This is a genomic window from Candidatus Ichthyocystis hellenicum (genome assembly GCF_001460935.1).
GTDB classification, from domain to species: Bacteria; Pseudomonadota; Gammaproteobacteria; order Burkholderiales; family 2013Ark19i; genus Ichthyocystis; species Ichthyocystis hellenicum.
Window position 1 is genome coordinate 2,065,287 of record NZ_LN906597.1, and the last position, 57,671, is coordinate 2,122,957.

Annotated in this window: 41 protein-coding genes and 1 other RNA gene (1 of these 42 only partly in view); 25 read left to right on the plus strand and 17 right to left on the minus strand. The window is 31.5% G+C overall.

Annotated features, from left to right (window positions below; translation table 11 throughout):
• The 10 genes from Arg41_RS07485 to Arg41_RS07535 all read left to right on the plus strand — a co-directional run.
• Nucleotides 1-244 (plus strand): hypothetical protein (locus Arg41_RS07485; protein ID WP_242641425.1); only part of this gene is annotated, 244 nt, incomplete at its 5' end.
• Nucleotides 245-952: 708 nt separating this feature from the next.
• Complete coding sequence (locus Arg41_RS07490; protein WP_092490719.1) at nucleotides 953-1,981, plus strand: hypothetical protein; 1,029 nt, start codon at nucleotides 953-955, stop codon at nucleotides 1,979-1,981.
• A 294-nt stretch (nucleotides 1,982-2,275) separates the two neighbouring features.
• Nucleotides 2,276-2,506: a hypothetical protein gene (locus Arg41_RS07495; protein ID WP_092490720.1), complete on the plus strand. Its 231-nt coding sequence runs from the start codon at nucleotides 2,276-2,278 to the stop codon at nucleotides 2,504-2,506.
• A 1,232-nt stretch (nucleotides 2,507-3,738) separates the two neighbouring features.
• The gene (locus Arg41_RS07500; RefSeq protein WP_092490721.1) at nucleotides 3,739-3,942 is read left to right on the plus strand and encodes a hypothetical protein; all 204 of its coding nucleotides are present in this window, start codon (nucleotides 3,739-3,741) and stop codon (nucleotides 3,940-3,942) included.
• Nucleotides 3,943-4,606: 664 nt separating this feature from the next.
• On the plus strand, nucleotides 4,607-5,698 hold the full coding sequence (locus Arg41_RS07505) for a hypothetical protein (RefSeq protein ID WP_092490722.1): 1,092 nt from the start codon (nucleotides 4,607-4,609) through the stop codon (nucleotides 5,696-5,698).
• Between the two features lie 1,157 nt (nucleotides 5,699-6,855).
• Nucleotides 6,856-7,230: a hypothetical protein gene (locus Arg41_RS07510; protein ID WP_092490723.1), complete on the plus strand. Its 375-nt coding sequence runs from the start codon at nucleotides 6,856-6,858 to the stop codon at nucleotides 7,228-7,230.
• A gap of 1,880 nt (nucleotides 7,231-9,110) precedes the next feature.
• Nucleotides 9,111-10,361: a hypothetical protein gene (locus Arg41_RS07520; protein ID WP_092490724.1), complete on the plus strand. Its 1,251-nt coding sequence runs from the start codon at nucleotides 9,111-9,113 to the stop codon at nucleotides 10,359-10,361.
• A 921-nt stretch (nucleotides 10,362-11,282) separates the two neighbouring features.
• Nucleotides 11,283-11,819 carry a hypothetical protein gene (locus tag Arg41_RS07525; RefSeq protein WP_092490725.1) on the plus strand — a complete coding sequence of 179 codons (537 nt, stop codon included), beginning with the start codon at nucleotides 11,283-11,285 and terminating at the stop codon, nucleotides 11,817-11,819.
• A 39-nt stretch (nucleotides 11,820-11,858) separates the two neighbouring features.
• Nucleotides 11,859-13,544, plus strand: coding sequence for a hypothetical protein (locus Arg41_RS07530; RefSeq protein WP_092490726.1), 1,686 nt, complete (start codon nucleotides 11,859-11,861; stop codon nucleotides 13,542-13,544).
• 337 nt (nucleotides 13,545-13,881) lie between these two features.
• Nucleotides 13,882-14,679, plus strand: coding sequence for a hypothetical protein (locus tag Arg41_RS07535; RefSeq protein ID WP_092490727.1), 798 nt, complete (start codon nucleotides 13,882-13,884; stop codon nucleotides 14,677-14,679).
• On the opposite strand, the gene Arg41_RS07540 is transcribed toward Arg41_RS07535, so the two are convergent.
• Entirely contained in the window at nucleotides 14,638-16,575 is a 1,938-nt protein-coding gene (locus Arg41_RS07540; RefSeq protein ID WP_157722335.1) for a hypothetical protein, read from the minus strand. The genes Arg41_RS07535 and Arg41_RS07540 overlap by 42 nt on opposite strands.
• Before the next feature lie 587 nt (nucleotides 16,576-17,162).
• Here Arg41_RS07540 and Arg41_RS07545 point away from each other — a divergent pair.
• The 6 genes from Arg41_RS07545 to Arg41_RS08060 all read left to right on the plus strand — a co-directional run bounded on the left by Arg41_RS07545 (nucleotide 17,163) and on the right by Arg41_RS08060 (nucleotide 20,355).
• A complete protein-coding gene (locus tag Arg41_RS07545) occupies nucleotides 17,163-17,360 on the plus strand; it encodes a hypothetical protein (RefSeq protein WP_092490729.1) in 198 nt (65 codons plus the stop codon).
• Between the two features lie 457 nt (nucleotides 17,361-17,817).
• A complete protein-coding gene (locus Arg41_RS07550) occupies nucleotides 17,818-18,216 on the plus strand; it encodes a hypothetical protein (protein ID WP_092343837.1) in 399 nt (132 codons plus the stop codon).
• A gap of 92 nt (nucleotides 18,217-18,308) precedes the next feature.
• Nucleotides 18,309-18,773 carry a hypothetical protein gene (locus tag Arg41_RS07555; RefSeq protein WP_092490730.1) on the plus strand — a complete coding sequence of 155 codons (465 nt, stop codon included), beginning with the start codon at nucleotides 18,309-18,311 and terminating at the stop codon, nucleotides 18,771-18,773.
• Nucleotides 18,774-19,346: 573 nt separating this feature from the next.
• Nucleotides 19,347-19,628, plus strand: coding sequence for a hypothetical protein (locus Arg41_RS07560; protein WP_092490731.1), 282 nt, complete (start codon nucleotides 19,347-19,349; stop codon nucleotides 19,626-19,628).
• Nucleotides 19,629-19,636: 8 nt separating this feature from the next.
• Nucleotides 19,637-19,972, plus strand: coding sequence for a hypothetical protein (locus tag Arg41_RS08055; protein WP_157722336.1), 336 nt, complete (start codon nucleotides 19,637-19,639; stop codon nucleotides 19,970-19,972).
• 206 nt (nucleotides 19,973-20,178) lie between these two features.
• Nucleotides 20,179-20,355 (plus strand): hypothetical protein, encoded by a 177-nt coding sequence (locus Arg41_RS08060; RefSeq protein WP_157722337.1) that lies wholly within the window; start codon nucleotides 20,179-20,181, stop codon nucleotides 20,353-20,355.
• 396 nt (nucleotides 20,356-20,751) lie between these two features.
• Here Arg41_RS08060 and Arg41_RS08240 read toward each other — a convergent pair whose 3' ends face one another.
• From Arg41_RS08240 to Arg41_RS07585, 7 genes are all read right to left on the minus strand, one after another.
• Nucleotides 20,752-20,904 (minus strand): hypothetical protein, encoded by a 153-nt coding sequence (locus Arg41_RS08240; protein WP_172792690.1) that lies wholly within the window; start codon nucleotides 20,902-20,904, stop codon nucleotides 20,752-20,754.
• Nucleotides 20,905-21,079: 175 nt separating this feature from the next.
• The gene (locus Arg41_RS07565) at nucleotides 21,080-21,661 is read right to left on the minus strand and encodes a hypothetical protein (protein WP_092490732.1); all 582 of its coding nucleotides are present in this window, start codon (nucleotides 21,659-21,661) and stop codon (nucleotides 21,080-21,082) included.
• Between the two features lie 298 nt (nucleotides 21,662-21,959).
• A complete protein-coding gene (locus Arg41_RS08065) occupies nucleotides 21,960-22,112 on the minus strand; it encodes a hypothetical protein (RefSeq protein WP_157722338.1) in 153 nt (50 codons plus the stop codon).
• 234 nt (nucleotides 22,113-22,346) lie between these two features.
• Nucleotides 22,347-22,901 (minus strand): hypothetical protein, encoded by a 555-nt coding sequence (locus Arg41_RS07570; RefSeq protein ID WP_092490733.1) that lies wholly within the window; start codon nucleotides 22,899-22,901, stop codon nucleotides 22,347-22,349.
• A gap of 89 nt (nucleotides 22,902-22,990) precedes the next feature.
• A complete protein-coding gene (locus tag Arg41_RS07575) occupies nucleotides 22,991-24,820 on the minus strand; it encodes a hypothetical protein (protein WP_092490734.1) in 1,830 nt (609 codons plus the stop codon).
• A gap of 932 nt (nucleotides 24,821-25,752) precedes the next feature.
• Nucleotides 25,753-26,967, minus strand: a complete 1,215-nt coding sequence (locus tag Arg41_RS07580) for a hypothetical protein (protein ID WP_092490735.1) — start codon at nucleotides 26,965-26,967, stop codon at nucleotides 25,753-25,755.
• Nucleotides 26,968-27,211: 244 nt separating this feature from the next.
• Nucleotides 27,212-28,162, minus strand: a complete 951-nt coding sequence (locus Arg41_RS07585) for a hypothetical protein (RefSeq protein WP_092490736.1) — start codon at nucleotides 28,160-28,162, stop codon at nucleotides 27,212-27,214.
• A 770-nt stretch (nucleotides 28,163-28,932) separates the two neighbouring features.
• Here Arg41_RS07585 and Arg41_RS07590 point away from each other — a divergent pair.
• Together Arg41_RS07590 and Arg41_RS07595 are read left to right on the plus strand one after the other, a co-directional pair.
• A complete protein-coding gene (locus Arg41_RS07590; protein WP_092490737.1) occupies nucleotides 28,933-29,367 on the plus strand; it encodes a hypothetical protein in 435 nt (144 codons plus the stop codon).
• Between the two features lie 172 nt (nucleotides 29,368-29,539).
• Entirely contained in the window at nucleotides 29,540-30,667 is a 1,128-nt protein-coding gene (locus Arg41_RS07595; RefSeq protein WP_092490738.1) for a hypothetical protein, read from the plus strand.
• A gap of 1,159 nt (nucleotides 30,668-31,826) precedes the next feature.
• On the opposite strand, the gene Arg41_RS07600 is transcribed toward Arg41_RS07595, so the two are convergent.
• The 3 genes from Arg41_RS07600 to Arg41_RS07610 all read right to left on the minus strand — a co-directional run bounded on the left by Arg41_RS07600 (nucleotide 31,827) and on the right by Arg41_RS07610 (nucleotide 39,684).
• On the minus strand, nucleotides 31,827-32,717 hold the full coding sequence (locus Arg41_RS07600; protein WP_092490739.1) for a hypothetical protein: 891 nt from the start codon (nucleotides 32,715-32,717) through the stop codon (nucleotides 31,827-31,829).
• 837 nt (nucleotides 32,718-33,554) lie between these two features.
• Nucleotides 33,555-37,748, minus strand: a complete 4,194-nt coding sequence (locus Arg41_RS07605; RefSeq protein WP_092490740.1) for a hypothetical protein — start codon at nucleotides 37,746-37,748, stop codon at nucleotides 33,555-33,557.
• A 1,255-nt stretch (nucleotides 37,749-39,003) separates the two neighbouring features.
• Nucleotides 39,004-39,684: a hypothetical protein gene (locus Arg41_RS07610; protein ID WP_092490741.1), complete on the minus strand. Its 681-nt coding sequence runs from the start codon at nucleotides 39,682-39,684 to the stop codon at nucleotides 39,004-39,006.
• Nucleotides 39,685-41,157: 1,473 nt separating this feature from the next.
• On the opposite strand from Arg41_RS07610, the gene Arg41_RS07615 reads away from it, so the two are divergent.
• Nucleotides 41,158-41,673, plus strand: coding sequence for a hypothetical protein (locus Arg41_RS07615; RefSeq protein ID WP_092342758.1), 516 nt, complete (start codon nucleotides 41,158-41,160; stop codon nucleotides 41,671-41,673).
• Nucleotides 41,674-43,060: 1,387 nt separating this feature from the next.
• Nucleotides 43,061-43,582: a hypothetical protein gene (locus Arg41_RS07620; protein WP_092490742.1), complete on the plus strand. Its 522-nt coding sequence runs from the start codon at nucleotides 43,061-43,063 to the stop codon at nucleotides 43,580-43,582.
• 130 nt (nucleotides 43,583-43,712) lie between these two features.
• On the opposite strand, the gene Arg41_RS07625 is transcribed toward Arg41_RS07620, so the two are convergent.
• Together Arg41_RS07625 and ffs are read right to left on the minus strand one after the other, a co-directional pair.
• Nucleotides 43,713-45,326 (minus strand): hypothetical protein, encoded by a 1,614-nt coding sequence (locus Arg41_RS07625; RefSeq protein ID WP_157722340.1) that lies wholly within the window; start codon nucleotides 45,324-45,326, stop codon nucleotides 43,713-43,715.
• 144 nt (nucleotides 45,327-45,470) lie between these two features.
• Nucleotides 45,471-45,567, minus strand: an RNA gene (gene ffs / locus Arg41_RS07630) — signal recognition particle sRNA small type.
• Nucleotides 45,568-46,313: 746 nt separating this feature from the next.
• Between ffs and Arg41_RS07635 the strand changes: the two genes are divergently transcribed.
• Both Arg41_RS07635 and Arg41_RS07640 read left to right on the plus strand, forming a co-directional pair.
• Nucleotides 46,314-46,976, plus strand: coding sequence for a hypothetical protein (locus Arg41_RS07635; protein ID WP_092490744.1), 663 nt, complete (start codon nucleotides 46,314-46,316; stop codon nucleotides 46,974-46,976).
• Nucleotides 46,977-48,016: 1,040 nt separating this feature from the next.
• On the plus strand, nucleotides 48,017-48,661 hold the full coding sequence (locus tag Arg41_RS07640; RefSeq protein ID WP_092343775.1) for a hypothetical protein: 645 nt from the start codon (nucleotides 48,017-48,019) through the stop codon (nucleotides 48,659-48,661).
• A gap of 1,176 nt (nucleotides 48,662-49,837) precedes the next feature.
• On the opposite strand, the gene Arg41_RS07645 is transcribed toward Arg41_RS07640, so the two are convergent.
• The 3 genes from Arg41_RS07645 to Arg41_RS07655 all read right to left on the minus strand — a co-directional run bounded on the left by Arg41_RS07645 (nucleotide 49,838) and on the right by Arg41_RS07655 (nucleotide 52,393).
• Complete coding sequence (locus Arg41_RS07645) at nucleotides 49,838-50,425, minus strand: hypothetical protein (RefSeq protein WP_092343751.1); 588 nt, start codon at nucleotides 50,423-50,425, stop codon at nucleotides 49,838-49,840.
• 389 nt (nucleotides 50,426-50,814) lie between these two features.
• On the minus strand, nucleotides 50,815-51,105 hold the full coding sequence (locus tag Arg41_RS08070) for a hypothetical protein (protein ID WP_157722341.1): 291 nt from the start codon (nucleotides 51,103-51,105) through the stop codon (nucleotides 50,815-50,817).
• 841 nt (nucleotides 51,106-51,946) lie between these two features.
• Nucleotides 51,947-52,393 (minus strand): hypothetical protein, encoded by a 447-nt coding sequence (locus tag Arg41_RS07655; protein WP_092490746.1) that lies wholly within the window; start codon nucleotides 52,391-52,393, stop codon nucleotides 51,947-51,949.
• A 554-nt stretch (nucleotides 52,394-52,947) separates the two neighbouring features.
• On the opposite strand from Arg41_RS07655, the gene Arg41_RS07660 reads away from it, so the two are divergent.
• Nucleotides 52,948-53,592 carry a hypothetical protein gene (locus Arg41_RS07660; protein WP_092490747.1) on the plus strand — a complete coding sequence of 215 codons (645 nt, stop codon included), beginning with the start codon at nucleotides 52,948-52,950 and terminating at the stop codon, nucleotides 53,590-53,592.
• Nucleotides 53,593-54,296: 704 nt separating this feature from the next.
• Here Arg41_RS07660 and Arg41_RS07665 read toward each other — a convergent pair.
• Nucleotides 54,297-55,586: a hypothetical protein gene (locus Arg41_RS07665; RefSeq protein WP_092490748.1), complete on the minus strand. Its 1,290-nt coding sequence runs from the start codon at nucleotides 55,584-55,586 to the stop codon at nucleotides 54,297-54,299.
• Between the two features lie 189 nt (nucleotides 55,587-55,775).
• On the opposite strand from Arg41_RS07665, the gene Arg41_RS07670 reads away from it, so the two are divergent.
• Together Arg41_RS07670 and Arg41_RS07675 are read left to right on the plus strand one after the other, a co-directional pair.
• Nucleotides 55,776-57,269, plus strand: coding sequence for a hypothetical protein (locus Arg41_RS07670; protein ID WP_092490749.1), 1,494 nt, complete (start codon nucleotides 55,776-55,778; stop codon nucleotides 57,267-57,269).
• Between the two features lie 282 nt (nucleotides 57,270-57,551).
• Nucleotides 57,552-57,671, plus strand: partial view of a hypothetical protein gene (locus tag Arg41_RS07675; RefSeq protein WP_092490750.1) — the beginning only. 1,038 nt of this gene lie beyond the right edge of the window; only the first 120 of its 1,158 coding nucleotides appear in the window; the start codon lies at nucleotides 57,552-57,554; its stop codon lies off the right edge, out of view.

Below are 57,671 nucleotides of genomic sequence, written 5' to 3' on the forward strand. Positions count from 1 at the left end.
ATACCGCAATATCACGAACGTATACAAGAACTGTGGGATAGGATCAGAATACCTTAATATGTCTTCTGTATATTGCAAAAGTATTAATAAATATATTATCGGAATGGCCCCAGATAACGATATAATAGTTGATGGGTGGCCAGTGGAGGTAATATTACTGTTCTGCTCGTTAATTTTATTTTTAGGGATTGTTGTTGATTTTGTTTTAGGAAAGTGTAGGAGTAGTAGGCGGATGCAATCATAAATGATAATAAGGCAACCAAATTTCAATTGGTCACTGTGCTCGTATTTCATTGAGTAAACGTTTTGTGATGCCAGCAAAAATTGATTGCTGGCATCACTTTATATTGACATCAGTACTATGGGAGTTTCGATGTTGTTATGTTTTTGCCTTATTTGTGAATGCATGCCTAAATTTAAGTCTATATTATCATTTCTATTCCATGTGGTGTTAGATTTATTATCGTGATAATTTAATGTACTATGTTGAATAGGCTGGAATTTTAAAACGTTTATGAGAGTTTATGAAAAATTATAATTTGAAAATATTAAATATTAAATATTAAATATTAAATCTTATTTATTTATATGTGTGTGTATGTATTGTGCCCGTATTTAGTACCCAACTGTTACTCAATGTTGTTACTTAAGTAATTTAAAGTAACTATTTTTTGCAGTTGCTGCGAAAACAATATTTACTTTGTTTATGCTAAAATGAAATGATATGTAACTTTTAACTGTTTTTTATTGTTTTTTTCATCAGATTTTCCCCTTCTAACTTTCATGATGGACAGATTGATAGGTTTGCACCCTAGTAGAATTTAATCTTATAAAATTATCTTATAAAGTTAAATATAAAAAATCTCAAATATGTTAATTAATATTTCATTTATTGCGAGGTATATGCGGTATACAATTTCTGGCTGTACAATCAATTTTATAGAAACTGGTCATGATTACTATTGGTAAATTTCAAGCGGATGTTTGTGGCCATTATTATGTTTGCACCAAAGAAATTATAGAGGTAGATGAAAGTTCATCCTCTGTGTGTGTAGTAGAAAAAAATAAATTTTCAGCTTCAGACCCATTATTATCATTGACTAATGTTGGAATGTTTAAAAAAATCATGTTGTTCTTAACTTTGGTTAACATGGCAGATTTTTCTCAAGGGTTTGAAACAAGGGTGTGTGAGATGAAAAGAGGACTTTGCTCTTTAATTTATCTCAAGGGTTGCATTGAAGATGCAAAATCAAGAAGAGATTATTCTTTCTATGATTTTAATCTTACTGAAATATTTCTTGATGTGGTTCACAAGTCAAATTTGAGTTCATTTTTGCCTCTGCCATTATTTATTGATAATTACACTGACCAGCATGACAGTAGATTTTCTTTTGCACAATTTGCATTGAAAGATATTTTGCCTGTCTTGTGTTTGGATCCTATTGATGGTTCCCAGCGTTGTGTCTATAGTGAATTATCTAGTAGACTTGGACATAGTTATACCAAGTCAGTAATAGATAAATATACAATTTCTCGTATTAAAAATATTCGTTGTAGCGATGAATCTGAATACCGTTCTGTGATTGACCAATATTGTAAAAATATTAGCGAATATATTGTTGATGTAGCTCCAAATGTTGTTACGCCAGTTATTGAATTGGTTTTCATGTCGACAACTACTAGTGACGGTATTTCAAATGTTACTAATGGTCAGTATAAAACTACTAGAAACTTTACTGTAGGTTTTGATTCGCATAACAGTGGTGGGTTATTATCACTGGTTTTTTCTTGTGCAGTGATTTTATTTTTAGTTGCTGTTGTTTGTGTTGCGTTTAATTCAGTAAAGCGTGTGGCATCCCGTTGTAGTATGAATCGTAGGTCGTATCTAGGGTCAGTACGTTATATCATAGGAGGAAGAAGAGTTAATGCCGAAGGAGAAAGTGATGATGGGGGGTATGTGTATTTGGAAAATTTGATTTGATTATCGTGGTTAGTTAGTCATTAATTATTTTGTTGATGTAAATGTTGATGTCACAATTAAGATATAAACGCTTCCAGTTTAAGGCAACATGTTTTGTGTCGTGGCTTCTAAAGTTATTTTCAACATTTCAGTTTAATTGTGACTATATGTATCATCCAATATAAATATTAAGTTACTGTTTGTATATAAAATGGTGCTATTAATACTGTTGCTTAAAAATTAATAATCTCCATATTTTAAATTGCATAAAATGCTCACTAGCTTGTAGTATAAATGTGAAGGGTAAAGGTAAAAATGTTTATTAATAGCAAATGTTTAACAGATGGTTGCAATTTTGTGGAGATATGTGACAATGAAGTTGAAGTTTCTGATGAATGTTTGTCAGTTGTGTATGTAGGAGAAAAAAATAAAGTTTCCTCATCAGTTCTATCCTTAGCTAAGTTTAGAATATTTAATAATCTCACATTTCTTTTAACTGTTCTTAGTATGGCAGGTTTTTCTCAAGGGTTGGAACGCACGTTTTGATACATGTGTGTCAATGAAATATCAAGATATTATTAATTAATTAGAATTAATGCATATCTTAATAATCATAAATATACAAATAAATCATGTTTCCTTTCTTTAGGTTTAGTTAGCACGATATACTTCTATATGATTTATGAATGTATTTTTTTACCATATAAACCATATAAAATTTCATGATTGAATTCAACCTATGAGATTGGGATTCTTTCTATAGTGTAATCCTTCTTTTTAAGAAGGTAGTTTTTTACTAATAGGTGATGATTGTTGCCCAAATAAAGTTTTTTATCTGCAGCCGTTATTATTTGTATTACACTTATCACTTGGTTGATTGTTGCAATAGATATTTATATTTTTTAATGCGTTGGTAAATGAAGATTATAATATGAAGGTAGTGGGGGTATTGGTATAACTGCAATTTAATCTGTGACAACAATTTTATTGTTCATGTTTACTGCTGTTGTCATCATACACTTGGGGTTGTAACATAATTCATATTACTTAGTGCAATGAATTGAGGAATACTTATAGGTCTGTTATTTAATTATCATTATTGATTCAGACACGTCGGACACTTTTAAACTCTTCTTATGAACTAACTGTTGCATCTAGTTGATCGATGCTTACATGTATAATTTCGGATTAGTTTCAGGTATAAAATTTGATTATTACCCTCTCTACGTGAAGTTACATTATTGCATGCTTTAATCAGATTTATCATCAATCAGTACGTGTTTGTATACTTTGCGGATTAATTTAATAATTTGTGTACTTACAATAAAAAAGTATGATGTTTTTATATTTTTATGTGGATTTGTTTTTATGGGATGACTTTGCGGTAGATTTATCTGTTTGAGCTAGGTTTTATATTGTTGAACATCATTATGGGGAAATACTTACAGCTCTAGATGTCACTTATTTATAAGGATTAATTATATCTAGATATATTAAGATTATTTTTATCATATGGATATGGTTGTTGTAACTTGATATAGATACAAAGATTATGCTTTTGTTATTAATACAAATGAAATAAAGTATTTAATAAACAAGTTTTATTCCTATTGAAGTTATAGTAGTGCATTTATAGTTTAATTAACGTATACTCGTATATTGTTTCTACATCTGATTCATAGTTTTATTTTATGTTATGATTTTATTTCCACTTGAATTATGGACCTCAATTAAATAGACAAATAATATATTTATTTTTGTTGCTACATCATAAAAAGATGAAGTTAGTTTATATTGCCAGTATTAGGGAGCTATTATTTTTTGATGTAGTTGATGTAGTTGATGTAGTTGATGTAGTTGATGTAGTTGATGTAGTTGATGTAGTTGATGTAGTTGATGTAGTTGATGTAGTAGTATTAGAATGTTGTTTGACGAATAATCATATACAACACAAAATTTTTAGCTTCACATATAGTAAGTAAATTTACTGTCTTAAGTAAATACTAACATGTTAGATTATGACGGATAAAGGTAAGCATAAATTTTTTAAGCTTGCAGCATAGTGTTATCCTCGATTCCGATTCCTACATTTCTACTTAAGCAATAATTACGATTGATTTTGTTGTTAACAATTTTAATAATTAAATTGATCATTATATATGATCCTAAATTACAAAAGAAACGGCTTATTTTCGACTTATTTCTATGAATTTCTAAGGTGTTTGTCAAAGATACTAATGTGGGGGTAGGAGGGGATTATTGTGATTGCTCTTTGCAATTTGTAGATACGAGGTAAATTTACGTCTATTTCCATAAATATTATCGTTATACGCTGTTAATAGTGTTTAACAAAATTGAATTACAAGTAGTTTAACAATGAATTTTAGGTACGCACAGGTATTATGTCATGTCTGCCCAGGGCATATGTGCTTCCCAGATTACAACATCCGAAGCTGATTTTAATCTATAATGGGAAATTATAGCAGTTTGTAATACATAACAGTTTGTAATACATAAAAAAACCCTAAATTTTAAATAATTATATGGATTTAATTAAATAATTAACATCATAGCAGTCCGGTTAGAAATTATTATTTCTTTGTATAACATATGCAATGGCTTGTAATCTAATTACAAAGGCGTAACATGATTGCTAATATAAAGTGTTTAACAGACGGTTGCAATCCGTATGATAAATATGAAAATGAGGATATGGATGCTGAGGCTGTGGAATGTTCTTCAGTTATATGCGTAAGAGAAAAAAACAAATCATCAAATTCTAGACTTCTATTACCTAAAATTGGAAAATTTAAAAATATCATATTGCCGTTAACTATTTTTAACATGATAGATTTTTCCAATGGGTTAGGAACAAGATGGTGTGATCTAAAATTAAGTCTGTGTGCTTTGGTATATGCTAAGGAGTGTTTTGATAGTTTAAAATCGAGATTCAATATTTCTCTTCCTAATGTTAATGTTACTGAAATATTTATTGATGCGTTGAGTAAGTCAAATTTTAGTTTGTCTTCATCTTTGCCATTGTCTATTTACAACCACACTGATATCAATGATCCTAGATTGCCGTATGTATTACATTATGTAAGATCTGCTTTTTATGATCTCAATCCATATAAAAAAATCAAACATGTTTATAGTGATGTTTATAGTAGTCATGGACTTAGATATTTTTACACTGATTCATTAGTTAAGTACCAAACAGTTTCCAAGATCACAGACACAGATAACAATTGCGGCATGGGGTCAAACTATCATGATATGGCATCTAAATATTGTAAAAATATTGATGAATATATTTATGGCATGGGGCCAGAAAATTTGCCTCCATTAACCAATGATCTTGAAACATTTACCGTCCAGACAGTTATCAACTCTAGTGTTACAACTATTGATCCTACAAAGTCCACAACTTTTATGTCATTGTTGGCCAATGATTCTAGTTTCAATGGTGGTATGAGCGCAGAATTCGTGGTAATAATTGTGCTGTCTTTCTCATTAGTTTTTCTTTTGGGTGTTTTTGTTGTTAGATTTGTTTTAGGAAAGCGTAGAAAATATAAGGCTCGTATAAGGAATCCAGTAAATCAGATGGAAATGGGTGCTATGCTAGCAGATAGAGTTCGTGTTGCTGAAGTTAACAATGCTGAAGTTAACAATGCTGAAGTTAACAATGCTGTAGGGAATTTAGGAGATAGAAACATCTATTGGACAAATTGGATTTGAGTTATCCCAAACGATTATTTAATTTTTATTACCCACCATAATCGGCTAATCGTAGTTACAAGAATTAATTTTTACTTTGTTGTTAGTGCTGAGTATGTTCTATTCTTATTTTTGAGAAGTGCTGTACTTTAAATTATAGCGCCATGTAGTTCATGTGATATCAGATACTTTGTTTAATTTGGATTATATTTATTTAATTATAAGGTATAAAGCGATACATTCGAGTATTTTTATATTGATTACTTGACAACTAAAATAAACTTACTTTGTTTCTTAGTATTATGTAATTATGAGTAATGATAGGGGGCAGTAGGTATTTTTTATATTTTTTTTGTGTATCCCTATCTAGTTATTAGGAACAGTACGGTTAAGATTAAAACTTTGTTCATTAATAATGTGTCAATTAATTATTTGATAATTAGAGGTCTATAACTATCCTTATGATGTTTACTGTCATTCGCGTTATCGGCGTTATCGCAATTATCCATATACAAAAACAAAAAATTAATCAAGGATCTAACTGATCCAACACATCATTAAACATTACTCTAACATAAATTTATCAGAGCAAGAGGAAAATTTATTATGTTAATTGATCGTGCTTTTGTAATTACCAATCATCACAGTATAACCACAGTAGTCATAGATACTAATATGTCATCAGATTTATTACCATGTATTGTGTGGTAAATTCCCAAGCAATTCCTAAAGACCAAAAAATACATATAAGAACTGCTATATAAGATAAGATATATAAATTGTGAATTTTGTAAATTTATTAGTAATTGTATTAATTACTGAAATTAAATACTATCCCAGTAATACTTCCATAAATACATAAATTTTATCTTGAGGTTTTATTATAAATATATGTGATCAACATTATTTTTATCTTAACTATATCTATGATTATTTTTAATTTTTCATGATGATATTTACAGATTATAAGATGAGAAGAAAAAACTTTTGACAAATATTATAGACATCAAAAAAGGTAAGATCATGAAGTAACAAGTATAGTAATATTTGTTTTGTCATTAATAATTAATGAGTAGGCCTTAATACATTCATGTTAATACAATTACCCTGATCTTGCGATTATTTATGGTTATGATCGCAAAATAGATTTTATAGGTAAAGTTTTGTGGGGGAGTGTAATGTTTGCCAATAATGTTGTAGATTATGTAAAGAATTGCGATTCTTATGGTAATCTTGTTTGTGACAATATGGTTGTAGGATCTGGTGAGGGTTCTTCAGTTGTTTGTGTAGAAGAAGTAGATGAGTTGTCTGCTTCCTATAGTTCAAAAAATTATAATTATCGTTCATTAACTCAACTTAGAAACCTTATGTTGCCATTAGTAATGCTTAACATGGTAGGTTTTTCAAATGGTTTGGGAACTTCTTTTTGTCGTCTGAAGTTAGAGATTTGCTCTTTAATGTACACTAAATCTTGCTTTGATAATGAAAAAACTTTAAGCCCAATTAGTAACTATTATTTGCCGAATATTAATGTTACAGAAGATCTTGTATAGAAATTGTTTGAAAATAAATTGAGTATGACATTGATAATGTTGGTTTTATTTTTTGTGGTTAATTACACTAATATCTTGATTTAAAAAAGTAATTTTATACGAGTAATTATTCGTAAAATAAGTAATCGTAAAATAAGTAATAATTCATTAAATGATAAATCTACCTATGATACAGTTTCTCAAGTTAATTTTTACAGTAAGAGTAATGTTTAATAACAACAGTAAGTATTTGTCTTATTCAGAATGCGTCAATTCTGAATTTCAATTGGATAATGAATTTATAGAAGATATTGAATGTACAACCGTTGAGACTGTCACGTAGATGATTTAAAATAATTGTCTATCATAGATCTTCACTTGGAAAATTTTTTAGTTCTATATTAGTATACCCATTAGGTATACTTAGTAGCTTGAAAGACGCTAACGGATCCCAAACAAGATGGGGGTATTGTACGCCATCTTCACTTAATATGTGGCTTGATTTATATTAAAAAGTCAGATAATGCAATCAGAAGTTTGATTGATAAATCCATTGTTACATCTGAGATATAATTTGGGAAGTTCATTATTGAAAAAAGTATCACTTTAATTATTGTTTCTGACGATGTTGCGGGTCAATCATATTCAATCCCCAGGTTAGTTCAATCTCACTGTCTTAAATTATTATCTAACTAAAGCTATTTAAGATCCGTAAAATACGATGAAGGTTATGTTTATTGCTCCAGTAACGTTATTGGTAAATTTTGTGAACAAGAAAATTATAAATACTGAAGTTCCTGAAAGGTGTTATCCTAATTTGCATTTTTATGTAGATAATATTATATCTTCGTCAACGATGTTATCAGATGTTATTAATGCAACAATTCCTTTAACAACAATTGTAACAAAAAAAGCAGTTTCTGATTATCCAGGTAAAAACGTATTATTATTATGTTGTCGGTATTTTTATTTTTTATTTTTTTTCTGTAATGTCTTTTGCTTTATACAGGCATTGCACTTATAAAAAATGTCAACAACCACAAATCGTAGTTCAATCTAGTGATAATAATGAAGAAGTAGGTTAACTTGTATAGACAATTAATATAACCTGAACTAGGTTCGGTTATCACTACAAAGTCCAGAGCTTATATTTTTAATTTGGTATGTCTTTAATAACATTAATTGTCACATATTACTCTAAAATATTATGCGTTTTATTGTATCGTGGTAATGTAAAACGTTAAATTTGGTTAAATTAGTTTTGTTATTGTTATTGTTAATGTTAACGTTAATTAATACTAATTAAAGCACTGGTTAGTCTGATAAAGAATAACAATTTAGTTACTTAACTCAGCAGTAGTAACAACTAATGGAATTGTTAGTGATATTTATATTGCATATTTTTTATTATCTTGATATTGAGATAATTTTCTTCTCAGTATAAAGATCTTGTAAATAGCACTTGAAAACACCACTACCATCAATTTACATTACAATCCTATATGTTATCAGTTAAGCTTAAGAAGAAAAAATAGTGTACAGAAATTTTTTGAAGATATTTTATGTATTATTTTACTTTCAAAAATTTACTCAATTATGTTCCTGTAATTTTATAGTATAGGCAGAAACAGAAAACCTGATTATCTTAAATGTTAAGCATCTTAGTTTTGATCAAAAATTTTATTTGATAATCCGGCAATAAACGATTCAGATGATAACCCTTTTTCATTAATAATAAAACTTATATTATAATTATCACTAATATAATATATACATACAATATAATGACCATTTCATTATATTCATCACAAAAGTGTACTACATGGAACTAATAATAATTCATTAGGTAATATAAATTCCAGTGCTATAGTCTGCTGAGTTTATTTTTTACAGGAAAAATAATGCGTTATGATACAAATTGCAAACATTCATATTGTTTGCAAATTAGTAACTTAGAGTTACGAACTAACAACGAAGTTCAAGAAAATATTGAATGTACGAATGTTATGCTTAGCGAGCAAAATTACCAATCAAAAAATAATTCACTTGGTAGATTTTTGGGAAGTAAACTTGTGGCTGTTCCATTGGTTATGCTTAGCTTTTTAAAAGGTGTCGACGGATTTGATGTAAATGCAGAAAATTTTCGTAGGTGCTTGATTTCATCGCCTATGTATATGTGTCAATGGCTTACTGAAATTAATATAGAAGATGTTCGTAAGTGTTCTTTATCATCAACTATGTGTCGATTTATTAACCTTATGAAACACCTTGTTGCCGATGAGTCTGGTACTGTGAAAGTTACTCTTGACAAAGAAGGTAAGAAAGTTTCATTAATGATAAATACTCACTCAATTAAACCTAACAAATGGACTGTTTATTTTGACATTGGTAGATATTATAAGATGGATGTTAGTTATTTTCCTCCCTTGTCTGGTATAATTAATACAATCAACCAACAACTACACAGTGTTTATATATATATAAACCGTCGTCCAGAAGAATTCCAAGTTGATAAAAGTTCGGAAGAGTATTACAAGTGCCGCTATGAGTTTGATAGTGTTTGTGATATTAATTACAGAGAAAATTCTACAATTACTGATTTATGTTGTCCTGATATCAGATCTTACATAGAGGAGGTTGCTTATCCATCTAAGCCTTTAACAACAATAGCAACCGAAATCATAAGTTCAACAGCTGATAATTTAGCAACTACATTATCAGATATTACGGGATCAAAAACTATATCTACAACTGAAGCATCAGAAGCTACCATCTCGATAGCTACGTCTTCATTATCAGAAATAATAAGGTCAACAGCCGAGAGTTTAGCGACTACATTATCGGAGATTACAGTATCAAAAATTATATCTACAACTGAATCATCAGAGACTACAAGCTCGACAGCTACGTCTTCATTGTCAGAAATAATAAACTCAACGGCTATTGAATCAATAAATCTTATTCCTACCGAAATAGGAACATCAAATAAAGGAGATACAACCCTTACGGTTATATTGGTTGCATTATTATCTATTGCTCTTGCTATATTGGTATTTCTAGGATACATATCTTATAAATCTAGAAAAACACATAGACATCAAGTTGTACCATCAACTTCCAATAATGATGTAGAAATAGAAGATCTTGTGTAGATGTATATTCCTTTACTAGGTTCTGATTTCAGTGATATCAGAACCTAGTTTCTAATATAGTAAAACGCTTCCATAAAAAACAATCATTGTTATACGAATAAAGTTTATGCCTAACATAATAAATTAGTTTATAGGTAAATCTTTTGTGTCTAGTCCTCATCATCAAAGATTTATACAAACCATACAAAATATTCCAGGTACAACGTGAAATTGATTGACAGTAGTGTTAGTATCGATATTATCATCATAAATAATCAAAGGAGTATATCGTTGCAACTTGATATCTATCCGATTCAGTTAAAATGTCAAGAATAACTAACTGGGATGTTACAGACCTTCTTATTGAAGATCCATCAAGTGAGAATTAATGTGAAGTATAATTTTTCGATTTTTCTTTCAGTGCAATAATACTGGCTTTGGATAAAAGTGAATTATGTAAAATTTTTTATTTTTATAATTGATCAAATTATATAACATATAGATTTCAATGATATTTTTTGCTAGGTTTCTTTTGCGGGAAAAACAATACGTTTTTATATGTGTGTTTATTATCATTGCTAATAAAATAGTCACTTTTAATTTAAATCAAGAAATGAAATTGCAAAACAATATGGATAATCTTAGGAAAATTATATGACTGAGTTTAATTTATCAGGTTTATTTTTCTAAAGTTGAAATTAATTAATAGTATATTTTTTCTTATGATTCATGGTGTTTTTCATGCATTAGAACATATAATTGACATTTATATTAAATTAAAATGCTAAGTAAGTGAATTGTGTTAGGAAATTGTAATAATTTGGGAATATAAACATCGCCCTTTGAATAAAAATTATCGATCAATTATCAACAATATAAGATATAACTAAATTTATTGGTTCTAAAGATGATGAGAGCAGTGTTATTCGTCAATTAATTGATATGAGTTTGTCTCTAACCGTTGAGTACTACAATCTATGTGCGAAACAAGAAAATTCAGGTATTGGGTCATGTCAATCAAATAGTACCGTTTGTGACGCAAGAGGAAGTATGAGATTTTGTGACGAATCTTCCGATATCAACTATATGTTTCATAAAGAGTGTTGTAGCAGTATATTCTCTTACCTACTTAATCCTGGGGATCCATTAACAACAACTGTAGCACCGAAAATTAGTAAATCAACAATAGCACCAATAAGTAATAACAGCACCGTATTTACCACGGCGTTAGATGCAGTGTCAGAAATTATGAATTTTACTTCTGTTGAATCAACAGATTATACTACAACAAAAATAGATCAAATAAGTCATGTCAGTACTACACTTCCTGTTGTTTTAGTTGTATTTTTATTTCTTTCTATTGCCGTACTTGCATTTCTGGGGTACAGGACATATAAATCCAGTAAGTTAAATCCATTTCAACCTGTACCTATATATGATTATGAAGAAAATTCAAATGAAGAAGAGGATATTGTGTAGTAAAGTGTTTCAGGTAGTTTATTTTTTACAGGAAAAATAATGTTTTACACTAACAGCAAGTGTTTGAATTGTTGTGACAACAGTGACTTTGAATGTCATAGCGAAAACATAGTTGCAGAAGAAATGGAATGCACAACAATAATTGAGGAGCATGAGAAAAATTTTCAACCAACTCAACAATACATCAATGAAAATATAAATAAAACTTTATTTAGTAGATTAACATCAACCTCTTTAATTGCACTTAGTATGTTGGAAGGCGCAGGTGCAACTGATGATCTAAGTCAAAATTGCAAATCAACTGTCTTACCTAATCTTTGTTATATGGCAGGCGATATTTGTAGAATAATCAAAATTAAAGATGAATTAAAAAATAAGATTAATTCCAGTATCAGTGAAATTATTAAAGAAGCTTTTGATTACTCATTAATAGAAATTCGTAAGGACCCATTAAGAAGAACAAACGAACATGGTTTTAATATTAGTATTCCTTTAACTATCACTTCTAACACTAACATCAATTGTGATACGATCGGTCGTATTAGTTTTTTTGCCAATAAATTCCTTTACAATTATGTTAATGATATTGATTTAAGTGATGAACATAGGGACTCTCTTTGCCTTTCAGATAGTACTGCGTTTTGTACTCGACTGATTGAACCACGAGTTTCTATTTTTAGTGGATGTTGCCCCAGCATAGAATCACATATAACCTACCCTGGTCTATCAATAGAAAAAAAAATACCAACAGTATCTGATACGGTAGTCAACGCAATAACAGAATCAACAACTGCAATAGCATCAGAGATTATAAGTCAAGCAGCGACAGAATCAACGACTTTAGCGTCAATATTTACACCATCATCAATTGAACCTCAAATAATTAGCAGATCCGTATCCTCTTATTTATGTGGTATGGGAAAATCACTATGTAGGCTAATTAACATTTTAGGATCGGGAGATAATAGTGATGAAACTATCCAAAAAACACTTAAAGGTGCTTTTGATTACTCAGAGAATTCATTGGGAAGAAATCCTCTTTTCAATTTTAGTATTCCATTGATTCTTCCTCATACCACAGGTGATAGTGGGGCAGAAGAACCTCTTATTTCTAGATTATGGTACATGGGGCAGTACCTTCGCAGAGCATCTAATAATGCTTTATTACGTAGACATAGCAACACTGAATACTATAGTTTTTGCGGCGATGGTGATAATAATGTTGACTTCTGCGATAAAAACTATAACGTTAATACTTCATTTTCTGATATTTGTTGTAGCAGTATTGGATCATACATAACTTATCCTTATGTATTAACTGAAACTGTGTCACCACAGATTGTAGTTTCCACCACTACTGAATCTGAAATTTTGACTTCAACTACTGTGGCATCTAAAATTATAAACTCAACAGATATTGGATCAGAAGTTCTAAATTTAACAACCATGGCATCAGAAGTTATAGGATCTACAGTCATTGGATCAGAATTTACTAATCTAACAACAGCCGAATCTGAATTAACAACTTTGATCCCTACTAAAATAACACTAGATACCGCAAGTATTAATGCTTTAAATATTGTGTTAATTATATGTTCATCTATTGCTCTTGCTATACTAGCCTTTCTAGGATACAGAGCTCTCAAATCTAGCAAATCATATCAATCTCAACCTGTATCACAATCTGATAACATTGATACTGCTGAGAGAGAAGATCTTGTGTAATGGTTATATTATGGAGTCTGCTACTAATAGTAGCAGACTTTATTATACTATCTACACATACTTGGAATAAGGACATAGAGTGTATTTGACTAATATTAGCAGCCACTTTCCTAGGTATTGGATCACTACTAAACTTAATAACAAATACTTTTCTTACATAATTAAATTTATTTAATATAATAATAAAGTTGTATATATTTTAGTACAGCATATTAATTATTAGTGAATGTTAATTTTTTTCAGGGCTAAAACTACCTTATATAAATAATAATAATTGATTAGATAATTAAACTCCAAATGCTATATTTCAGGTAGTTTATTTTTTACAGGAAAAATAATGTTTTACACTAACAGCAAGTATTTGAATTGTTGTGACAACAGTGGCTTTGAATGTCATAACGAAAACATAATTGCAGAAGAAATGGAATGTACAACAATAATTGAGGAACATGAGAAAAATTTTCAGCCAACTCAACACCACGTCAATAAAAATATAAATAAAGCTTTGGTCAGTAGCTTCTTATCATCAACCTCTTTAATTGCACTTAGTATGTTGGAAGTTACAGATGCAACTGATGATATAACTACACCTTGCGAATCAAATCTCTTACATATTTTTTGTTATGTAGCAGGCTATACTTGTAGAATGATTAACATTAAAGACAAAGTAAGAAACAATATCAATATCAGTGAAATTCTTAAAGAAGCTTTTGATAACTCATCAATAGCAATTAGTAAACTCCCTAGTCGCATAAAAAAAATTCGTAATATCCCGTTAGAAAAAAAATATGATTTTTATTTTAGCATTCCTTTAATCCCTTCTAACATTACCAGCAATTGTGATACAAGCACTAGCATTGCTTCATTTGCCGGTATTTACATTTATGATTATACTAATAATATTGATTTAGGTCGTCAATATAGTGACTATTGCGTTTCAGATAGTACTTATTTTTGTTCTTCTTCTAAACCCATAGTTTCTATTTTTAGCGAATGTTGCCCCGGAATAGAATCATATATAACCTACCCCGGTCTATCAACAGAAAAAAAAATACCAACAGTATCTTATCCAGTATTCAACGTAATCACAGAATCAACAACTGCAATGGAAAAAATATGTAGTAATGGCGTTTGAATTATTAACTTCTTTTTCATTCTGGGCTAATTTTTTGTCTAAGTTTACATTCCAATCAACAAATCTCTGTACTTCTTTTTTAGCTTGATCCCAATCTGGGTTTTTAACTATGATCTCAACTTTATTTGACAAGTTAGGTGGGAGCATTGATTGTAGGGCATCTAGGTTTTTATGGAAGTGTGATCTGTAGGCCTGAAGTTTTGTTCTTTCTGCTTGTGCTCTTGATACGGTACCAAGTACATTTGTTATTGCACTCATTGAGCGAAGGTAATGCAATACTGTTCTTCCTATAAAGCTCTGGCCAAAGCTTTCACTCCAAGAGGGTGAGGTGTTTTTTTCTTGAGCTCTTTTTGTATGGCGCAGCTTGCTTTCCAGAGTTGTTATACATTTACTCAGGGTGGTTTCACAGACTTCAGAAGTGGTGTTATGCTGAAGCTTTAGTACTTGATTGACAATAATTGCTAGCTTTTCTAGTGGGCAATTTGTTGCGGTGTTGTCTTCGCAGGCATCTATTGCATCCTCTCGCAATCCTTCTCTCAAGCGGGCTTCTAGTGGCAATGTGTCAAGCAGCATATCCAGTAAGATTTTACCCCAATTCCACCAGGCTGTTTCTCTTAACTCATAATATAAATTAGCGTTCATTGCTTCCTGTTTGCATTTATGTAGTTCTTCTAGGTCACATCCTAGTTCAGGGTTAATCTCTTGATCATCGAAGTTGGTGGTGAGTTTGAGTCCTTGGTTTGTACATTGGTCTTCTAGTGCGGTTACAATTGAAATTACAGCTCTACATGTACGGGCGAATCCTTTGCTTGAGTTTAACTTTTTTTGCTGAGAGATTATGTTTTGCAAAGATTTGAGTTTGGGCAGTAAGAGCGTGGATAATGTATGCACAATAACTTGATTTTTGGCTAATTTTTGACGTCCTAGCTTTACTATAAGGGAGTTCAACTTTTTTGCTAAAACGTAGTTGTTTTTTGATGTTAGTGAAGTGTTAATTTTAAAGAAGGTTTGAGCCAGCATTTTGGGGTTATTGTGAAAGCGGTCGATTATCAGGAGTAAGCTTTGTCTAATATCTAGTGCGTTTTTTGCTGCCGCTTTTCTACTATCTCGAAGATTTGATATACCAATCATACAGTGGGTTTTAATTGTTTGTGCTAGGTCTTCATTACAAGCTCTGGATGAGATTGTTGTTCTTTTGGCTTGTTCCTCCACTTCTTCATCAATTTTGTTCCAATCCGGTGCAAATAATTCGAGGTCTTTACGGGACTCAAAAATTTTTTTGCACAGCTGCTGCTGCTGTTTTATCTGCAGCAATGTTGTATTTCCTTGGTTCCAATCTGTGCTTAGTATGTGATCGAAAAACTCAGAAATATATTCCAAATCAGCTAAATGAGGAAATAGAAAATCTCTCTGTTGTGCTAGATGCATGTCAATCTGATATGTTTTTTTGTAAGCCTTGAGTAATATTAGTTCCTTTCTCTTTTGGGGGCTTGTTGACATCATTTTTAGCTGGTTAATTTTGGTTTGGAGTTCTTCTGATATCAGCATGGAAGAAGGGAAGGTGCTAGAGTTAAGATTATTATCATATCTGTTTTTGGTGAAGAGCCGTTTCCCCGCTCGTAATTCTTTGGGGGATAAGTTTATTTTTCGTCGGTTGAGATAAGTTTGTTTTGTGCGTGGCATTATTACGGAAAATGGCAAATTGTTTGGATTACAATTAGTGTAATGTAAGCTTCTAGTGAAGGTTTGTTTCTCAATTCGGCAAGGTCTTTTCTTGTTTTCTGGTACTGTTTCTTCAGGGTATATATTTTCTAACACGGACTTAGATTTTTCTTTGGGCAATTGATGACCAAATTCGGTGGTGTTGGAGCTGATCAGATAAATATTGGTAATCACGGGTGTATTAGTGAATCAAAAGGAGTTATTTGATTGTATATGTTAAACATGAAGTCATAAATAACATTATAAGTTATAATAAATGTAATATTTCCTGTCTTGGCCCATCTTCCGTTGTCTGAGGGCGATGATATAGTATTTAAATAGATGACATAATCCTTATTTGTGGTATTTAGTGGGGGTGTCCGGTGCCAGTGAAATTATAATATTACATTTAAAATGATATTTTGTAGGTTATTATATGTTTGGCGATGCTTAATCAATAAATAGTAAGTTTTGTTGACGATAAAGACTCCTTCGTTTCTTTGGTGGCAACAGATATACTGTTGATATATAGATGTATACATCATATTTTGCGGCGGGGGCATCAAACCAGAGAATGCACAATAAATTTTGATGCCCCCGCCGCAGAGAATGCACAATAAAAAGTGACATGTATACGTAATTTAATTCCTATTAAATGTAGAAGTAAGTAGCAGAAAGCAGATCATGGCTGCTGTGCTATATGTTTTTGTTTTGTCTCTGTGAACTTACAGTGTCTGCTTTGGTGTTGGTATTTTTCTTATGTTTTTTAAGGCGTTATCTGAGTGATCCTAGATGGAGTAGGACGAGATTTACATCTTGAAAATTATGATGTATCTGAAAGTGAGGAGGAAAGTAGTTTGTCTTTCCCAAGCCCACGGCCCTTACCCTGCCGTTCTCTTTCTTTCAGTGCGGGAGATAATTCGAGAATAGTAGTTCTACCACTGCGTAGGCGTTTATTTTGTGAAAAAACATATCCTTAGTATATATACATTACTCGTAAAAATAACTAGCATGGTCATCATATTAAAATAATCACTGACTCCAAGCAAATAATCAGCATTCCCCGTCCATCGCAACTTGTATTGCCGCATATATTATATAAACCATGGTCAACTGCACAGTTATACAACCGGTAATCATCATGACTTGCATCAGCAAAATATGACACTTTTTGTAATTTACGCTAAAAACGTACAAACACAAACCTTACTGATTAATGGTATATCTCAACCAATTTTTCAACATTACACTCATTAATATAATATGACAAAATGGGAGAAAGTTTTACTAAAATAAAATAATAATTACAGCCTCCCCTCATTCCAATGATATATACTGCACGTCTGCTGTTATGTCAAAAGTATTGAGGTCATAATTATGATTGCTCCTAAATTTGTATTATCAGATTTAATAGAAAATGAAGTTTGTGGTTAAGAATTGAGGGAAGAAGATTTAGGACATTATTCAAATTCATGTGAAGACATTGTTGACACTAATCGAGACTATATATGCAGAAGATCCAATGAGTCATACAAAGACAGATCTTTATCCGCACTAAAGCATCTTACATCTACTTTAATCTTTCTCGGCACATTGAAACCTACTTATGGCATTTTGACATCGGCGGTATGCTGGGTATCATTGGAGTCAGATCTTTGTAGCTTAATATATCTTAAAAGACGTTTTGATTGTGCAATTTCAGAGGGCAATGATCTGCCTAGTATCAACATTACCAGTGTATTAGGTTATTTTTTTAGTAAGTCAAAAATTACTAATACCAGTTTTCCACTAAACGAACTTGACCCTGAAGACAGAATTGAAAATTTTTTTATGTAGCTGACGGTCTATCTGTTGTATTTCGAAACCTTGTTTTTAACCAAACACATGATGCAATAAACAAAACAACGGATAATTTAGTAGAGTACTTGATGCAAAATTACGACCGTATATACAACCCCGCAGCAAGTATTAAACCTCTCACGGAAAATTTAGTTGATCACTTGGTAAAAGGTACTGTAAAGTACGATTATAGCGATTATGCAATTAAATCAAATGTAAGCAAAAACGAAATCGTAGATATCCTCTCCAGTCGTTGGAATAGCAGAACATTGCGTTATGAGCATTACTGTCCAGACATCATTAAATATATGAATGTAAGTAAACGCAAAATAATCGATGTCAAGTACTCTGAAAATAACGCAGAAACAGACAATAGCATAGCTTTAGTGCTCACATCGTTAATGTTTTTCGGAGTTCTACTATTATTTTTCTATGCACTATATAACTTAGCAAAAAGTAGGCGCTCTAGTATACGCAATACATTAAGAGAAGCACCATATGCTATTTATACTAGATTAAAACCATCTGATGATGAACATCATGTCCTCGTTTAATTGTGTGGATATAGTAAGGATAATAACCCAACGCTGAGATTGTTAATTTAGATATTGGTGTACTATCACCTCAGAATTAGAGGAAGTATTTAATGATGTCAAATTAATTTGTTTACCACATTCATTGTTTTATTAAAGAATTATCATTGTAGTACATAATCAATGCTATATTAACCTGGAATAATGTATAAATCTTAGTTTAGTAATGATAATTCTTTAATAAAACAATGAAGCTTGATTACTTAGATAAATTCCTTTCAGCAATTTATCAAATGGTGCTATAAAAATTATTCGTCAAATCCATCAAAATAATATGTTATCTGGGCACAGCTGTGAAAATAAATCACATAATGTATGTTAATAGGAACTGGAATAATAAAAATTGTTTTCAACTTTAATAAATAGTTGCTACATAATATTATTAAATTAATTATTCGGTACTACATCTTTGTCTGTAATAAAAAAATTAGTACATATTTATAATTATGTTATGTATCATTATAAAATCTATTCATCACTATCACTATAGTGTCTAATTTAAATGTCATTACGAAACTATTAGGGGAACCTGCTGTGCTCAATAGAACCATAAATTCTCAATGCTCAAATAGAAACGAAAATGTCATTCAGTCAGAATGCCTAAATAAATTAAACGTAGTAATTGGTGTCCTAACAACAAAGAATGAAATAAGGACAGGAATAATACAATCATCGATATCTGAAAACAAAAGCACCAAAGCGGCTTCACCATCAACAATATCTTTATGTAGAAGAGCTATAAAAACATCTCTGCTGTTTTCAATGCTCGAGATGGTGACAGCAGTTACCGGACAAATAGCTAGTTATATTGCTTAATAAAGGGTTTGCTTAATTTTGGAGAATCTGCTCTCGTTTCACATGGAGTAGACATAAGATCGGAAATTAATGAAACAAGATCAAGTATAAGTAAAGTACTATCAAGAGGGTATTCTTTTTATAGAATTGGTAGCATGATTGACAATGGCAAATCTCGTGAAATTGAGAGTTTTTACAGCAAAATAGAAATGATAGTCTTAAGCGCATGCGAAAGAATTCAAAATGTTACCAGTTTTGATGAACAGGATAGACATCGACTTTATAACATGTCAATAACTGCTAGAACAAATAAAATCCCATATAACAGCTATTTCTCCTTCACCAGTGCTGTCATCCGAGTTTAATTCTGATGTTTTGTTAGCTCGAAAGTCATAATCTGATATCATGATTTGTGCTCCTGATACGTTTCCAATTCGATACATGTAGAGAAAGAAAAAATCAATCCCTACTTTTTTACAAGTGTTACACTGGTTAGAGAATCGAAGAATATCTTAGTCATGTTTAATTTTCATGAGTTGATGTTTTTCAGCATTACGTATGTTTCCTCCGTATGGGGTTGCGAGACCCACCATCTGGGTTTGCCGTGATATTTCATACTGACCATCTGGTGACTAAAAAACCAATCCCAGTTGCTAAGCATGGTGAGCATGGGGAAATTAAAACTACTGCAAACAGAAGCACATGTTATTATGGTTATGCTATATCTGCTTACATTCCTTTAGTTTGAACTCCTACCAGCAACTTACTTTACTCCTGTGGTTTTGCAGGAATGTTTGTTTCTAGTGCTATTGTTTGTGGTGCTAGTGAGGCAGTACTATGTTATGAGTTATACTTTATTAAGTCTCATTAACTTTTTTTCCTAATGGCAGTTAAACCTGATAACGATGTTTTGTACCCTTGGCTTAATGGTGTTATAGGTACGCGCGTCCGATGTTGTATGTTCGCAATATTGGTGAACGAAGCATGTATATTACGCACCCATAATTTATGTGCTAATTACGAGTATAGCAATGATTTTAATGATTATTGCTCATAAAATGAATGTGACCATTGTATAGGATTGTGATAATTTAATACAAGTAATTTTATACCGATAGCTGTGTAATAATTATTTTATTTTTTATCAAACACAGCATTGATTATTTTGACAAAAACTATCTACATCGCTATCTATAGTGCTATGATCTTGTTGAGGATTGGATGGATAACGCAGTTTTGTTGATAAGTAGGTCATTAAGTACTTAGCATGATTTTTTATTGGGTTATTATGTTTCATAATATATTTTTATTGCGGTAAAAGTTTACTTTTAGCTGATTAATTACCTAATAGTGGGATTTGATCTGTGTAATAATTTGAGCAAACGTTGGCGCGTATCTGGTTTTACTATGATGTCTTGTGGCAACAAAAAACTGTGTGGATATGGTAATTCCACGAAGAAAGCTTATGGTCTTTATCGATTACCTGGTGCTTGCCGACGACTATAATTCATTTCCAGTCTACGTATCTCGTTCCTCTTAAAACAACCCGAGACTATGAAGATGCAAAGTAAAATCAGTAGAAGTGCTATACCAAAAAAAATCAATAAGCTGTTACATTTATTTTTGTCTTGTGTGCCTTCTTCACAAATTAACAACTGAGAAAATGTTAATAGAATTAGGCCTATTGTCACTAATAGAGAGACACAACCGGCAGCCTTAAGTGCAATAAGATTAATCTTCATTCTTTTGATTTTCATTTCTCCATAACGCCGCAATGCACGTGGGCTTATATTTTCGGTGGGTTCTCCGTTGATCGCAACTGTTGTTGTTTCTTCTTCCATTGCACTGATTTCTCCTTGGATGCCAATAGCTGCGACTTCGTCTCTCGGAACATCAGAAGAAGTTCTTGCTTCTTCTTCTATTTCAAAACCATCGGCTTGTCCTGATTCTAGGTGAGAAACACTAATATTATTGTGGTTATCTATCACAACTGTAATCTCCCTTACTGTGATACGCATGACTGATCGTGTGCGAACGGACAAAAAAGATACCATCTCCCCCACAGAGTAGCGGAAATTTAATATAAGTGTATAGTTAATTTTACACTCATAATTATGCAATTATTTTGTTCATATAGTAGGTAAAATATTGATTTTTATGTAAATCATTATTTGCGTCATATCTGTATAATGATTTATTGGTAATTTGAGTTTTAGCATTTGCTCTTTGTTACTAAATCTTAAATCTTATTGATTGCTGTTTTGTAGCACCTCGTTTCATCGATGTTCAAATTCACGTGTTACAGACCAGCAACGGCAAAAATATAGTGATCTGTTGTTCTTTGCTTTTTATTCAGGCAATTAATCTAATCTCTTCTTCTGTTAGATGATCAGTATCATCGCTATTAGAGAGCGCAAGCTCCGTTGTTATTTTCTCCATTTCATAGGCAGAGATTTCTTCTAGCATTGCACAATCGATAGCAACACGTCGATTTCCCGTTACCATAAATTTATTTTCCTAGGAACCGATGTGACAATTTAAAATAACTAACACAAAGGCAGGTTAATCAATCGAGACAATCCTATTGTATCATATATGCATATGCCATAAAACTATATTTTTATTGATAATAATAACTACCCCCAGGAGGCACCTATGTGATGGCATATAATTTATGACAATCAATCACTGGTGTAGTAATGATTACTTGTTAGTAATTTTTGTGTAATCTTATCCTAATCAATTGTTTCTGAGAGCATAAACGTCTAATTTGGATACTGTTGTTTTTATTTCGTAGAGTTGATTTTTGTAATTGCTCAAATTAACACACATATATTGTAGCAGACCATATTCTCCTTCGTTGCTAACAATATATTTATCTCTATTAGGGCTTGGATCAAGGTCTATTTTTTCACTAGAAGTTAGAGGCTCAACTTTAAACAAACGTAGGTACCGTAAAGATTTATGGATACATGATTCTAGGAAGAGATGTACCGAAGATATGTACAGAGATAAATTTTTACTATGGATACTATAAATAAGATTATAAATAATGTTGGGATCTACATCAACAAAGCTACAGTCTATTTGCTTAAGATAAGATATTCTACTACCTAGAGATGAAGATTGCACAAAATCGGACATGCTGGACGTGCTATCAATAGATTCAGATTTATGTAAATTTTGCGAGCTATGCTCACCGGAGCAACAAGGTTGTTCTGGTTGGTAATTTATATCTTCTTCAGTTAATACTGGCTGCTCACCACTAAAATTGCTATTGCTGACATTTCTCATTTTTTATGGTCCAACTTAACTATAAATAGTAAGCGTAGCTTATGTGAAAGTAAAGTAAGACAATTAAAATTTTTACCTTCCTTTCCGCTTTACCAAAATAGTTGTACGCTATTATGCACAATCTCTCCATCGTCTTTGATGGTTAGGGATAATATATACTCTCTCATTCGATATATGACTCTTTCCAGTATGTGCCTCTTTATTACCGTAGAGGTATCGCAAAGCCGAGATCTAGTACATAAGCAAGTGTTTCCCTCACAAAAGAAATTACTTCTACCCCCGACGTAATAATTATACAACGTTTGCCCGGTCTGTATTTCTTTATGTGCGATTTCTGCAACGGCTTGGGGGATTGGCAATACTAGTCTTTCATTTATAGGTCTACTTATATTTTTAAATTCTTCTTCAGCCATAGATTCAAATTTATCTACAATTGATAGGTAGTATTCCATTAAGCATTTAATTAATTCGTCTCTGATTGATAAATCTAGTGGCTTAAGTAATGATCTAATTTTGGTTTTATGCTCATTAATTTCAGCAATTAATTTTTTCCTATTTTCTTTTAAATCTAAACATTCTTTTTTTACAGATTCAATTAGCATCTCATATTCATCATCAATTGCTACTGAAACTTCTTCGGCCTTAATTTCAGTTTGTAGCTCAAGTTTTACTTTTTTATCATCAATGGAAGTTAGTAGATGCAAGGTTTTTTCTTCAACATTTACCTCCTCATAATATGCGAAAAACTCTAACTGACTTCCTAAGACATAATATTTAAAATAGTCACATATATACTGCAATTTTGTATATATGCCTCTGCTTTGAACAATATATTCATCCGTGTTTGGGTTAATTAGGTAACTGTCATTGTAGTCATGTAAATCTACTTTAAGTGCACGAATATATTGCAATGATTTACACATAAATTTTGCTGTGAAACTATTCATTGCAGCCAAATACTTAGATACATCTTTGTTTTCTAGGCTTAAAATAATATCAGCAACATCTCTATGACTTACTAATTCAGGGTCTACGTTTGTGATTCCTGGTGATATATTGATACCATATATGAAATTAAATGATCTATGAGGTATTTTATAAGTACTATTACCGTCAGATTTATGTGTAATGATATCCTTGCCTATTTTTTCTTTTTCATCTGAGCTAATATTGCGTAAAATAGAGTCTGAGGCGGATACGTTTTCCATGTTTTTAAATCTTACTGTGTATATTTTGTAGCTGTCCCTAATAAGTATTCCAGTTTCTTCTCTATAAATCCCTACGCTTTTTTTGTGCCTACGTTTCGATAGATAGTTGCTCATACGGTTTCTAATAATTTCCATATCGGCGGTTATCTTACAACGATGATTGTCTGATATTGATTTTTTTTCTAAAAATGAATCTTCTTTTGGAAGAGGAAGTTCAAATTCTTTATTTAGAAGTTCTGGTTCTATTTTAAACCTAGATTGACAGATGTATTTAAATTTGTCTCTAACCGATAGGTAATACTGCATAAAAATTCTAATGAGATTATCCCTGGCTTTAAGATCATGTTTTCTCAGTTCTTCCTTGTTTTTAATAATACTTTCCATCTCTGCACTGGAATTAACAATTAATTTTTTATGGTTGGATGTTTGTTCAAATCTTTCATTAAGAAATAAGTGATTTTTAATAAAATTGGTAACGTACCAATCATCAGTGGCAATGTATCTGTTAGCAGATGATTTAATTTTTTTTGCCTTGCTGCTATAATTGATTTTAGTTGATTTTTTTTCTGATCCTGGATTTGATCTTGGAAATATAAATTTAGATATAAAATTTTTATTAGTAAGTTTTTTATTCGGATCGTTAATGTTGCTCTGAATTAATTCTTCTATCCTCCGACTATATAACAGCTTTACTGCTAATTTCAGCAGCACCCAAATAGGTTTTAGTTATTAGTAGTATATTTTGTCTAATTTCTATTGTTAAATGTATTAGTGTATGACATAATAATAATGATGTAATTGTTTAGTATGACGTTTGGGATGTACGTTGATCAGTACATTATGTTTCATGTATGTATTGTTGTGCTGGATTGGAAATGGGGCCTGCTGTCATCCTGTAGTGGTGGTGGGCCTCTCGTTGTTGTATAATCATAATATAGTTATCTCTAACCCGTGGGTGCCTGATTGAGTTTATAGGTAGCTTGACTTCCTAAGAATTGATCTTGGGTGTTTTTTTGTAGCAAATATGATATTTGTAGGTGATCGATGGTTACGCTGCTCATAATGGAAATATACTCTTTTGGGTGTATGTCTTGTTTTTGCAGTTGTGATTTTATGTAATACGTGGCAATTAAATCTATTTCAATCTTAAGGTAACATACGTTGGTGCTCTATTATCGCCCTCGTATAAAATGATAAAATGATTTTCAACGCACAAGAACAAAAGACATATTTCAAGCCCATGTAGTCTGATCTATAAGTTACGTTTTTTGTAAAAATGTATTGTTGAATCTGGATACCAAAGCAATCATGGATACGTAACAGCTCTCAAAAACGGCAGTCATTGTTTTAATTAAATGTCATTTAATGTTAACTACCAGTGATACAATTTATATAACTACTTGTAAATACATGAACAAAAAACTTACAATAACACTTTAATTTAAAAGTCAAAAGTTATAGCTACTAGCAAATATAAGAGATGTAGCTTAAATAGTTTTATCGTATAGCAGTTGTGGATTGCTTTTCGAGGTAACAAATTATTCTTAGAATAATAATAAAGAACAAAAAAGTAGCTATAGAGCTTGATCCACAACTATGCTAATTACGAAATACACTATACGCTTTCCTTAAATCAATAAATATCAATCTATGGACTCATATATGTTTTCTTCTAAATCCTCTACCTCTAAATCTTTCATAAAATCGCTATCAGAATTAGCTGAGCAAGCATTGCCAACAGAATGAGAATGTGGTGAACCCTCGTATTCATTTTCCACTACCAGTAATGGTGGCAAAATACGGCCGTCTCGTTCTTCTAATTCTTCTGATAACACTACTCTTGCTTCTCCTCCTATTCTTATATAGCGGATATACTTTAAGGCACTATCAGTAACAGAATGTTTTTTATATTTTGCACAGAAAAATATCAAAGCAAATAGTGATAAAGCCGCCATAAATATTACCAATATGCTTCTTGTAAATGAAGAACTTAATTCAGCATCAGGTAATACTTCGGTGACATTGGCAACCGAATAAGGTACAGTTGTAGCATTATTGGTATCTACAGATACACTATTTGGTGTATCTGTAGAAACGGCAGATACAATAGCATCAAGAGTACTTTTAAACACTGTCGATACAGTCACTTGTACAGTAGTTGATGTTGATGCAGTTGTTGGTATAGTCGTAGCAACAGTAGACGCAAGAGTTGTTGATGTTATTTCAGAAACTGTATTATCCAGGTATTCATGCAAATTTGGACAACTCTCAATGTCTAAATTCTCACTGCTGTATAAATATTGGGCATGATGTACAGGCTGTCTATCTATGCCGGCTGATGATAACCTTGCTTTGAGGTCACTAATCACAGTTACTGCTCTAGATGATAAAAATTTCTCAACCTCAACAACACTATCATGACTCATTGAATTCTTGATCAAAGTATCTCCACCTACCATTGACTCTAATTCAGATTTAACGTCGATTGCAGGAAAATCACCTTGGTTTTTAAATCTACGATCGTTTTTGAGATGGCCAACTGTTCTCTGTAATGAAATTAGCAGACACAACCTTGACAGTAATAATCCCCAACTTTCTTCAATTTGTTTATCTTCGGCATTAATGCCTACGACAAGGCTCATAAATATAGCTGACGACATAATAATATTAGCTGGTAATATAATTCTTTTCAAAAATCTGTTAATCATTCCTCTTCTAACAGGAACAAGAGACCTACTGGAAACAGAACTCTGTGAAACTGAATTAAGCAACAAATGATTATTCAATAAAGCGCCTGAATCACTTCTATCACCATCCTCTGTAGTCTCTCTAAAAAAATAACTATCACATGATTTCACTGTAAACATTCCCATAAAATTTACTGTATTCCCATATTTTATATAGGACGATATATTTTACTAAAGGAACTCTTATACTTATATGCTGACACATATATCAATGCCAAGATTTACTATTACACAGTTTAATTAAAATAATTACTCGTATAAAATTACTTTTTTAAATCAAGATATTAGTGTAATTAACCACAAAAAATAAAACCAACATTATCAATGTCATACTCAATTTATTTTCAAACAATTTCTATACAAGATCTTCTGCTTCTTCATTGCTAACATTATCAGACTCTAATGGTGGTTGAGGTTGGCGAGACTCTCTAGTGGCATTAAAAAACCTATATCCCAGAAAGGAAATAACAGCAATAGCAAGAGATAGAAGTAAAACCAATACAATAACAACGGCATTTTCACTAGTAACTATGTTAGTTGTTACTAGTGTTGGATTAGTTGTTGCTACTGTTGTACTAAAGACGGTTGACTCAATAGTGGCTGGTTCTGAAATTATAGTGGTAGATGTAGTAAATGGTAAATTGGTTGGAAAAAATAGATTTTTTATATACAAATCAATGCTTGGACAACATCTACCATAAATAGTAGAGTTCCTAATAAAGTCTCTATTGCAAAAATAGTACTCCATATTTTCACTACAAAAAATATAATCAGCATTACTTTTTAATTCATCTGAGTATTCAGGTTTCCTGATGAGACTGCTATGGTATTCGTATGCTAATTTAGCAATAATAAACAGTTGATTACTAACATTATAGTCATAATTTTCAGCATAAATATCTAAAGGGATAATTCTGTTGATTACAGATAGTTTTGTCTCATACCTAGACTTAACAATGGCATAATCAATTAAATTAATGATTCTATTATTAGATTCGTTAATGGAGATCAAATTACATATAGTAGATGACAACGCACAGTGGGCGTAAGCTACTGAAACGCCTCTAAACACCGGTCGCGTTTCATATCCATCAACGCACTCTAACATGCTAATGGTAGCTAATGAAGTAAGGAGACTTGTAAAATATTTTTTAAGTGAGAACCTCATTTGCAGGAAGTTTTCTGTGGTCTCATCCTTTTTAAGAATAATAGTTGTATATTCATTACATTCTGCAATTTCATCGTCAAGTTGCGATTCCATCATTTCAGCTACCTGAAAATATAGGTGTTCACTATTTTTAATCATGCCATGTTCCATACAATCAATAACAATACAGTACTATGTTTAACTATATCACTGGTATAGATATCATATAATGTATTATTATCTACCAGTATAAGTATACTTTTGTCTGATAAATGCAAATATATGTTAACGTGAAATACTTCATTATCAAATTAAATAGATACTTACTTTAGAGATACTTAATAATTCGCTAATTTTTATTGAGAAGACACAACAAATAACACCACTGAAATTTTAATAAATACTAGTTAATTTTTCAAAAATTACAGAGAGAATGCATAATATGTGTTCTGCAAATTAATTAAATACATTAATTAAGATATAATTTCACAATCACAAAATCATAATTAATTTGAACTCATATGATACCATTGCACACTGTAAATACATCACCTTTACGATTCTATCTAAAAATATTAACGATTTACTAATAGAAAAGCAAAAATAACTTATTGATAATTAATATATTATAATGAGAAGAAAACTTATTCCTACAATAAATCACTACACTATTGAAAATCAAAATATGTCACTATCCTGCTAGGCTAATACATTAGATTTTTATGCTATCACTTGAGGTAAGTAGTTTTAAAATCGTTAATTTAACCATCAGTTATCACTAAATTAATCACACAAAAGTAAAAATAAAGCCTCAATAGGGTATGCTGCCACTATATTGACATTGGCAGCATACCCTATTCTGTTACCTACATGATTTTAGTTAACATTTTTTATGCTGCAGCAATACAGGTTGAGATTCCTGCTCTTTTTTGGGAGCACAATGTTTATATAACGCAAAAGCTAATATAGCAGCAGCAAGAAGTAAGAATGACACCAACACGGCAATAAATGTAGTTCTATCACTATCATCAGGAGTTATTTCAGTTGGAGTAATAGTTGCAGCAGTAATATTTGCCGCTGCAGTAGTTACTGCTGCTATAGTTGCCGTTGCAGTAGTTACTGCTGCAGTAGTGGTTTCCACAGTAGTAGCTGCTTCGGTAATTACTGATTCAGTAGTTGCTGCTACAGTAGAAGTAATAGTTGGTGGGAATAAATCCTCTATATACGATTTTATATCAGGACAACATACATCAGATACTGTAGAATTTCTGTTATATGATTCATCACAAAAATTACTGATGATACATGTATATAAATATGTACCGACTAAAGTCAGTATAATACGAAGAAAATATAATAATTAAGTTATACATTGTTAATTCTGGCTTAGCTTTAAGTAAATTATAAAACTATAGAACAATAAACAAAGTTTTATTTTCGTACCCAAAATGTATTCTATGTTGCAATTAATAATTTGTTTATTCATATAATATGTAATGCTATAGTTTGCGGAGTTTATTTTTTACAGGAAAAATAATGGATTATATTAACGCTAACAAGTATTTAAATTGTTTGGAATGTGATGATTTAGAATCCCAAACTGAAGGTGAAGTTATTGAGGATAATGAATGTAAAGAACTTGTACTCTTAGAACAAAAAACAAATAGGTGTTCACCATCAATTGGTAGATCTCTAAGAAACAAGGTTGTAGTAGCCTCCTCTTTACTTGGTTTTATTGGCGTGTTGGAAAGTGCTGCTGGTTCTAGAATAACTTCACTGCCCTCTAATCACTGCAATCTATCATCTTTGGTGTGTGCTATGGTTACTAGCGGGTACTCAGAATTAATTAACGAAACTCTTGGAATGGCTTTTAATAATTTCTTAACTAACCCGAACCATAGGAACCAGAAGTCGCTATCAAGAAGATTAATAAAACCATATATTAACGATAGTATTCCTGTAACAGTTGTTATTGATGAAAGCTCCAATCTTGGAGCAATTAGTCGTCAGTTATCTGTTATGGCTGAATACATTAAAGACTTATATAGTGTTTTAAATCCTGGCGATTCCGATAGAAAAGGAAACAACGCAGATCTTATTTTTTGTAACAATAATGTTGAAAATTTCTGTTATAAAAACCATAGCAGAGACCATTCTTATTATGGTAGATGTTGTGCTAATATTTCCTCATACATAGAAGATATCACTTATGCTCTTTCTACTACATCTGTTCCCACTGCAGATTCAATAACATACAATATGACTACAAGTTCTGTGACTGAGGAATCAACAGCAATTATCTCAACAAATACAACTACAAGTCCTGTATTGACGACCTTGAGTTCTGTATTGACGTCCTTGAGTCCAGTTGATGTGACTACAGAAGTGACTACGGCTTCTAACGAAAATAATGGTTCACTTAGTACATTTATATTTGTTATAGTTTTATTTTTTGTTGGCGTTGTATTGCTATTTGCAGCATATATGGGTATTAGGTCAGGAAGGAGAAGAGGAGTTTACCATGTCGGAGGAAGTGGAGAAGAATCTAGGCCTGTTTATATGAGGGACAATATTGAAGAGCATTTGGAAGAAGATGAAGAAGAATCTAGGACTGTGTCTAGACCTGTTTATGTGGGGGAAGATATTGAAGAGCATTCTATATAGATAATAATAAAGGTCTGCTGTTACAGCCATAGCAGACCTTATTTTTGTTGTGTATTTTGTAAAATTTAACTGATTGAGCATTGCGATAGCGACTGCATTATACACAAATAGCTACTAATGTTAAAAATAATAAATGTTGCCATAATGTCTAATCATTAATAGCAATATCACAGAATTAAGCTTTTATAACTACAAACAAAAATGGTCTTTATCAAATATGAGTTCTTAATAAACTCTACTGGAGGGTGCTACGTAAAAGTTTAGACTTTAAACGATAGCAGAATAAATAATTATTAATATATAATAAGAATTGTACTGAAAATTTGTTACTTAAGGTAAGACAAAAAAATAAGTTCTTAGACTAACTCAATTTATACCAACTTAATATAGGTTGTGTTATTACGATGGGTTGTGTTATTACGATGCTTGCGATCATCTAATAATAAATGAATTTTTATAGAAAACAATTGTAGCTAACTTCAATTTAATAAAGAAAAAAACTTCAAACCAGAGAGTTCATTGATGCGTAGATACTTTTTCAAATGCACATGATATCCTACCCTTATCATAAATATTTTTATTAGAGTCCCTGAGTAAATAAATTCAGCTCAACGTTACTCCATTGTGATTGGTGTAACTGGCCTCGTACGTTGTAAATAAAAAAACAGTCCTACATCACCCAAAGGTCATCGTATACCATGATCAATCATGGATGAAATGTTTACATATCTAAACTATGTAGACAATCTTACGATATTTATTCTAGCTACCATCACAATTTTTCCCACATAATTAAGTTATTACAATTTATAATGAGTCTTTATTTATCATCCGAAATATATATTTACTTAGCAAATAAACATAATATTTGATTTGAAGTACATACTACATATAGTTTCATATTTACTTATTGGTGACTCGCATACATTAATAAATGCGATATATACTTTACTCACAGCGCTAGTATCAATAAAAGGAATAATTATAATACAACTGAAAACGGATTGTGATTGTACAATTATTGCTAACCTCAATTATTATTTATTTTTTAATCTTAAGAAAATAATGCCAGTATATAAATACTATACTGGCATTATTCATCTATAATATTAACCTGTCTAATTATGAAATAATTTATTTCTCTACTCTTATATACTAATTAAATATTTACGTAGGTACCTCTTTGGTGTTCTTTTCTTCGACTACAATACTTATACCTACAAAAAGAAAATAAAGTAATAACGATAAATAAAAACAAAATTGACATAGAAATAACCGAAGTAAAATCTTCATTATTTGTTGCAGATACAATAGGGTCAGTAATATTATTAGATTCAACAATGTTTAAATTATTTAACAATGTTTCTGATGATAAGTTTAGTTTTGATTCTGTATGTACCAAGTAAGAACCTATACTACTACAACAGTTATAGACGATAGTAGTATTAAAATCGAAATAAAGGTTGTTCCTACAAAATTTACTAACGCTATTACCACAAAAACCTTTCTCTGATTGACATATTCCAATACCTAATTTCTTTCTTCGGATAGAAGTATATTTATTGTTAATAAAAATAGACATAATCCATAATTTATTAAAAATATCATCCCCAGCAATATCTTCATAGTCGATCATAGACGGAAGGCTAAGAGGAATACTAAAACTAAAAATAGATTTTTTTATATAAGTTACTGATTTGTCAAAAGCAGATCTAAGAATTTCCCTAACATACCTGTCACCCTTATCATTAAGTCTAATAAAGTTACATAATGATGCTTTTAGAGAGCACAAAGCGAATAGGAAGTCCTCCTCTTCTTTTTTATGTCCGGCAACATTATCTAATGTGCTGAGCATAATTAGCGAAGCTAATATGATTTTATTAGATAACGATTTACTGATAGAATAAGAAGTTCCTAGACGACGGTTTATTTTTTGTTTCTTGACTATAACTACTGCGGATTCACTCTCTTCCGCAATATCATTGATGTTATTATTTTCAATTTCACTTGTCTGTGAGCGATAAATATAATTGCTGTTGTTACGAAACATTATTTTTCCCGTAAAAGTTAACTTCGCAGACTATATCACTGTAAATTATATAGTTTAATTAATTATTATCTATTTTGTTTAGTACAATTTAAGAAATAGAATATAAATAATATTTATTTTTTTAAGCAAAATAATATTTTTTGCTAACTAATAATCAGTAATGTGTTTGCTAGTTATTTCTAATATAAAATTTAATTTTCGTGGTTTATTGATTACTAATATGAATAGTTTGCGTAATTTTTTACTTAGCACAATAATAACTAAATTTTATATATTTATACATAAATAATTGCTGCAAACAATAATTTATCGGAATGAATAATAAAACTTTGATTATCTAGCAATATAATTATTGAGATAAATGTAAAGTTATATAAACATCCTAGGGTATCGCCAGAGGAAATAACTAATTTTCGTTAGTATTTATATCTTAGCCGAGAGCATAACAGTTGCGATGATTTTAAATTGTTTGCATGACCTGCAATATTTACCGTAACAAAAGATAATGATGTATGTTATTGGTTGTTTCTAGTAATACATCACTATTACTATGATAATATTCATCTTCTTCAGTAAACATTAACTTAAGTATAACTTGAAAAAATAGATAGATATAAATGAGAGCAACATAACAAAAAATATGGAAACAAAGCACGAGTTGATATGCTGCTTATATAATCAACCTGTGGCTACACCTTTGTATTAAGCTAGAATTGGAGTATAAGTGCACCATAAAGTCAATCATGATTACCTATTGATGTCATGCATTATTAACACAAACAGTACAAATGGGAAAATGATGACACTATGATTAATCACGGTTAACAATGATTTTATTCAATACAAGCAAGTTAACAGTGCTGAACATACACAAACAAATGTACTACGGATCACAAAAAAATGGCAAGATTTCACTTCTATAAATATCTTTGTAAGTAAATCATTTAGAAAATTTAAATTAGATATAAATTTATTGTCTAGCATCTTATTAGAATTAAAAATTAGTTCTAGTTTTCTTATTAATGATTTTTTTAAATGCACATTGTGTATATTTACAAATAATCCATCAGCGATCTCACTGGGCCTAAATTTTTTGATCTCATGGATAATATTATTCGGCAAATTAGATATTGTTTCTGTAATTAACAGTTTTATCGATGTGCATAATTTATTTTTCTTATTAATAATTGGTAAACGTTCATGCGAGTCTAAATGAATATGACTTTGAATAATGCTTAAGAAATAATTATTAGGAACTAACTTTATATTTTCTACAGCTTCTTCACAGTTTTTACTTAATTTTTCAAAGAAAAGCCTATTTGATGCGCAATTATGTGCTAAGTCCGATAAAGACATCCCGGGAGCTATCAATACATCAGTAGTGGTTATGGCATCAATAATGTGCGGGGAAATTTTATCCAAAACATATTTGCGCACATTTAAATAAGTTGTGGATAGGTTAATGGATGACTTTGTGATCCCCCTACCTGTAATGTAATCACCTAATTCTTCTAATACTCTATCCTTAAACCAGAAATTATTATCTATACTAATTTTTTTAATGGCATATTCATATATATTTGATGTATTCTCTGCAGAAAGTAAGTTAGCTTTACGATACGGTTTTTTTAGATCTAATTCTTTTGTCATCGTTTCTTGTTTTGATTGGTCATTGTTTATTGTAACGGATGTTGTTACCTCTTTTGTATAAGAGCTCTTCAAGTTAATATTGTCAATTGATTTTCGAGGTTTTTGTGTATTTTGAGCGGGCAATTTAAGTTTTTTATGAAACTTGGAGGATACGCCATACATGTTTGACAACAGGTACTTAGATAGTTGTTCTACCGTAGATTCATCTGGTAAAAAAACCCCGTCATGAAATATACAAAATTTTCTTACTATATTTGCTATTTTTTCTAGTAATTTATTGAACGAATTTAAATTATCATCAAATCTTTTATTTGCAAATTCAAATTCGTGTCTATTGGACTCAAATAATAAGTTCATATTTTTTATTAATAATTTCGATGCTAATACACCATGTACATCTGAAAATAAAGAATTAACAATGTTTTTGGGGTCGATCTTTTCAATTTCGGAAATTATGCTGTTAGGCAAATTAGATATCGTATCTATGATTAACTCTTTTAGATCTGGGATAAATTTACACCTTTTGGACTTAAATTTAACCTTGGCCTTGTGTTTAGTTGAATTTAGGTAACCACTTATATTTAAAATAATATAACTTTGAAATATACGTGACAAATTATTATTAGTGGTTACTAGTATATACTTTGCGATTTTTTCGCAATGCTCTCGTAATTTTTTAAAAAACATATTATTTGATATGCAACTTGATCGTAGATCTGAAATAGACATTCCTGGAGTTATCAATATACCTGTATCAATTGTATCATCTTCAAATAATGAAGATATCTTATATAAGACATACTTGCGTATGTTTGAATAAGTTTGAGAAAGGTCAATACAAGATTTTAATAAATTTCTTCTTTCAACAGTTTTACATATTTTTTCTAATACACGACTCTTAAATAATCCGTCATTATCTATACCTATTTTTTTAATGGCATCTATGTATACCATTTTTGAGTTAGATTTTGTATTCCACAAATTGGTGTTATGATAGGATCTTAGCCTTATATTCTTTTTGATATCATTTTTGTTAATTGATATTTTTTCAGATTTTACTCTTCTTAGGTTTTGTGTTATTGATAGTGTTTCATTATCGGTTAATGTGTTTTTTGCAGTAATATGTTCTGTGGAATTTAAAGTCAAGGTGTTGCAAGTTTTTTCTGCGCGTATAATTTCGCTAACATCACAACGATATAACTTTATACGTATTTCTTTTTTAATTATCGGACACCCAAGTGTTTCAGATTTAGGTGAATATTTTTTTGTTTGTCCTATATTTTTCAAATTTGAAGCTGTTATCATTTCTCCTGTATTTTTCTTAAGGTCTATTCTTTTTGGATTTGGTTCTATTAATTCATTTGATGCGTAGGATAACCTTAATTCATCTATGGTCATGCCATTAGTTAGTTTTATTTTTGATCTTGTTTCTTCTTCAATCTCTTTCAGAAAAGGGGAAAATGTTTCCAAAATATAATTTTTAACATTGTTATACGTTATAGAGAGATCAATATCTATTTTTTCTTTTCTACTAATATGGTTTATTACAGAGTAATAGTGCTTTGCTTTATCTATGAAGGAACATTCAAAATCACTTTTATCAATATCAATTCCTGACAAAGCTAATTTGTATATAGAGATGGGAGCTACAGGATTAAGGTCCCACTTCAATTTTTTTTGTGGAATAAGTAGAGGGTTTTTTAATAATGATATTTTCATATTATTATTAATATTATTTTCAGAACTTTTTTCATAATTACTTTCTGATATGCCATCTTTATCATGTTTATGAAATCTAAGTTCTTTATGAATTTTGGCAGGTATTTTGTACATATCTGATAAAAGATATTTGGATAGTAATTTTGCTGTATGTTTTCCTGGGAACAATATTTTTCCCTCATGTAATGCCTGATGAGATTCTACTTCTATAAATATCTTTGTAAGTAAATTATTGAGAAAATTTAAATTAGATATAAATTTATCATCTGGTAGCTTGTTAGAATTAAAAATTAGTTCTATTTTTCTTATTAATGATTTTTGTAAATATACATTATGTATATTTACAAATAATCCATCAGCGATCTCATTTGGATTAAATTTTTTGAGCTCATTGATAATATTATTCGGCAAATTAGATATTGTTTCTGTAATTAGCAATTTTATCGCTGGGCATAATTTATTTTTCTTGCTAGTAATTATTAACCGTTCAGTTGAGGTCAAATAAATACAACTTTGAATAATGTTTGAGAAATAATTACTAGGAACTAAATTTATATTTTTTACAGTTTCTTCACAATTTTTACTTAATTTTTCAAAGAAAAGTCTATTTGATACGCAACTGTATACTAAGTTCGATAAAGATATCCCAGGAGTTATCAATACATCTGTAGTGGCTATGGCATCACTAATGTATGGGGAAATTTTATCCAAAACGTATTTGCGTACATTTGAATAGGTTTTGGATAAATCAAGGGATGACTTTGTGATTCCCCTACTTGTAATATAAGCACCTAGTTTCTCTAATACGCTGTTCTTAAACCGGCAATTATTATCTATACTAATTTTTTTAATGGCATCTTCATATATATTTGATATATTATCTGCAGAAAGTAAGTTAGTTTTACGATACGGTTTCTTTAGATCAAATTCTTTTGTCATCGTTTCTTGTTCTGATGGATCAGTGTTTCTTGTAGCGGATATTGTCACATCTTTTGTATAATTGCTCTTCAAGTAAACATTGTCAATTGATTCTCGAGGTTTTGGTATATTTTGAGCGGGCAGTTTAAGTTTTTTATGAAATTTGGAAGATACGCCATACATGTCTGACAATAGGTACTTAGATAGTTGTTCTACCATAGACTCATCTGGCAAAAAAACTCCGTCATGAAATATACAAAATTCTCTTACTATATTTGCTATTTTTTCTAGTAACTTATTGAACAAATTTAAATTATCATCAAATCTTTTATTTGCAAATTCAAATTCATGTTTATTGGGTGCTAATAATAGTTTCATGTTTTTTATCAATGATTTCGATGCTAATACACCATGTACATCTGAAAATAAAGAATTAACGATGTTTTCTGGATTGATTTTTTCAATTTCGGAAATGATACTATTGGGTAAATTAGATATCGTATTTATAATTAACTCTTTTAGCTCTGGGATAAATTTATTCTTTTTGGAGCGAAATCTAATCCTAGTTTTAGTTGAATTTAAGTAACCATTATTGCTTAAAATAATATAACTTTGAAATATACGTGATAAATTATCATTCGGGATTACTCGTATATCCTTTTTAACTTTTTCGCAATGCTCTCGTAATTTTTTAAAAAACATATTATTTGATATGAAACTTGACCGTAGATCTGAAATAGACATTCCTGGAGTTATCAATATACCCGTGTCAATTGTATCATCTTCAAATAATGAAGATATCTTATATAAGACTAATTATTAACGGTAAAGATTAAATTATATACAAGTAGACCACATTTGATTCCATCAGCAATACTATTGGAAAGAGAAAGAAGAAAAAGTCAATGGTTACTGAAACCAAAAGTATATTGTCATCCTAGTACTTTAAGTGGTTATACAAGAGCAGATCCGGTTATATCATAAATATTAACATCAATATTCTCGTTAATCATACTGTGAGGAAATGTTTCCTACGCTGCTGTAATTGCTAGATTTGTAGGTAAGGGTTTCTTAGACTGAATATTCAAAAGCATTTTCGATAAATTAGTAACCAACATCTTTGATGCTTTTTGCAACGGGCATACATACATTTTATCCTGTAATAAATTTAGCTCTGGAAATACTATTATTGTAATCATATTTATGTTAGTCTTTCCTTCCGCTAACGCCTTCTAATTTTATAATTTATGGTGTCGTAAGCATTAATTATAGTTAGTGTGTATCCAATTTGTTTTGTAAATTAATTGTTTTATAATAATAAATTTATATACGAAGTGCCTTATTAAAACCTAAAATGCATCAGGTTTGTTATGTATAATGCTCCACTATTGCAATGCAAACCCATTGCTATTTATGTGACTAAGGTAATTATAGCCCAATTTTATATGCTATTTAATTATATTATCAGAGTATGAATGATACGATGTTTGTTTGAATTAAGATTTATATTCGTATAGTTGTAAATTGAAGCACTAATTTTCTCATTACTTTAATTGACGAGTTTATTTTTTGTTTGATTGCTATTAGTGTGTATCTACTAAGTGAGTAAGAATTTTATTACACAGTGTTCAATAGGTGTTGATGAATTATAAAAATTAATTCATATTAAAAGGTAGGAACTCATCCAATATTTCAGCAAATGTTGTAATATTGATTGGTGTTATTTGTGTTTAAATTTAGCGATTATATTGTTATTGGAATTATCATCTGTAATTATATCCAATCATAACTGTAGTCACTACTAAGAGTTGTTATGTTGGTTGATGCTGCTAAATTTACAAAATAATTTTGATTCATTATCGGTTGTGGTGGTTTTTTGCTTTTGTTATTTAATTTAGTGCGGCCGCAGGGTTAATTTGTTACTGTATGTACGTTTAATTATGATGGCTACTATTACGTCTGTTATAGGTACAGCAGACCGCACATGTATCTATAGTATCTATACAAGATCTTCTAGTTCTTCCTCGGCGTTAGCATTGTCAGTTTGTGATATAGGCTGACGTGATTTATTATTTTTGCAAGACCTATACCCTAGGAAAGCAATTATAGCAAAAGCAATGAATAAAAATGAAATCAATACAATATTTAACGTATTGATATTAGTACTGGCTGGTGTTATTTTAGTTGGGATCAAAGATGTCAACCCAATAGTTGTAATCTCTGACTCAGTAGTTGTTGATTCTGTAATTGCGGAACTCATAAAATTAGATACCGTAGTTTTAAGATCATCTGATCCCTCGGTTGCTGATTGTGTAAATGGATAATCTATGTAATCTCGAGTACTATTGCAAAACCTAACAAAAATACTAAGATTAGGATTATGATCATCATCACATAATTTGGCATCGTAAAATGGATTACTTAAATCAAAACCACCAACATCATCCGCATAATCACTAAGGTATCCACGGATAAATGATCCAATGCCAGACAATTGTGTGATAAGATCAGATCCTGTACGGTCGTTACCACTAGCTACTCTAGGAAGGTGTAAAGGAAAACTGAAATTAAAAGCATTTGCTTTTCCTTGGCCTCTCAATATTGATGACCCATCTTCAAAAGCATTTGTGATAAGTAATTCATTAACTTCTTGGGGAATTTCTACAATAGCTGTACACAAATCCCTTCCTATATCACATAATTTACTGGAAATAGAATCATGACCTATATTTTCTCCATTAACACCTTCTAATGTACTAATGGTTGCTGATTGTGTAAATGGATAATCTATGTAATCTCGAGTACTATTGCAAAACCTAACAAAAATACTAAGATTAGGATTATGATCATCATCACATAATTTGGCATCGTAAAATGGATTACTTAAATATTATGGGAGCAATATTTGGAAGTGTAATGAAGTGCAAGTCTGACGATAGTGCAAGCATGAATATGTCAAGACGTCTTTGAAATTACATAGGAGACATCGGTAAATGTTGCAACACATAACTTGGGCCATTAACCATCTAGATTTTTTATGAAATTATCACCACCCACTCGAGCAAACCGTGTTAAGCATGGTTTGCTTCGTTAACAGTAACAAAAAACAAACCGATAGAGAACGTGCGTTAATAGGGTTGTAACTTCACATATGTCACAAATAAAGCTGGCCCTCAGGATAACCTCAAGTAAGTGATTGATATAAAAAGCTTCGTGAAGAACACCATAAAAGGCTCTAAAAAACTTAGCTCCATCTACTCTAAGCATAATAATAGGCAATATTAGTAAGTGTGCCTTAATATTTACTCATGACAACTAGCCTCATCAACAATACATTATATAAAATAATGTCTTCGCAAAGATAATGTCGGATTTTTAAATAATAATAAAAATAAAATTAGGTCATTATTGGCTTTCATATTAAGGCAGCAAATTTTCATTTTGTACTTTAACTTCTATGATAAAAACAACCTATATTTATCTGGTCAATGTGATTTCAGCCACTATCATAGAAACAAATAATGAAGATTAACGAAAATAGTTAATTGAATGTAGGATTAAAATAGTACCAGATACAAACTGTGCTTTGGATAAAAATGCCACGCTTATAATGATAGGCAACTAAATTTTTCTAGCGGAAGAATACTCAACTATCCTTATAATAGAAATATACTCATGTAATTATCAACAACTATATAGCAGTTATGCACACATTACTTGATTTTTAATAAGGAAAGGGAAAATAAAATCCTACGACCGATAACTACCCTCAGCCAATGTATAAAATTAAATACGAGTTAGTGATAAATGTATACTATAAATTAATGGACTCTGATTATCACTAGCAATATAACCATCTATATCGCTTAATGTTGTATTGTTTTATTTGAATAATTTTCTCCTGATAAGAAGAGTAGAGTATTTATTCTTTTTTGTTAGTGATTGTCAGTTTGGCTGACGTTACTTCACAGATTGTACTCTTGTTATTATTCACCTATATTTAACATAAGATATTGTTTAATCATTGATTATTTTGCTACCAATCTATAAATTTATCGATATCATGTTCAATGAAGAGCGTTTGTAATATTTACCAGTGGCGGTTAGATTCGTAAGCGCTTCATTAATTATTTCGTTTTAGGAATTTTAACTTATGCACCTGAACAACCTTGGTCATTCTAATGGCACGGATCCGCATGAACTCGTAACTAATGAAGAGCCTCAATCTAATACGAGAAGTAGTCCTCCGCCTTCATATGATGAAGCAACTTCCCAAATGCCAGGCAATGAAATGCTAGTACCTGTTGGTGTTGGTGTTGCAAATAGTAGTTATCCCTTCCCACCACCGCCTTATGAAGAAGTAGTGGGAGCAACACCATTTACATTGGGAGTATTTAACAGCAATTATCGACATCCACCACTGACTGTACCTGAACAGGTTCTTATTGATATGCATAGCCTTCCTTTTGCACTTCAACCTACGCATAATGAAGCATTAGAATCTATAGCTAGGGTATCAGGTAATAATAGTCCCCCTTCACAAGAAACGCCATTGAATGGTTATTGTCTCCCAGAAAGTCGTATGCCCATAATGCTTTTTGGTTTAACAATTTTCGTCATTGCTGTTATTACGGGAATCGTAAGATGGTGCACAACCCGCCATTCTTGAAAAAAATAATAGATACACAACATGGAGGAAAAATTAACTCTAGCTAAATTGAAAGGCCAGTGCATAAAATTACACTATGAATTATTCGCGATAACAAAAATTTTTACATCATAGCCTCCAACATTGATGACTAAAGCTGTCGATGTATGTATTATGGGAGCAATATTTGGAAGTGTAATGAAGTGCAAGTCTGACGATAGTGCAAGCATGAATATGTCAAGACGTCTTTGAAATTACATAGGAGACATCGGTAAATGTTGCAACACATAACTTGGGTCATTAACCATCTAGATTTTTTATGAAATTATCACTACCCACTCGAGCAAACCGTGTTAAGCATGGTTTGCTTCGTTAACAGTAACAAAAAACAAACCGATAGAGAACGTGCGTTAATAGGGTTGTAACTTCACATATGTCACAAATAAAACTGGCCCTCAGGATAACCTCGCAAGTAATCGATATAAAAAGCTTCGTGAAGAACACCATAAGAGGCTCTAAAAAACTTAGCTCCATCTATTCTAAGCATAATAATAGGAAATATTAGTAAGTGTGCCTTAATATTTACTCATGACAACTAGCCTCATAAACAATACATTATATAAAATAATATCTGCGCAAAGATAATGTCGGTTTTTTAAATAATAATAAAAATGAAATTAGGTCATTATTGGCTTTCATATTAAGGCAGCAAAATTTCATTTTGTACTTTAACTTCTATGATAAAAACAACCTATATTTATCTGGTCAATGTGATTTCAGCCACTATCATAGAAACAAATAATGAAGATTAATGAAAATAGTACCAGATACAAACTGTGCTTTGGATAAAAATGCCACGTTTATAATGATAGGCAACCAAATTTTTCTAGCGGAAGAATACACAACTATCCTTATAATAGAAATATACTCATGTAATTATTAACAACTATATAGCAGTTATGCACACATTACTTGATTTTTAATAAGGAAAGGGAAAATAAAATCCTACGACCGATAACTACCCTCAGCCAATGTATAAAATTAAATACGAGTTAGTGATAAATGTATACTATAAATTAATGGACTCTGATTATCACTAGCAATATAACCATCTATATCGCTTAATGTTGTATTGTTTTATTTGAATAATTTTCTCCTGATAAGAAGAGTAGAGTATTTATTCGTTTTTGTTAGTGATTGTCAGTTTGGCTGACGTTACTTCACAGATTGTACTCTTGTTATTATTCACCTATATTTAACATAAGATATTGTTTAATCATTGATTATTTTGCTACCAATCTATAAATTTATCGATATCATGTTCAATGAAGAGCGTTTGCAATATTTACCAGTGGCGGTTAGATTCGTAAGCGCTTCATTAATTATTTCGTTTTAGGAATTTTAACTTATGCACCTGAACAACCTTGATCATTCTAATGGCACGGAGCCACATGAACTCGTAACTAATGAAGAGCCTCAATCTGATATGAGAAGTAGTCCTCCGCCTTCATATGATGAAGCGACTTCCCAAATATGGCCAGGCAATGAAATGCTAGTACCTGTTGGTGTTGGTATTGCAAACAGTAGTTATCCCCTCCCACCGCCGCCTTATGAAGAAGTAGTGAGAGCAACACCATTTACATTGGGAATATTTAACAGCAATTATCGACAACATCCACCACTAACTGTACCTGAACAGGTTCTTATTGATATGCATAGCCATTCTTTTGCACTTCAACCTACGCATAATGAAGCATTAGAATCTATAGCTAGGGTATCAGGTAATAATAGTCCCCCTTCACGAGAAACGCCATTGAATGGTTGTTGTCTCCCAGAAAGTCGTATGCCCATAATACTTTTTGGTTTAACAATTTTCGTCATTGCTACTATTACGGGAATTGTAAGATGGTGCACAACCCGCCATTCTTGAAAAAAATAATAGATATACAACGTGGAGGAAAAATTAACTCTAGCTAAATTGAAAGGCCAGTGCATAAAATTACACTATGAATTATTCGCGATAACAAAAATTTTTACATCATAGCCTCCAACATTGATGACTAAAGCTGTCGATGTATGTCAATTGGGGTCACATATTCTTCATCAATGCGTGTAGTAGTATAGTCAGTAGTTGTTGTTGCTCCAGTAGTTGTTGTTGCCCCAGTAGTTGTTGTTGCTTCAGTAGTTGTTGTTGCTTTAGTAGTTGGAGCAAATATTATCTTCGGTTCAACATCTAGGGCGTCCTCAATGGATATGACCTCTTTAACTCCTTGAGGAAAAATATCGCTCCCCAAAATTGAAACTTGACCAAATATTTTTATTCCCTCTTCCCTCGCCCTTTTCACAGCACGCTCCATGGCTGGAGTATTGAAAGAACACGATGAAGTTTGCTCTGGGGGTACTACAATATAAATTGATGAAGGACCATTACTGGACGAAAGTTCTAAAACTGTATTGACAGCTGCAACAATATTAGATTCTGACAGCTGCTGAATCATTTCTTTACTGCCTGTCTTTTGATAGAAAGTAGCCCTCAAATCCACAACACTTGATCCTGGAACTAACTGTCCAAGCTGGTAGCTTATTAGGCTTCCATCTTTACATTCTCTAATATTGTTAGTCTGACTTTCTCGACAAACTACACTTCCTGCATTAAAACGTTCATCTTTGCAGAAATTACCAAGCTTACTCCCATAATGACGGAAACATTTTGTATGGGTAACATTAACCCCAGGAATAGGAGAAGTTGCGTTTACTCCATCCGAAACAATAGCCATATTAACTTGCTTATATCTTTTACTTTTTTTACCAGAAGATGGAGAAGAAGAAGGAATGGAAGTAGTAGACGTGGCAGACGTAGTATCAGGAATAGATGTTGCCGTTTTCGGTTCCGGACCAGAGAACATATCATTACCATTGTACTGGCAGTTAACCAAATGTTTACCACTATGATAACTACCTATTGAAGTAACAACTTCAATAGGAGATGACACCTCATCACACGACGATTCTGACAAAACAGCAGGAGCAGCACCTTGCATAAGGAAAGATTTCAAAACTTCCGGTCTGTTAAAACAGTCCTGCTCCAAAGTAATGTTCATTGGACACAGCTGCTCTTTTATAACTATTGCTTGATCTAGATCAATTCTAATCTCAACGTTTTTCAGCGCCGATTCATTTCTAAATATGCCAGTTTCACTAGCTACCAATGGTAAAGTATCGTTCACCCTTTGTGGAAACATACCTTCTATGACCGAGTAAACTGCACTCGACTGATCAACGCTTGGTGGCAAATGAATACGGGCTGAAGTTACGGTAACGTTTGATAATTGATCAACTAAGGTTTCAGAAACACTGGTGCAATTGGCGCCAAATCCAGCAGAAACAAGACTACTAACAGTGGCCAACAAACTAGCTGCAGTAGAGCCAGTACCTTTAGATGCATCAAAAGCATCTTGAGATCTCTTCCGCCGACGACTAGATTTATACATCTCGGTCAAGGGATTACGTGTATCGTCCTCCGGAGGCTCAGCCGTACCCCTCCTAAGAGAACTAAACTCTTCCCATTTTTCTGAGGTTGACGATAAATAATCGTGGGGCTCTTCTTCTTGTGTGCTATTAAAAAAAGAATAAATATATTTCATCATTGGAGTAGGTTTTTTTAAATTCACCAAGATGAAGATACTCCTCTCATCACCTTAATATTAAAAGCAACTTTTCACTTAGCCACAACCAACTTTTCTATTTCAAAAATTAGTTTTAACCAAAGTACATCTTAGAAACGTGAATAAGCACCCCCATTTACTAACTATATAAACATCAACGAGCCCTACCCCGGCACTCAAGCAAATTTGCATTGGCTGCTTTCTTCCGAATCTGACCAGATGGGCAAACACTGACGCGAGGGGGCCCGAGGCTCAATTGTAACAGAAATAGCACACAATAAAGGTAAAAATTTAGGCTAGATTAGAAGTGGCCATTTTAATTTTCACGGCATAACTTAGGTACCATGTTTATTCTCATGCCTAATATCATCAGGCAATTAATTTATATAATTACACAAAAAATATTTTTTATTGTCTTATCATCTAATGCAACGCAATACCATTGAAATGGTAGCGAATAGTGGGTAGTACCAGATTTTTTTGCAAATATGTAGTTCGCCACAAAGCATAAACAGATAGTACTTAACACAAAATATTATGGCAATATTTAAAGATATTATCTGATATCTTTTCTTCTATATACCTTACAAAACTTACAAAAAATTTACAGCTGTTACTTACTATATCAACAAGTGTAGTAGATATTTTTGGGCTAAGTTAAATTTACTTTTAGTGGTCGTAGTTGATAATTATATGTATTGAATGAGATCAAAAAATGGCGGCATGAAGTTGATAGGTAGTGTACAATCTAAGGGCATATTGGTTGAGACTGCGACACCTATACGTTCACCATAATCGGCAGTAAGGTTATAGGTTAGGAGGGAGAATAATAAATAATCTTAGGAAATGAACTTTATGTCTATAGCTGGCATCATTATTCATCACACAGATAGGGTGATGGAGGAACTGTTCAGAACTCATATAGCCAATAATTCATTGAGTAGTAGGGCATTTAAATACTAGACTCTGCGAAGTTCATATTAAAGAGGTCTCTGGATGTTTAACACTGAAAAGGTAAGTACAAGTAGCAAAAGTGTTTTTGGTTCATTTGATCAGTGTGATGCAGTAGATGATGCAGTAGATAGTGGTAGTTTTTGTTTGTTTGCCAATAGCGTGTCTTCATCTAGAAAAATCCTTTTTTCTCTCAAAAATTTTATTACTCCGTTTATGGTTTTTGGAATGATAGGATATGTTACAGGGGGATGTAAATCAGAATCAGTAACATTTACTGAAGAATGGGAAACTCTTAAATCCTCAATTTGCAGATTGATTAATGACACCCAAGAAGGAGATCTAATTGAATTACTAGGCGATAGTGTTGGTAATAATTTTCCATTGTCATTTCCCGTAGAAGGTAATGGTGATTTAAATTTTACTGATTTTATTGATGTTTTTTTTAATGCCAGTTTGATGATCTATAGTATGATTAACGATACTGACACAGGTGATTCTCCATGCTACGATTATTCTCATAAAAGTTGTGCTAATATAACCAGGTATATGTTGGATCCACCTGTTGAATCTGCAGACCGGGGTCCGATTGATCTTGTTTTCTTATTGGTCGGTTTTGTTGTGTTGTGTTTACTATTTGGTGTTTGCGTTATTTCGTCATATTCAGTAAGGAATTCTCGTTCCAGGCTCAGAAACATGGTTGTTTAGCTGCGTGTTTATGTGTGGGTCATTATTATTATAAATAAAATACTAGTAAGCTGTACGTAAATCTATATGGTGCAGTATGCAGTTCCTGTATCGAGCTACTGCTGCAACATTTTCTGTGAGTATGTTCATAAATTGTGCTTTGTGACATTTTTTCTGGTAACTGTAGTTACTATAACAGAATCCATGTGCATTATTGTTCATGTTTATAAAAATTATTAAAATATTAATAACTAGGTTCTTCTATATCGACTCCGGTATATTATATATTTTGTCATTTATATACACTCACTTTAATTTAACTAAAATATCGTTGTTATTACGTGTAAAATATTTTGTTGTTTAATAAATATGACAATCCTCTAATTACACATCTTACTAACACAAAATTATACATTATCTAAATCATAGTAGTTATATTTATGTTGTTTGATATATTAAATAGTTCTAATATAATATTTGTCATATATTTGAAATAAATATTATCGGTAAAAATTTAGGCTAGATTAGAAGTGGCCATTTTAATTTTCACGGCATAACTTAGGTACCATGTTTATTCTCATGCCTAATATCATCAGGCAATTAATTTATATAATTACACAAAAAATATTTTTATTTGATATCTTTTCTTCTATATACCTTACAAAAAATTTACAGCTGTTACCTACTATATCAACAAATGTAGTAGACATTTTGGGGCTAAGTTAAATTTATTTTTAGTGGTCGTAGTTGATAATTATATGTATTGAATGAGATCAAAAAATGGCGGCATGAAGTTGATAGGTAGTGTACAATCTAAGGGCAGATTGGTTGAGACTACGACACCTATACGTTAACCATAATCGGCAGTAAGGTTATAGGTTAGGAGGGAGAATAATAAATAATCTTAGAAAATGAACTTTATGTCTATAGCTGGCAGCGTTATTCATCGCACAGATAGGGTGATGGAGGAACTGTTCAGAACTCATATAACTAATAATTCATTGAGTAGTAGGTCATTTAAATACTAGACTCTGCGAAGTTCATATTAAAGAGGTCTCTGAATGTTTAACACTGGAAAGTTAAGTACAGGCAGCAGAAGTGTTTCTGGTTCACTTTATCAGTGTGATGCAGTAGATAGTGGTGTTGGTTTGTTTGCCAATAGCGTGTCTTCATCTCGAAGAATATTTTTTTATCTCAGAAATTTTATTGCTCCGTTGCTGATTTTTGAAATGATAGGATATGTTACTGGTGGATGTAAATCAGAATCATCAATGTTTGCTGAAGAGTGGGAAGGTCTTAAAAAATCCATTTGTAGACTGATTAATGATACTAGAGAGGAAGACTTAATTGGATTACTAGATAATAGTAGTGGTCATTTTCCATTGGTATTTCCCGGAGGAGATCATGATGGTTTAAATTTGACTGGGTTTATTGATGTTTTTTTTAATACCAGTTTAATGATTTATAGTGTGATTAACTATACTGACACAGATGATTCCCCATGCTACGATCATTCTCATCAAAGTTGTGCTAATATAACCAAGTATATGTTGGAGCCACCTGTTGAATTTGCAGATCGGGGCCCGGTTGGTCTTGTTTTGTTGTTTGTCGGTTTTATTGTATTGTGTCTGGTGTTTGGTATTTCCGTTGTTTCGTCATATTCAGTAAGGAATTCCCGTTTCAATCGCAGAAACATGGTTGTTTAGCTGCGTGTTTATGTGTGAGGCATTCTTATTATAAATAAAATACTAGTAAGATGTGTACGTGAATTTATATGGTGCGGTATGTGGTTTCTATATATAGCTACTGCTGCAGCATTTTTTGTGGTTATTTTCATAGATTGTGCTTTGTAATATTATTTTCTGTTAACTATCGTTTATATAACAGAATACATATGTATTGTTATTAATGCTTATTAAAATATCAATAACTAGGTTCTCCTATATCGACTCCGGTATGTTATAAATTTTTATATGTTTTGTCATTTATATGAACTCGATTTAATTTAACGAAAATATCGTTGTTATTACGTATAAAATATTTTGGTGTTTAATAAATATGACAATTCTCTAATTACACATCTTACTAACACAAAATTATACATTATCTAAATCATAGTAGTTATATTTATGTTGTTTGATATATTAAATAGTTCTAATATAATATTTGTCATATATTTGAAATAAATATTATCATTTTACTTCTGGGATGATGCGTATCACCTAAGGAAATTTGGAAATTTCAAATAATGAGAATAGAGTAAAAATGGGCTGAGTTGTATATTAATTATTTAATGTATGCTGCTAGATGGCAGAAAACAAGATTCAGGGTTTATATATGTCTGAAAAACGTCTCCTTGGAAGCTGTTATCTATTACAAATAGTAACAGCAACAGAATTATCGAGAAAAAGTTTGGCATAAATAACAAAACACATGAAGAAGAAACTATGACCGAACAGATAATAAATCAAAGACACAAAAACTTTAGCCTGCAATAAAATAGCGATAAATTAAAACTTACAGTAATAGCAGTTGACCTACTATTTACTGCCACCATAAGAAAGCTTGCTACTGCTATATTGTTAGTTAGAGCACTTCCTAATCCTACAGTATGGACTAACATAATTCAGATCGTCAATGAACTGTAACAACCACCACAATAACTTAAACTGCAAGAACAATCTGTAGACACAACCACACCCATAGGCATAGCAAATTTTTCTATACGCCCCTGGTACATAGGGGCCAACTCAACAGCAACTAAAACGATATAGATTGCATGTAATATATACAAATTACAATATCGTACAGCTTGTATATGAAAGATTACGTATAGGAATATAAATTGTTCATTGGAATACAAATGAACCACACATGCAATACTAACTTAGATCTACAGGTTTCCCGGTTTTCCAATCAGTTACTACAGAAACATTATATCCGATAGACCTGAATCTCGAAACTGCTTCTCCAAGGGAACTAGTCGTTGTCCTATAGTGACCTGTTTGATTATTAATTTCCAGATTGAAAGTAATTTTATTCCTCAGTGAGTCGTAATCTCTGTCTTTTTTATTATTATTCTTAGATCTTCTTATTCTCCTTATCCATCCAAAATTAGTGCAATTAATGCAACTTTTGTCTTCATTAACCAACTCATCAGCAGGCTCAACTTTATCAATACCTACACATTTTACATATCCAGCAGTCAGAACACCTTGAAAACTAGCAATATAAGCGTGAGAAACTCTTGTGCTACCAATAAAAATTCCTCTGCTTTCTGATACAACAAACTTTACCATAGTCCCTGATTCAAGAAGATTTCTAAAACCTGAGGTCAACTCTCCATATGGACCAACTCCATCCATGTAACTGCGACTAACCACAACCCTATTAAAAGCAGTGGTTTCCAATTCTTGAAAATCTTCTTGTCTATTTTCGAATACTACCTGCCGCATTCCTGGTACGTACATACCACACTCCTAGGAGCTTAGATTAATTGATACAATTGTGTTTTAAACCTACCCATCACCTTATATAAGTACAAATTATTTATCAACAAGTTATGAACCACATTAAGTAAATATAGCACCCTATGCACTAGATAAATATTACAAATAACAACTCACACAAATACACCCTTTATCTACGGTACGGTTTCGGAAACACATTCGTACATAAAAATTTAGCGTTTTGTGTACTATATGTTCCTATAACAACATTAACGCATATTGTAAATTACAATATAATGTATTTTAACATTGTAGTGTTTTGTACCTCACACTAAACTAAAAGTATATTGGGGCAGATTAAGTTACATATTAGTTATATAGAATAACTCAGGCTTATTTTTTAAACTTTATTAATCTAATAAGCGGCGCATTCCCCTACATCCTTTTGTTCTCCTAAATATCATTGCAAAAAAGTACAACAAAGCAAAGAAAGACATTAAAATGATGACGACTTTAATATACCATTCCGTATCCAGTGAATAGAGTTGTTCTTCGTGGTAACCTTTGTTGTCCATGTTGGTGCGGTTATGGTAATTATCGATGTAGTGTTTACCCCAGCCGTTTGTTATTGACATAATATATTCTGGAGTCATATTGACCTGTTTAAGTTCGGATCTTAGGTCAACTCCGTTTAAAATCAAATTATTTTCTCCAAAATTAAATGCTTTTTCTAGCAAGCATCGTATGTTTGCAGTCTTTACTAATAATTTAATCCGTTCAATAGTAATAGTATCGATCGGTTCTAAAACATATGGAGTAACTTGTACTAGTATAGATAAAAAGATGGATGTTTTTATGGTGTTTTTGTAGAATTATCTTGCATGGCAGGGGTAGTAGCTTAAGCCGGAACTTGTTCTTCTTGAGATTGACGATATCGCGTTTATAGTCATCTCGACTGCTGATATATTACCAATATCTTCTTCTGATTCATCCTAGAATTCGTCACTGTTGCTGGTTTCTAGCTTGTTATAACATTTAAACTCTACAATGCCGTTTGACACAACATTATCTCCTGAAAGTATTGTTATACGTTTTAATATCAATAATATTAATGCACAACTGATCGACCATCATCACCGATGCTACTCTACATAATTAGAAATATACACGTAAATTTTATTTTATAAATAGATAATATTTTTATATGATTGATTAGTTTTTTAAGTAGTTTATTTAAATTATTATCTCATACTAGTGGAATTTTTTGCATTTAGATATTTATAAAATTGAATTATTTATGATTCGTTATTAGAGCAAGTATACGGTTATGCTATTATTTAATAATCGTACCCTCTTGTTTTTAGTAGATTGATAAAATAATTGAAAAGGAAAATAGATTCGACTTAAACTTAGTTTAATTGCTAGTATTTGATTAGAAGGGTGCGCGTATTCATTTCTGTTATACAAAAAAGTTATTTTTTGTCATGTGGCAAATTATACTTACTCTATGTGTTGATGCTTGTAGTTTTATTTGTTACTTGATTACACATCATTATCATTTATTGCTCTAGAGCGCTTTCTGGACGTTTTTAATTTTCTGGTTACTAGTGGTATGAAAAAATATAATAATAAAGCTAAAAGAGAACCCAAAACTATTATGATTATAACTGTTCTTTCTGTTTCCATTGAGTTTAGGCTTCTATGGGAATAAATGTCACGATTACTGCTGCTGATCATATTTGGGCAGGTGTGATAGGAGTAATCTCTCGTTCTAACAAGTTCTGAGAAATTACCAAGTCTATGTCTGGATTCGGCATCAAATGGGCTAGTATTCTTAATTTTTTCACATATACTCAGTGTTACTTCTCTAATCCTATTATATTTATACTCTATTCTTCCGACATTAATTGAAGTACGAGCCTCATCTACACAGCTGCGATTAATGCGATTAACTATTTGGTAGCTTTCTAATCTGTGTTCTATTGACATAAATTCTTCTGGATTAGTTCCAATTTTCTCAAGCTCAGATCTAACATTAATTCCTCCTGAAATAAGATTTTTTTCTCCAAATGCGAGGCAATATTTAAAGATATTATCTGATATCTTTTCTTCTATATACCTTACAAAACTTACAAAAAATTTACAGCTGTTACTTACTATATCAACAAGTGTAGTAGATATTTTTGGGCTAAGTTAAATTTATTTTTAGTGGTCGTAGTTGATAATTATATGTATTGAATGAGATCAAAAAATGGCGGCATGAAGTTGATAGATAGTGTACAATTGGAGAGCGTATTGGTTGAGACTACGACACCTCTACGTTCACCATGATCGGCAGTAAGGTTAGAGGTTATAGGCTGGGGGGAAAATAATAAATAATCTTAGGAAATGAGCTTTATGTCTATAGCTAGCATCATTATTAATCACACAGATAGGGTGATGGGAACTGTTAAGAACTAATATAACTAATAATTCATTGAGTAGTAGGGCATTTAAATACTAGACTCTGCGAAGTTCATATTAAAGAGTAAAGAGGCCTCTGGATGTTTAACACTGAAAAGATAAGTACAGGCAGCAAGATTGTTTCTGGTTCACTTGATCAGTGTGATGATGTAGATAGTAGTGGTTGGTTGTCTGCCAATAGCGTGTCTTTATCTCGAAGTATTATTTTTTCTCCCAAAAATTTTATTGTTCCGTTAGTGATTTTTAAAATTATAGGATATGTTGCCGGGGAATGTAAATCAGAATCAGAAATTTTTATTAAAGAGTGGAACGGTCTTAAACGTCACATTTGCAAATTGATTAATGATACTAAAGAGGAAGATTTAATTGAATTATTAGGCGATAGCAGTGATTGTTTTCCATTGGTATTTCCCGGAGAAAATCATGATAAATTAAATTTGACTGATTTTATTGGTGTTTTTTTTAATACCAGTTTAATGATTCATAGTATGATTAACTACACCGACACAGATGATTATCCGTGCTACGAATATTCTCATCAAAATTGTGCTAATATAACAAAATATATGGTGGATCCACCTGTTGAATCTGCAGAGCTGGATCCGATGGGTGTCGTTTTGTTATTGTTAGGTTTTGTTGTATTGTGTTTGGTGTTTGGTGTTTCCGTTGTTTCGTCATATTCAGTAAGGAATTCTCGTTCCAGGCGCAGAAACATGGTTGTTTAGCTACGTGGTTATGTGTGGGGCATTCTTATTATAAATAAAATACTAGTAAGATGTGTACGTAAATTTATATGGTGCGGCATGTGGTTTCTGTATCGAGCTACTGCTGCAGCATTTTTGTGATTATTTTCATAGATTGTGCTTTGTAATATCATTTACTGTTAACTATCGTTTATATAACAGAATACATATGTATTGTTATTAATGCTTATTAAAATATCAATAACTAGGTTCTCCTATATCGACTCCGATATGTTATAAATTTTTATATGTTTTGTCATTTATATGCACTCGATTTAATTTAACGAAAATATCGTTGTTATTACGTATAAAATATTTTGGTGTTTAATAAATATGACAATTCTCTAATTACACATCTTACTAACACAAAATTATACATTATCTAAATCATAGTAGTTATATTTATGTTGTTTGATATATTAAATAGTTCTAATATAATATTTGTCATATATTTGAAATAAATATTATCTGTTAAGCATTTGAACATGAAGGTCTCCATAAATCTAAATATTACTTAATTAAGTAATATTTAATAAAAATATAATATGATAATAGTTACATGAATTAGGCGATGGATGAATTTACTATTTATTGCCGTATAATCAATTATTAATGCCAATTAGTATAAATAGCATGACATCTATATTGTGCGATTGTACATAGTGTTAGAGCATATTTTATGGATTTCAAAACGATGTTTCCGGGTCTGGGGTTTCATCAAAGTATGAATCGGATTCATCAAAGTATGAATTGGATTCATCTTCCTCTGAAATTGTTTCCAATGTGTGTCTTACTATAAAAGCACTGTGTTGCTGTAGTTTAGATATTCCTTGGGTTGATTTTTCTTTAGTGCATGTATAATCTGGTTCCACGTGATCACTTGAATAATATTTAACCAGATCTGTTTCCTGATTTTCTTTGTGTAGTTCACAGCTAATCATATCAGTTACGGTTGATTCTTTAGTTTCTAAAAAATATGCTGGTATTAGGCACGAACTAGGATCAAGGATATCTGGTTCGTTTCTTGCGGCATAATCTTGGCTATTTATTACTTCAACATTAAACGTCGGTTTTTTCATTTTTCTAGATTTTCTATAATTATTTAATGCGCAACATGAGATAGTTACTGCGGGAATTACAAAAACTACTAGTACTATCAAAGATACTGGTTTTATGTACCCCAAGTCATGAAGTTCATCACTAACGTCCGTTGGAGGACATACGTATTCCATGGTAGAGTTGCAAATGTCCATATTTACATCATCTTTAGGGCCGTACATAACTAATGATCTATTATGAACAACATCTAATGCAATTTCTTTATCTGAAGAGTTTAATTTAGCGTTTCCATGTATTATGATACTAAACATCTCAGAAGACTTGCTGACCATTTTGCTTACTATGTCAAATTTTTTTGTTTTATTGTATCTGCTGAATACATCAGTTAATTCATCGACTTTTTTCATTCCACAGTGAATTAAATCTGTTTCTGAAATATTTTGTAGATATGATCGCAATTCATATCTGGACGTTGAGGCACCTCTAGTATAAGGAAAATCTGATATATAAACCATTAGGCACAGATTTGACAGAAATACCTTAGTTAAGTCTAGTTCTATTTCTGTTGTTTCATTGTTACCGATTGCTAATTCTACAAAATTTGCAAAACATGCAAGCATAAATAAACTTCTTATTGTTGCTGCTGATCTATTAATTAATGAAGTGGTTGATCTTCTAATACCATTAATTATGCTGGATACAGTACTACCACAGCAGCCAACTTCTTGTGTCCTTGCTTTTCCTGTTCTACAAGGTGAATTATCTGAATGGGGTTGATAGACGGTAGTAAGACTAGAACCTTCGGTAACTGAGGATTCATCACCGGATTGATCTTCATCCTCTTGATCATGCTCGATTACAGAGCATATTTCTTCTGAAGGAACCAGGCTATTTGCATATTTGTTACCAAAATTCATTTGTTCACTCTCTATATCAAAATAAGTAGTTTCACACAAAGTAGTTTCATATAAAGTATTTTCATATAAATCTATGTTTATAATCTAGTCTTAATTATTAATTATGCACTCAAATATGCATTAACAAAATATTTTCAACAAGCTACTGTTGGTTTTTACAAGGCCACAGCAGGATTTTGCAAAACTGATATGGAAATTAAAGCCATCATTGAGCTATTACTTAGCAGATGGATAAAAATAGAGGAGGGAGTAGTTTCTTTTAAAACACACATTCCCATTGACTTCGTTAATATATCAAGAGATATGGTAGAAGCAACTAAAACAAATGATTCCTTCCAATTGAGAATGCTACGTGACAAGGATTACAAAATTCATACTGAAATTCCTCCTCAACAAACATCAAAAATACGTTTCTCATTTGACAGAATGTTAGGAAAAAGACCCATTTCAATAAAAAAAATCTATCCTAGATTTAACCTGAAGAAAGTAGAAGAAACAATGAAAGCAACCAAATATCTATCAATGAGACCAAACAATTCGCCAGAAGCCAAAATACTAATATTGCCACAAGGAAAACCGGTAGTTTACCATCCAGCTTACGAGGCTTTTACTTTTGGCACGGGAGCTCCTGACAGGAATAACGTATTAAATAAATTCAAATATATACGCGCCACAGTGAGCTCTGAAGAAAACTTTTTTCGCTTTAATCCCAGAATTACAATCGCTAAGTACCTCCCCATAATAACCTACTCTACTGGTTTCGGAGGTATTCTTGCCGTTAGTTATGATAGAGGGTACTATGATTATGACAGACGGCAAGAAACCTTCGTAACTGTTGGCCCAGATTCACCTTCGCTTATGATTCCTCCCGGACTAGATCTACCAGTAAACCAGATTGGCATTACAGGTGTTATGCACAACTCTTGGGACAAAGACGCTTTAACACGAAGGTATACTGTAGACATAAAACCCCAGTCAACAGCAGCATTTATCGTTAATCCCAACGCAAATGTAAAATTTAGACAAATGGGTAGCACATCTAAAATAGCAATTACTGAATGGTACCCAGGACAGATTGAAGAAGTAAAAATAACTGATGAATATAGCAATGGATACCTGTTGAGTCTAGAGATAAAACCAACACCTGTAGAAGAATCAAAGCGGAAAAATGAATCATCAAGTGAGTCTCCTTTTGATCAATGGAAAAAACACTTGCCAGAATGCGACCTGGAAGATCCTGACCCAAAGGATCACAACATCAACTATTACGACGCACTGGCAGGTAGACCTAAAACCACAACCAAACTTCATATTCCCAGAGGTAAAGCAACAACTTTAACCCTTACAGAAGGAATAGACTCCGAGAGCAAAAAGGAATATCACAGCTTAACGTGCAGCACAAACAAAGATGGAGTTAATATAGAATTTGTTGGAAAACCTAGGGTGTGGCTAAATGAAACCGAAACATATAGCCTTACCAATCAATGGACCGTCGGACAAGCAAAAGAAATAAGAAATGAAGTAGTATTTTTGCTTGGAAAAAAAATAAGAACTGGACTCAGCCCTTCCAACCACCAACTTAATATTGCTTGGGAAAAGGTAACTCCAGTGTATGATTTAACTTGTCGCACTGATAAAGATGCTTTCGTAGGAACCGGATGGCTGATACGGTATCTCAAATAAATCACTTAACACTTAAAAATAAACCAATCATAAATAAGTATTTTTTACTTACAAAATAAAATTTCTTATATGAATCAAATTACGCCAATTATGAGTTTACAAAAAAGTTATTAGTTATTATTCTTAGTTATTAATATAATAGCTATCATACTCAAGCGTGTACTAAAAACTTTCAGGAGAAACTATTATGTAGAACCGCATCACAGATTGTAAATATTCGAAGACAAGTAAAATCTAACAGTACCGAATCGTATTGTACCAGAGCTATTAGAGGAAATAATTGTGTTCAATAACATCAGAAATTTGCAAATCTCAAGCATAGACGAAAACGACAATGAATCGGAAGAACAAGATGCGTCCAGCACAGAAAATGGAAATGTGTCAACGGAAGCAGAAGAAACT

Excerpts from the sequence above, each read along its gene's own strand:
- Arg41_RS07670 (WP_092490749.1), top strand. The coding sequence starts at position 55,776 with ATGGAAATTAAAGCCATCATTGAGCTATTACTTAGCAGATGGATAAAA.
- Arg41_RS07530 (WP_092490726.1), top strand. The coding sequence starts at position 11,859 with ATGTTTTACACTAACAGCAAGTGTTTGAATTGTTGTGACAACAGTGAC.
- Arg41_RS08240 (WP_172792690.1), bottom strand. The coding sequence starts at position 20,904 with ATGAAACATAATAACCCAATAAAAAATCATGCTAAGTACTTAATGACC.
- Arg41_RS07615 (WP_092342758.1), top strand. The coding sequence starts at position 41,158 with ATGCACCTGAACAACCTTGGTCATTCTAATGGCACGGATCCGCATGAA.
- Arg41_RS07600 (WP_092490739.1), bottom strand. The coding sequence starts at position 32,717 with ATGTTTCGTAACAACAGCAATTATATTTATCGCTCACAGACAAGTGAA.
- Arg41_RS07660 (WP_092490747.1), top strand. The coding sequence starts at position 52,948 with ATGTTTAACACTGAAAAGATAAGTACAGGCAGCAAGATTGTTTCTGGT.
- Arg41_RS07510 (WP_092490723.1), top strand. The coding sequence starts at position 6,856 with ATGTTTGCCAATAATGTTGTAGATTATGTAAAGAATTGCGATTCTTAT.
- Arg41_RS07555 (WP_092490730.1), top strand. The coding sequence starts at position 18,309 with ATGCAAAATTACGACCGTATATACAACCCCGCAGCAAGTATTAAACCT.
- Arg41_RS08060 (WP_157722337.1), top strand. The coding sequence starts at position 20,179 with ATGGGGTTGCGAGACCCACCATCTGGGTTTGCCGTGATATTTCATACT.
- Arg41_RS07620 (WP_092490742.1), top strand. The coding sequence starts at position 43,061 with ATGCACCTGAACAACCTTGATCATTCTAATGGCACGGAGCCACATGAA.
- Arg41_RS07665 (WP_092490748.1), bottom strand. The coding sequence starts at position 55,586 with ATGAATTTTGGTAACAAATATGCAAATAGCCTGGTTCCTTCAGAAGAA.
- Arg41_RS07495 (WP_092490720.1), top strand. The coding sequence starts at position 2,276 with ATGTTTATTAATAGCAAATGTTTAACAGATGGTTGCAATTTTGTGGAG.
- Arg41_RS07490 (WP_092490719.1), top strand. The coding sequence starts at position 953 with ATGATTACTATTGGTAAATTTCAAGCGGATGTTTGTGGCCATTATTAT.
- Arg41_RS07570 (WP_092490733.1), bottom strand. The coding sequence starts at position 22,901 with ATGAGAAATGTCAGCAATAGCAATTTTAGTGGTGAGCAGCCAGTATTA.
- Arg41_RS07520 (WP_092490724.1), top strand. The coding sequence starts at position 9,111 with ATGCGTTATGATACAAATTGCAAACATTCATATTGTTTGCAAATTAGT.
- Arg41_RS07585 (WP_092490736.1), bottom strand. The coding sequence starts at position 28,162 with ATGATTAAAAATAGTGAACACCTATATTTTCAGGTAGCTGAAATGATG.
- Arg41_RS07565 (WP_092490732.1), bottom strand. The coding sequence starts at position 21,661 with ATGGTATCTTTTTTGTCCGTTCGCACACGATCAGTCATGCGTATCACA.
- Arg41_RS08065 (WP_157722338.1), bottom strand. The coding sequence starts at position 22,112 with ATGGTAACGGGAAATCGACGTGTTGCTATCGATTGTGCAATGCTAGAA.
- Arg41_RS07640 (WP_092343775.1), top strand. The coding sequence starts at position 48,017 with ATGTTTAACACTGGAAAGTTAAGTACAGGCAGCAGAAGTGTTTCTGGT.
- Arg41_RS07595 (WP_092490738.1), top strand. The coding sequence starts at position 29,540 with ATGGATTATATTAACGCTAACAAGTATTTAAATTGTTTGGAATGTGAT.
- Arg41_RS07605 (WP_092490740.1), bottom strand. The coding sequence starts at position 37,748 with ATGTCTATTTCAGATCTACGGTCAAGTTTCATATCAAATAATATGTTT.
- Arg41_RS07500 (WP_092490721.1), top strand. The coding sequence starts at position 3,739 with ATGAAGTTAGTTTATATTGCCAGTATTAGGGAGCTATTATTTTTTGAT.
- Arg41_RS07535 (WP_092490727.1), top strand. The coding sequence starts at position 13,882 with ATGTTTTACACTAACAGCAAGTATTTGAATTGTTGTGACAACAGTGGC.
- Arg41_RS07505 (WP_092490722.1), top strand. The coding sequence starts at position 4,607 with ATGATTGCTAATATAAAGTGTTTAACAGACGGTTGCAATCCGTATGAT.
- Arg41_RS07635 (WP_092490744.1), top strand. The coding sequence starts at position 46,314 with ATGTTTAACACTGAAAAGGTAAGTACAAGTAGCAAAAGTGTTTTTGGT.
- Arg41_RS07645 (WP_092343751.1), bottom strand. The coding sequence starts at position 50,425 with ATGTACGTACCAGGAATGCGGCAGGTAGTATTCGAAAATAGACAAGAA.
- Arg41_RS07525 (WP_092490725.1), top strand. The coding sequence starts at position 11,283 with ATGAGTTTGTCTCTAACCGTTGAGTACTACAATCTATGTGCGAAACAA.
- Arg41_RS07655 (WP_092490746.1), bottom strand. The coding sequence starts at position 52,393 with ATGTCAATAGAACACAGATTAGAAAGCTACCAAATAGTTAATCGCATT.